The following is a 52,657-nucleotide window of genomic DNA, read 5'->3' as shown; positions in this document are numbered from 1 at the left end:
ACGCAGCTCCAGCCCGGTACGGAGCGAGGCGAGAGGGGTCAGCATGAGGCGGCTCTCCTGGCTCGGCCGTCGGCGGACGGGGGCGCGGGCGGGGGCGCGGGGTGGACGGTGCCGTCGACGGACCCGGACACGGACTCGGACACGGCCGGCGGGTACGGTCGCGCCGCGCCCCACGCGGGGTCCTCGGTCCGGACAGGACGTCGGGCGTGGACGGGGTGCTCGGCGCAGTCGGCGGGGTCAGCGCGGTCGACCGGGCCCGTCAGAGCGGGACGTTCGGCATGCTCGGCGCGCTTCAGGAAGCGGAGCGAGTCGCGTGCGCGGTCGGGGCCCGCGTGGGAGTCGCGGGGCAGCTCGACGGTGACCAGCCCCTCGTACCCCGTCGTGCGCAGCGCGTCCAGCACGGGCGGGAAGTCGATCTCGCCCTCGCCGAAGGGCAGATGCTCGTGCACGCCACGTCGCATGTCCTCGATCTGCACATGCCGCAGCCAGGGCGCGGCGGCGCGCACGCACGCGTCGGGCGGCTCCGGCTCCAGGCACTGGCAGTGGCCGATGTCGAGGGTCAGGCCCAGTTCCTCCGGCTCCCCCAGCGCGGTGCGCAGCCGGTGGAACGCGGCCAGATCGCCGACGAGGTGCCCCGGCTCCGGCTCCACCGCGAGCGGCACGCCAGCGGCGCGGGCGGCGTCGAGCAGCGACTCCATGCCCGCGGTGAGCCGCGCCCAGGCGTCCTGGCCGCTCGTACGGGCCGGGGGCACCCCGCTGAAGCAGTGCACGGCGTGGGCGCCGAGGTCGGCCGCGACCCGTACGGCCTTCAGCAGCAGCCCGAGCCGCGCGCCCCTCGCCTCCGGGTCCGGATCGAGGAGGGTGGGGTGGTGCTTGCGGCGCGGGTCGAGCACGTAGCGCCCGCCGGTCTCCACGGTGACCGTGAGCCCGTGCCGCGCCAGCGCCCGCGCGACGTCCCGTGTGCGGTCGGCGAGGCCGGGGGCCTGGGGGTCGAGGTGCATGTGGTCGAGCGTCAGGCCGACGCCGTCGTAGCCGAGGTCGGCGAGCATCGCCAACGCGTCGCCGAGCCGCAGGTCGGCGAGGCCGTTGGTGCCGTAGGCGTAGCGCAGCGCGGTCATGTCGGGCTGACCTTCCGTGAGACCCGGCGGGCGAGCGGTACGAGCGCGAGCAGGGCGAGCGCGGTACGGGGCGCGCTCGCCTTCGCGGCGAGCGCTGCCTGGAGGGGGATCGTGGCGCCGATGCCCGCGCCGACCGCGCGCTGGAGGAGGGGTGGGGAGGGGTTGAGCGCCGCGTGCGTGAGGGGTCGGGCGTACGCCCCCAGATACGCGGCGACGGCAGCACATGTCGCGGCCACCGCGACGGCGGTACGGGGGTGTGTCCGGTTCGCCAGGGCGGTACGGGTGCGTGTGCCGTTCACGAAGGCGGTGCGGAGGCGTGTCTCGTTCGCGGATGCGGCACGGGCGCGTGTCCGGGTCGCGAAGGCAGTACGGGCGCGGGCGCCGTTCACGGCTGCGGTACGGAGACGTGTCGGGGTGACGTCTGTCGCGTGGGGGTGTGGCGGGTCCGCTGCTGCCGTGCCGGTGAGTGTGCGGCCGACGACCGTGGCGGCGACGGTTGCCGCCGTTGCCAAGCCGCCCAGGGGTACGAGGGGGGCGCCGCCCTGTGCCTCGCGCCGGGACACGGCGGTCACGGCGTACGTGTGCGCGCCGAGCAGCCCGGCGGCGCCCATGACACCTCGCGCCGTGGCAGCGCCGCCGTGGGACGTCCGGGGTTCGCCGGGTGGCGGAGTCGAGCGCGGGCTCGCGGGGAGCACCGTTGCCTCGCCGACGGGCCGGGCAACGGCCGGTTCGGCACCGCCGGAGCGCGCCGTACGACGTCCCGCCGTCGCGGCGGACAAGGGTGGGCCCGCGCCCACCGCAGCCGACACGGGCGAACCCATGTCCGCACGAGGGCCACGCCCCTTCCCGAACAGCGACCCCCACGCCGCACCCACCGGCCGCACGGCCGGACTCGCACCGCCGCTCCGCGCCGTACGACGACTCACCGTCGCGGCGGACAGAAGGGGAACCGTCCCCTTCACCGCGGACGCGGGCGCACACCAGGCCGCAGGCGCCGGGACAGGCGAACCCGCCCCCTTCACTCCCGACACGGGCACACCCCGGGCCGTCGCCGTGGACACCGTGGAGAGCGCGCCCAGGGTGAGGTCCAGGGCGCGGGCCGTGGACATGGTGGCCGGGGCCGCGCGGGTGTGTTTCAGGTGGAGGTCGTACGCCCACACCGTCGCCGCCAGTGCGGCCGAGACACACGCGGGACCCCGCCCCGCCGCCGCGCCCAGCCCGAGCCCCGCCACCGTCAGCCCCGTCGCAGCGGCCAGCGCCGCGTTCGGGGTGAGGCGGCCCGAGGGGAGGGGGCGGTCGGGGCGCTCGACGGCGTCGGTCTCGCGGTCGGCCCAGTCGTTGAGGGCCATGCCCGCCTCGTACAGGCACAGCGAAGCGCCCACCGCCAGCGCCGTGCCCCGGTTCGGACGGCACCCCGTCACGGCCGCGCCCGCCAGCGCGTCACCGGGCACCGTGAACAGGGCCGAGACGCGCAGGAGCTGGAGCCACGCCGCGCCGCGCCCCGTCTTCGGCCGCCCCGTCATCGGCCTGTCCGGAGCCGCGCGGCGAGGGCGAGGAGGTCACCCCACTGCTCGGAGAGCGAACTCGGCCCCGTGTCGGGGTCCTTGAAGTAGAAGCCGAGCCCTTCGACGGGGCCGGAGATGCCCGCTTCGGCGGCGCGTGCCGTGAGGCGGGCGAGGTCGAGGACGAGGGGTGCGGCGAGGGCCGAGTCGCAGCCCTGCCAGATGGTCTGGAGGACCATGCGCGAGCCGAGGAAGCCGTCGAAGGCCACGTGGTCCCAGGCGGTCTTCCAGTCGCCGAGCGCCGGTACGTCGTCGATGTGCAGCTGCCCGTCGGGCAGTACACCGAGCGTGTCGGACAGGACGCGCGCCTTGCCCGCGTTCTTGGCCGCCGCCGCGCGCGGGTCGGCGAGGGCCGCGCCGTCGCCGCCGCCGAGCAGGTTCGTGCCGGACCACGCCCGTACGGCCAAGGCGCGCTGCACGAACATCGGCGCGAGCACGGACCGCAGCAGTGTCTGCCCGGTCTTGCCGTCGCGCCCCGCGTACGGCAGCCCGGAGTCGCGTGCGGCCTCCGCGAGGCGGGGGTGGTGGAGCCCGGTGGAGGGGGTGAAGTTGACGTAGGGGCTGCCCGCGCGCAGCGCAGCCGCCGCGTAGAGGGAGCTGGCGGGCAGGGACGTGTCGCCGGGTTCGGGCGCTGGCTCGGTGCTGGCGACGTTGACGACGACGGTGCGGGCCACTCGGTGTTCCCTGGTGAAGGCGCGGATGTCGTCGGCGAAGGCCGCGATCAGTTCCTCCTCGCCGCGCGGGTCGTCGGGCTGCGGCCCGCCCTGCCGTACGGCGGCGTCGGCCGCTTCGAGTTCCGCGCGCACGGCCGAGGGGAGGCCGTACGGCAGCACGCCCTCCTCCGCGAGGTTCTCCGCGCGCTTGGGGAGGGGGCAGGTGTCGGTGTCGTGGCCGCCGAAGACGAGGGAGTCCAGCGGCGGGAGCCCGCATCCCGCGAACGCCTCGGTCCCGGTCACCATGCCCGTGGCCGGGTGCAGTTCGGCGGCGACGGCGGCGCAGCCCGCGATCGCCGTGGTGGCGACGGAGCCCCGGGCCCCGACGAGCCACACGCCGGTACGGGTCTCCGTGGGTGTCGCGTCGTGTGCCGGGGGCGGGGTTTGCGAGCCCGTCACGGCTTCGCTCCGGTGGGTCCGGTCGGTCCGGTGGGTTCGGTCTTCGGTCACGGCCTGCCTCCCTGGGTTGCCTGGTACGTGGTGCTCGGCTGGTGCTGGAAGGACGGAGGTGAGGGGTGTGGGCGCGGGGACCGGCGACGGCAGGCCGTACGGGCACGGGGCACGGCCTGCCGCCGCCGCGGGCCGGGGCCCGCGGCGGCGGTCGCGGCGGGGAGGGGTCGGCGTTCCCCTCTCCGCCGCACGCCTGGCGTCACGGCCCCCCTCGGGCCGCGGACGTCAGGCCGTCACCCGCGCGAGGTGCACACGCGCGTACGGTCGTACGCCGTGCGTCGCGCTGTACGTCGTGCTGTTCGGGGTGCTGTACGTCGTCGCCGTGTGCGTGGTGCGGTGGGTGGTGCGGTGCCTCGTGCCGTACGTCGTGCCGTGCGCCGTTCCTCCGCCGTCGCCCGCGGCCGTCACTTCAGCTCCTTGAGCCGGACGTCGCGGAAGGCCACCTCGTCCTCGTCGCCGTGATTCTGGAGGCCGATGTGGCCGTCCGCGAGACTCCGTGCGGGATCGGTGTTGGTGAAATCGTTGATCTTGACGCCGTTGAGCCAGACGCGGACGCGCTCGCCCTTGACGCGGATCTCGTAGGTGTTCCACTCCCCCGGCGGGTTGAGGGCGCCGTCCCTCACCTCCAGGTCGGCGGACTGGAACCCGTAGACCGAGCCCGTGGTCTTCTCCGGCGCGTCGGTCGCGTCGATCTGGATCTCGTAGCCGTTGTCCACGGCCGACCACGGGTCGTCGGAGGCGGGGAAGCCGATGAAGACACCGGAGTTGTCGTCCCCTGTCATCCGCCAGTCCAGCTTCAGCGAGTACGAGGACAGCGGCTTTTCCGCGTACCACAGCATCCCCATGCCGCCGACCGTGCGCAGCGTGCCGTCCTCGCCCAGCTCGAAGCTGCCGGGTCCGGCCTGCTTCCACTTCTCCAGGCTGGCCTGCGTACCGTCGAACAGCTTGGTGTAGCCGTTCTCGGGACGGCAGTCGGCCTGGGCAGCGCCTGTGGCGTAGCGGATGCCGCCCAGCAGGTGGGTGAGGAAGGCTTCCTCGGTGTACGACTCCTTGGTGTGGCCGCCCCCGGTGTAGAAGGCGCGGCCTCCCTCGTACTCCTGGCACCAGGCGATGGGGTGGTCCCCCGCCATGGTGCCGCCCTCGTAGGTGCTCTCGTCCAGTGCGGCGAGGACGCGGGCCTGGCCGCGCGGGTTGGAGCGGTAGTTGTACCACTCGTCGGTGCGCTCCCAGCTCTCGCCGAGGTGCGAGGTGGCCGGGTGCGCGTGGTCCTCGACGCTGACGGTGGCGGGCTGGATGTGCGGGTGCGACTGGAAGTAGGCGCCCGCGAGCCCGCCGTACCAGGGCCAGTCGTACTCGGTGTCGGCCGCCGCGTGCACGCCGACGTAGCCGCCGCCCCGTTCCACGTAGCCCTCGAAGGCGCTCTGCTGCTTCGCGTTGAGGACGTCTCCCGTCGTGGAGAGGAAGACGACCGCGTCGAACTTGGCGAGGTTGCGGGCCGTGAAGGCGGCGGCGTCCTCGGTGGCTTCGACGGCGAAGCCGTGCTCGGTGCCGAGCCGCTGGAGCGCGGCGATGCCGTCGGGGATGGAGTCGTGGCGGAATCCGGCGGTCTTGGAGAAGACCAGGACCCGTTCCTCCGCCCCCTTCCCCGGCCGCTTCCCCGCCTGCTCCTGCTCCCCTGCCTGCTCCGCGCCGCCGCCGGACGGGGCCGCGTAGCCGGGCAGGGAGGCGGCGCCGAGGAGCAGGGCCGTCGCGGCGAGCACGGTACCGGCCAGGCGCAGGCGCGGGCGCCGACCCGCACGCGGGCGTCCACATGAACGCTGGTGTGAACGTGGGTGTGTCATGTGCGTCGTCCCTCCCTCAGCTCGTCGTGACGGTGAAGCTGTCCAGGTCGTACAGCTCGCCCGCGCCCCCGGTGAAGACCAGGTACAGGGACGTGGCGTCGGCTGGCGGGTTCTCGATGGCGGTGCTCACGTCCGTCCAGCCGTCAGCCGCTGGGACCTGCGCCGTGCCGAGCAGCGGTCCGTCGGGTGCTCCGGCCCTAACCTCCAGGGCTCCGCCCCCTGCGCCGCCGCCCGCGCCGACGCGCGCGCTCAGCTCGGTCAGCCCGCCGGGCGCGTACGGCTCGAAGGCGATCCACTGGCCGTTCTGGGCCCCGTTGACGGCGCGCGCGCCCTCGGCTCCCTCGGCGGCTCCCGCCGTGACACCGTCGGCGGCCTTGGTGAAGTGCTCGGCCTGCCGGTGCTTGGGCTGGAGGATGCTCTGGCCGTGGCTGGTCAGCGGGGGCTGGCCGCCACCGCCGCCGTCCGTGTACTGCGCGTCGAAGACACCGAAGATGTTGGCGTTCGGGTCGTGTTCGCCGTCGTTGGTGGTCTGGATGGTGCCGGAGCAGCCCTTGGCCGAGCTGATCGGGTGGCCGTGGCTGTCGTGGCCGAGTATGTAGGTGACCTCGACCTTGGAGCAGTCGATCTCCGCGTCCTCCGGGTCGGTGACCTTCACCTCGAAGGGCACCGCGTCACCGAAGGCGAACGGCTGTCCGTCCTTGGGCAGTTGCAGCTCCACCTTGGGCGCGGTGTTGCCGACGGTGATGTGCACGCTGGCGCTGCCCGTGCGCCCGCCCGGGTCCTTCGCGGTCACGGTCGCGGTGTAGGTGCCGTTCTCGGTGTACGTGTGCGTCGGGTTCGCCTCGGTCGAGGTGGCGCCGTCGCCGAAGTCCCAGGCGTAGGTGAGTGTGTCGCCGTCCTCGTCGCTGGTGCCCTCGGAGGAGAAGGCGACCTCCAGCGGTGCCTGTCCGCTGGTCACATCGCTCTTGGCCTGGGCCACGGGCGAGTGGCCGTCCGTGGCGTTCTCGATGCGGTAGACGGCGGAGTTCTCGTCGCCGTTGAAGTAGCCGGTGCCGTAATCGAGCACGTACAGGGCTCCGTCGGGGCCGAACTCCATGTCCATCACCTGGGTGCCCTGCCAGGGGAAGTCGTTGATGGAGGTGACGCCGCCGTTCTGGTCCTGCTCGATGCGCTTGATCCACTGGCGGCCGAACTCCCCGGCGAAGAAGTCACCGTCGTACTCCTCGGGGAACTTCACGTCCGAGTCGAGTTCCGCGTCGTAGCGGTAGACCGGGCCGCCCATCGGGGACTCGGAACCGTCGCCGAACTCGGGCACGGAGGCGCCGTCGTACGGGATCCACGCGGGCTTGGCCTCGGGCAGCTTCGTGAGCCCGGTGTTGCGAGGCGAGTTGTTCACCGGCGCCTTGCAGTCGTAGGCGGCGCCGGAGGTGCCGGTGGCGAAGTCGTACTCCTTGTAGGCGTCGTTGTCGCCCGTGCAGTACGGCCAGCCGTAATTGCCGGGGCCCGTGACCCGGGCGAACTCGACCTGTCCTGCCGGGCCTCGGCCGGGGTTCGCCGCGCCCGCGTCGGGTCCGTAGTCGCCGACGTAGACGATGCCGGTGGGCTTGTCGACGGTCATGCGGAACGGGTTGCGGAAACCCATGGCGTAGATCTCGGGGCGTGTCTTCTTCTTGCCGGGCGCGAAGAGGTTGCCCTTCGGCACGGTGTAGGTGCCATCATTCTTGACCTTGATGCGCAGGATCTTGCCGCGCAGGTCGTTGGTGTTGCCGGAGGAGCGCTGGGCGTCGAAGCCCGGGTTGCGGTCGGCGCGCTCGTCGATGGGCGTGTAGCCGTCCGACTGGAAGGGGTTGGAGTCGTCGCCCGTGGACAGCAGCAGGTTGCCCTTGGCGTCGAAGGCGATGTCACCGCCGACGTGGCAGCACAGGCCGCGGTTGGCGGGCACGTCGAGGACCTTCTTCTCGCTGGCCTTGTCGAGTGTGCCGTCCTTGTTCAACGTGAAGCGGGAGAGGCGGTTGACACCGTCGAAGGGCTTGAAGTCCTCGGCGGTGCCGGTCTCCGGGGCGTCGCCCTCGGGGGTGTTCAGGGGCGGCGCGTAGTAGAGGTAGATGGCCCGGTTCTTCGCAAAGCCGGGATCGACCCCGACGCCCTGGAGCCCTTCCTCGTCGTGGCTGTAGACATCCAGCTTGCCGGAGACCTTGGTGTCTCCCGACTGGCTGGTCAGCCGGAGGGTGCCGTCGCGCGAGGTGTGCAGCACGGAGCTGTCGGGGAGCACGGCGAGGGTCATGGGTTCGCCGGTCTCCGGCTCGCCCTTGGCGAGGGTGACCTGCTGGAAGTCGGCGGCGGCCTGCTTGCCGCCCTGCGCCGGGCCGTCCTGCGACGCGGCGTGCGTGGTGACGGTGCCGAAGGCCAGGCCGCCGCCGACGAGCAGGGCGCTGGTGAGGACCGCGAGCTGCTTGCGGAGCAGGCGGCGTCCGGGTGGCTTCGGTTGGTGTGTGCGGATAGTCCTGTGCACGCGTCTCCTCCAGAGAGGGGTAACGGTGGTTGACGGGGTGAACCGTGAAGCGTTGACCGTCGTTCGTTGCACAGGCGCGCGCCGTCGCGCCGGATGGGGGGTGGATCCGGAGTGTGCGGGGTCCGCCGGAGGCGGGGTGAGGGGGGAGCGGCTCATGTCCGGTACACATCAGGACGGTAGCCATCTTCGTACGATTCGGGAAGACTTTTAACAGCAATGAAGTCGCCTTCATCCACTGCTAGGACAAAGTGAGTCCTCGCGCACCCTTCCCGCCGGAGCGCCGAGGCCACTTGGACCGCTGGGGGCGACGTCAGCTACTGAACGCCGCATCAAAAGAGGACGACGGCGGGTCGTAGTCGAACGCCTTCAGTCGGCGAAGGGCCTCCGGCGCGCCCGTGAGCCGGTCCATGCCCGCGTCCTCCCACTCGACGGAGACGGGCCCCTCGTAGCCGATGGAGCGCAGCATCCGGAACACGTCCTCCCAGGCCACGTCGCCGTGCCCGGCGGAGACGAAGTCCCAGCCCCGGCGCGGGTCGCCCCAGGGCAGGTGGGAGCCCAGGCGGCCGTTGCGCCCGTCGAGGCGCTTGCGTGCCTCCTTGCAGTCGACGTGGTAGATCCGCTCCCGGTAGTCGTAGAGGAAGCCCACGGGGTCGAGGTCCTGCCACACGAAGTGGCTGGGGTCGAAGTTGAGGCCGAAGGCCGGCCGGTTGCCGACCGCGTCCAGCGCGCGCCGCGTCGTCCAGTAGTCGTACGCGATCTCGCTCGGGTGCACCTCGTGCGCGAAGCGCACGCCCTCCGCGTCGAACACGTCGAGGATCGGGTTCCAGCGGTCGGCGAAGTCCTCGTAGCCACGGTCCACCATCCCCTCGGGCACGGGCGGGAACATGGCCACGAGGTGCCAGATGGACGAGCCGGTGAAGCCGACCACCGTGCGCACACCGAGGGCAGCGGCGGCGCGGGCCGTGTCCTTGAGTTCCTCGGCCGCGCGCCGCCGCACACCCTCCGCTTCGCCGTCGCCCCAGATGCGGGCAGGGACGATGGCCTGGTGGCGCTCGTCGATGGGGTGGTCGCACACCGCCTGGCCGACGAGGTGGTTGGAGACGGCCCAGCACTGGAGCCCGTACTTGTCGAGCAGGGCGCGCCGCCCGTCGACGTAGCCGGGCTCCTTCAGCGCCCGGTCCACCTCGAAGTGGTCGCCCCAGCAGGCGAGTTCGAGGCCGTCGTAGCCGAAGTCGCGGGCCAGTCGGCAGACCTCCTCCAGCGGCAGGTCGGCCCACTGACCCGTGAAGAGCGTGAACTGTCGGGACATGCGGTACTCCTCGCGGCTCGGTCGTGCGTGTCGTCTCGTTCGTGTCCCGGTCCCGGGGTGCGCCTCCGTCGGGAAGAGGCGTCCCCCCGCACCGGCACCCATCGCGTAACGCCCCGTCGTGCGGCGCGGCGCCCCGCCCCGTCAGCCCGTGCGCGGTGGCCCCACGGGCGTGAGCACCGCGTTCTTCTCGGCGCTCTCCTCGACCGCCGCGAGCACCCGCTGCACCTGGAGCCCGTCGGCGAAGGACGGTTCCGGCTGGGTGCCGGAGGCGATGGCGTGGAGCAGGTCGCGGGCCTGGTGGACGAAGGTGTGCTCGTAGCCGAGGCCGTGGCCCGGCGGCCACCACGCCTCCAGGTAGGGGTGGCTGTCCTCGGTGACCAGGATGCGGCGGAAGCCGGACTCGGCAGCGTCGTCGGCGTGGTCGTGGAAGTGCAGCTCGTTCAGGCGCTCCAGGTCGAAGGCGAGCGAGCCGCCGGTGCCGTTGACCTCGACGCGCAGCGCGTTCTTGCGGCCCGCCGCCACCCGGCTGACCTCGAAGGACGCCAGCGCGCCCGACGCGAGCCTGCCCGTGAACAGGGCCGCGTCGTCGACGGTGACGGGCCCGCGCCGCCCGTCGGGGCCCTCGCCCGGCAGGGGGCGCTCGCGGACGAACGTCTCCGTCTGCGCCGACACACCCGTCAGCGGCGAACCCGCCACATGCTGGGCAATGTCCACGGCGTGTGCGCCGAGGTCGCCGAGCGCGCCGGAGCCCGCCAGCTCGCGGCGCAGCCGCCAGGCCAGCGGGAAGGCGGGGTCCACCAGCCAGTCCTGGAGGTACGTCACACGCACGTGCCGCACCTCCCCCAGCCGCCCCTCGGCGACCATGCGGCGGGCGAGGGCGAGCGCGGGGGTGCGGCGGTAGTTGAAGCCCACCATCGCCAACTGGCCGCGCTCGCGGGCCGCGCTCGCCGCCGCCTCCATCGCCTCGGCCTCGGCGACGGTGTTGGCGAGCGGCTTCTCGCACAGCACGTGCTTGCCCGCCGCCAGCGCCGCGATGGCGATCTCGGCGTGGCTGTCGCCCGGGGTGCAGATGTCCACGAGCTGCACGTCGGGGCGCTCGACGAGCGCGCGCCAGTCCGTCTCGGCCGCCGCCCAGCCCAGCTTGCCCGCCGCCGCGCGCACGCCCGCCGCGTCGCGCCCGCACACGGCGGCCATGGCCGGGGCGAGCGGCAGGTCGAAGACCCGGCCCACGGTGCGCCAGCCCTGCGAGTGGGCCGCGCCCATGAAGGCGTAGCCGACCATGCCCACCCCGATCGGCGGCGCGGAGCCGCCCGGCGGCGCTCCGGTCCCGTGCTGGGCCCCGGCCTGGTGCTGGGGGCCGGGCTCGGCGGGAGCCGGGGCTGGCTCGGTGGTGTCGTTCGACATGGGGCTCCTCCCTGTCGGGCGCTTCCGGTCGTCGGGGAGACCGGGGCGTGGACGTGCGGTGGCGGCGCTGCCGGCGGTGCTGCCGGGGTCCTGGGCGCCGGACGGACCGGCGGGCACGGTCACGTGAAGCCGATGGGCAGGTACTCCTCGACGTTGTCCTTGGTGACGACGGCCGAGTAGAGGGTGAGGGAGGCGGGGATCTCGAACTCGGCGAGCCCTCCGACACCCTTGCCCTGGCCCAGTGCCCGCGCGAGGTCGATGGCGGAAGCCGCCATGGTCGGCGGGTAGAGGACGGTGGCCTTCATGACGGTGTTGTCGGCCTTGATGGCGGTCATGGCCCGCTTGGAACCCGCGCCGCCCACCATCAGGAACTCGTCCCTGCCCGCCTGCTTGATGGCCCGCTCGGCGCCCACACCCTGGTCGTCGTCGTGGTTCCACAGCGCGTCGAACTTCGGCTCGGCGCGCAGGAGTTGGGCCATCGTCTCCTGCCCTGACTCGACGGTGAACTCGGCGGCCTGTCGCGCCACCTTCTTGATGTTGGGGTAGTTCTTGAGCGCGGCGTCGAAGCCGTCGGTGCGCTGCCGGGTCAGCTCCAGGTTGTCGATACCGGCCAGCTCGACGACGCGCGCGTTCTTCTTGTCCTTGAGCTGTTCGCCGATGTAGTGGCCCGCGTTGAGCCCCATGCCGTAGTTGTCGCCGCCGATCCAGCAGCGGTACGCCTGCTGCGAGGCGAAGACGCGGTCGAGGTTGACGACGGGGATGCCCGCGCGCATCGCCTTGAGGCCGACCTGGGTGAGGGCCTTGCCGTCGGCGGGGAGGATGACGAGGACGTCGACCTTCTTGTTGATGAGGGTCTCGATCTGCCCGATCTGCTGGGCGTTGTCGTTGGAGCCCTCGGTGCTCTCCAGCGTGACGTCCTCGTACTTCTTGGCCCGGTTCCTGGCCTGCTGGTTGATGGCGTTGAGCCAGCCGTGGTCGGCCTGCGGCCCGGCGAAGCCGATGGTCACCTTCTTGCCGGGCTTGTCGTCGGCGATGCCCGCCTGCTCGGCGCCGTTCCCGGCGTCCTCGTTGCTCTCGTTGCTCGTACAGCCCGCCGCGAAGAGCGCGGCTCCGGCGGCTGCCGTGCCGAAGAGCATGTTTCTGCGGGAGGTCATGGAGCGTGGCGGTGTGTGCGGGTCTGAGTGTGCGTGCGGGTGCTCGGTCATGGTGTCTTACGACCCTTCTGGACCAGGACGGCCGCGACGATGATCGCCCCCTTGGCGATCTGCTGGACGTCGCTCTGGAGGTTGTTGAGGACGAACAGGTTGGTGATGGTGGTGAAGACCAGGACGCCGAGCACGGAGCCGGTGATGGTGCCCCGGCCGCCGCTCAGCAGGGTGCCGCCGATGATCGCTGCGGCGATGGCGTCCAGCTCGTAGAGGTTGCCGTTGGTGTTCTGGCCCGACCCGGTGAGGACGACGAGCATGAAGGCGGCGATGCCGCAGCAGAGCCCGGAGAGCAGATAGAGCAGCAGGCGCTGCCGCTTGACGGCGATGCCCGCCAGCCGGGACGCCTCCGCGTTGCCGCCGACGGCGACGGTGCGGCGGCCGAAGGTGGTGCGGTTCAGCAGCAGCCAGCCGAGCACGGCGACGGCCGCGAAGACCAGCACGAGCGGCGGCACCCCGAGCACGTAGGAGCTGGGCACCCCCAGGTCCAGCACCGGCTCGACGGTGACCACCTGCGTCTTGCCGTCGCTGATCTGGAGCGCGAGGCCACGGGCCGAGGCCAGCATGGCGAGGGTGGCGATGAAGGGCACCATCGGCCCGTAGGCGATGAGCACCCCATTCACCAGCCCGCAGCCGACACCCACCAGCACGGCGGTGAACAGGACGCCGCCGAGCCCGTACTCCTGGGTGGCCACCGTCGTCGCCCACACGGAGGCGAGCGCGACGATCGCGCCCACCGACAGGTCGATGCCCCCGCCGATGATCACGAAGGTGACGCCGACGGTGACGACGCCGATCACCGACGCCTGGGTGAGGATGAGCTGAAGGTTGTCGATGCTCAGGAACTGCTCGGGCTTGGTGGCTGCGCCGACCACCACCAGCACCGCCAGGACGCCCAGCAGCGAGAGGTGGAGCGGGTCGAAGGCGCGGAGCGCGGCGGGCCCGCGCCGGGCCCCGCCGTTCCCCTTGCGCGCGTCGCCGCCTCCGCCGGGTGCGGCGGACCCTCCCTGCCGGTCCCCTGCCGCGCCGGGCCGGGGTTCGCCCGGCCCGGCCGGCGGTGCCTGCGGTGTCCCTCCGCTGGGGTTCACCACGACGGGCTCCCTTCCATGACGAGGTCGAGCACCCGGGACTCGTCGAGATCCCGGGCGGGGGCTGTGTGCACGACGCGGCCCTCGCGGAGCACCAGGACGCGGTCGGCGAGTCCGAGGACTTCGGGCAGTTCGCTGGAGACGAGGAGGACGGCGACGCCGGAGTCGGCGAGCGAGCGGATGACGGCGTACAGCTCGGCGCGGGCCCCGACGTCCACGCCGCGCGTGGGCTCGTCGAGCAGCAGCACCCGGCACTCGCGCAGCAGCCAGCGGGCGAGGACGACCTTCTGCTGGTTGCCGCCGGAGAAGGTGCGCACGGCCCTGTCGGGGTCGTCGGGGCTGAGCGCCAGTTCCTTGGTGCGGGCTCGTGCGGCGGCGCGTTCGCCCGTGCGGTCCACCCAGCCGCCCGTGGAGAAGCGCGGCAGGGAGGAGACGGAGACGTTGCGGGTGACGGACTCCAGCATCAGCAGCGCCTGGGACTTGCGCTCCTCGGGCGCCAGGCCGATGCCCGCGCGGACTGCGGCGACGATGCTGCCGGGGCGCAGCGCGCGCCCGTCGACGAGGACGCGTCCGGCGGTGGGGCGACGGGCGCCGTAGAGGGTCTCCAGGATCTCGGAGCGGCCCGAGCCGACGAGCCCGGCGAGGCCGACGATCTCGCCCGGGTTCAGCTCCAGGTCCAGCGGCTCGAACTCCCCCTGGCGGGCGAGCCCTTCGGCGCGCAGCACGGGCGGCGGGGTGGGCGCGACCCGGACGGGACCGTGCGCGCCGGAGGGCACGTCCGACGGTTCCGCGCCGGGCGGTACGGCGTCCGTCGGCGCGACGTCCGTCGGAACGGAGGCGCGGCGGGGGAAGGCGTACTCGACGTCGCGGCCTGTCATCAGGGTGACGAAGTCGTGCGTGGGCGTGGTGCGCGCGGGCAGGTCGCGGGCCGCGACACGGCCGTCCTTGAGCACGGAGACGCGGTCCCCGATGCGGCGGATCTCCTCCAGCCGGTGCGAGATGTAGACGACGGCGACACCCTCGGCTGTGAGCCCTCCGACGATGCGGAAGAGGTTGTCGACCTCGTCCGGGTCGAGCGCGGCCGAGGGTTCGTCCATGACGATGAGGCGCACGTCGTGCGAGAGCGCGCGGGCCATGGAGACGATCTGCTGCCCCGCCGCCGAGAGTGAGCCGACGAGCGTGCCCGGGTCGATCTCGGGGTGGCCGAGGCGTTCCAGCAGCGCGGCGGCCCTGGCCCGCGCGGCGCGGGGCCGGATGAAGCCGCGCGCGGCGACCTCGTGGCCGAGGAACACGTTCTCGGTGACCGAGAGGTGCTCCACCAGGTCGAGTTCCTGGTAGATGGTCGCGATGCCCAGCTTCATGGCGCTCACGGGGGTGGGCAGCTTCACCGTCTCGCCCTGCCAGCCGATCTCGCCCGCGTCGGGCTGGTGCGCGCCGGCGAGCACCTTGATGAGGGTGGACTTCCCGGCGCCGTTCTGGCCGAGGAGACAGTGCACCTCTCCGGCCTCGACGTCGAGATCGACGCCGTCGAGCGCCCGTACTCCGGGGAAGGACTTGGTGATACCGGACATGGTGAGCAGGGGTGGGGGTGCCAAGGCGGACCTCCGTGCGTGCGGGCAGAGCGGAGCCGTTCGGGGCGCACGCGAGCGGCCGTGCGGGGCCGCCGCGTGGTACGGGGCGGTGCGGGGCGGTGCGGGGTGCGCGTGGTGCGGGGTACAGGGTGCGGGGCGGGTGGCGCCGTTCCTGTGGTGCGGGGCCGCTGGGCGCTGTGCTACGGGCCGTGCCCGGCGGTGCGTGATCGTGCCGTCATGCGGTCGAGCCGTCGTACGGGCGAGCCGTCATGCGCTCGTGCCGTGCGTCGTGCCGTGTCTACCGTGCGTGCCGTACGTACATGCCGTGCGTGCCGTGCGTGTGTGTCGCGCTCGTGCCGTCGGGGCCCCGCGCGCCCGTGAGGGTGCGTCAGGCCGGAGAGAACAGGTGGTCGCTGATGAGCCGGGCCGCGCCGGTCACACCGGCGGCCTGCCCCAACTCGCCCAGCACGATGGGGAGGTTGCCGGTCGCGAGGGGCAGCGACTGGCGGTAGACCTGGGTGCGGATGCTGGCGAGGAGGGTGTGGCCGAGGCCCGTCACCCCGCCGCCGATCACCACCAGGCCGGGGTTGAAGAAGCTGACGAGTCCGGCGATGACCTGCCCCACGCGGGCACCGCCCTCGCGGATGAGGTCCAGCGACGCGCCGTCGCCCGCCGCCGCCGCGGCTGCCACGTCGGCCGCTGTGAGACGGCCCGCGCTCTCCAGCTGTGCGGCCAGTTCCCGCGAACGCCCCTCCTCCGCCGCCGACTTGGCGTCCCTGGCGAGCGCGGCGCCGCCGAAGTACGCCTCCAGACAGCCTCGGTTGCCGCACGCGCACTGGCGCCCGTCGGGCACGACCTGGATGTGCCCGATGTCGCCCGCGCTGCCCGTCGTACCACGGTGGACCTCGCCGCCGACGACCACACCGCAGCCGATGCCGGTGCCGATCTTGACGCAGAAGAAGTCGCGCACGGGGCGCGCCACCCCCGCCTGCATCTCGCCCATCGCCATGAGGTTCACGTCGTTGTCGACCATGACGGGGCAGCCCAGCTCCTGGCTGAGCGCCTCCCGCACGGGGAAGCCGTCCCAGCCGGGCATGATCGGGGGCGCCACGGGGACGCCCTCGGGGAAGCGGACCGGGCCTGGGACGCCGATGCCCGCGCCGTCGAAGCCCTCGGCGACGCCGGAGTCGCGCAGCTTGGCGACCATGGCGAGCGCCTGATCGAAGACCGCGACGGGCCCCTCGCGCACGTCCATGGGTTCGGTGAGGTGCCCCAGCACCTCCAGTTCGGGGTTGGTCACCGCCACGTCGACGGAGGTGGCACCGATGTCGATGCCGAGGAAGCGGAGCTGGGGCGCGAGCCGCACGTTGTGGGAGCGGCGCCCGCCGCGCGAGGCGGCGAGGCCGTCGGCGACCACGAGCCCGGTCTCCAGCAGCCGGTCGATCTCGACGGCGAGCTTGGAGCGGGAGAGATCGACCTGGTCCCCCAGTTCGGCGCGGGAGTTCGGGCCGCCGTCACGCAGCAGGCGGAGCAGACGCGCCTGGTGCGCGTTCGCGGGCCGAGCTGTCATCCGCCTCACCGCTACCCCTCCCGCCGTCTCTCGGCATCGGCCCCGGCGGGACGCCAGCCGGGATTAACGGGGAACGTAGCAGCGGTCACCGCCACGGGGAAGAAGTTACGCAGAAAACCTCACGACTTTTTCCCGGTTGAGGACAAAGCTGTGCCCGAAGGGGCGCGAAGCGGAAGGGTGACGGGGCTACCAGGGCAGCGGCCCCTCCGCGTCAACGTAGGCGCCCGTCGGCCCTTCGGGGGCCACCAGTGCCATGCGGACGATGATCTCGGCGCCCTCGGCGACGGTCTGGGTGCCGGTGTGTCCGTTCAGGTCCGTCGCCGTGTAGCCGGGCTCCACCGCGTTGATCCGCATGGCGGGGAACGCCTTCGCGTACTGCACGGTGATCATGTTGACGGCCGTCTTCGACGCCGGGTACGCGACGCCCGGGTAGGCGTGCGTCGGCGTGCCCGGCGCGGAGACCCGGGCCAGCGAGGCCAGCCCGCTGCTCACGTTGACCACGACCGGCGCGGCGGAGCAGCGCAGCAGCGGCAGGAACGCGTGGATGACGCGCACCAGGCCGAACACGTTCGTCTCGAACAGCGCGCGCATCGCGTCCGCCGTCACATCGGCCGGGCCGACGACCCCGCCGTCCGGGGCCCGTCCCTCGACCCCGGCGTTGTTGATCAGCACATCGAGTCCGCCGTCGGCCTCGACGGCCCGCGCGGCCTCCGCGACGGACGCGTCGTCCGTCACGTCGAGGAGGAGGGGCCGGGCCCGCGCGCCCAGCTTCCCGGCGGCCCGGCGTCCGCGCCCGGCGTCCCGGCTGCCGACGTAGACGGTGTGCCCCTCGGCGACGAGCCTGCGCGCCGTCTCGAAGCCGAGGCCCTTGTTCGCTCCGGTGATCAGTGTGGTGGTCATGCCCCCCACGTTCCGCCCACGCCGGACGGCCTGCCAGTCGTCCCCGCTTCCTGGGACCACCGGTACCAGGCAGGCCGACGGCGCGCGGTGCACACTGAGGGGCATGGCGAGAGCGGAGTTCGGGCGGGCCGTGCGCCGCTGGCGCGACCGGATACCGCCCGAGGCCGCGGGGCTGCCCGCGGGCGGACAGCGGCGGGCTGCCGGGCTGCGCCGCGAGGAGCTGGCGCTGCTGGCCGGGATCTCCGTCGACTACGTCACCCGGCTCGAACAGGGCCGCGCCTCCCACCCGTCGACGCAGATCGTCGAGGCGCTGGCCAGGGCACTGCGGCTGACGGGTACGGAGCGCGCGCACCTCTTCCAGTTGGCCGGACTGGCGCCGCCGGGCCCGGAGACCGTCCCCGCGCACCTCACGCCGGGCGTGCAGCGGCTGCTGGACCGGCTGACGGGCACACCCGTCGCGGTCTACGACGCCGCCTGGACGCTGCTCGTGGCCAACCCGCCCTACGTGGCCCTGATGGGCGACACGTCGGGGCAGCGCGGCAACGAGCGCAACGGCGTGTGGCGCAATTTCGTCGGCCAGGGCTCCCGGGTCCGGCACACCCCGGAGGACCGGCGCGCGTTCGAGGCCAAGCTGGTCGCGGACCTGCGCACCGCCGCAGCCCGCTATCCGGCCGACCAGCGGCTGCGCCGCCTGATCGCGGATCTGCGGGCGCACAGCGAACGGTTCGCCGAGCTGTGGGACTCCGGCGCCGTCGGCCACCACGAGGCCACGCGCAAGACCGTCGACCATCCGCGGGTGGGCGCGGTGACGCTGGACTGCGACGTGCTCACCGTGACGGGCAGCGATCTGCGCATCATGGTCTACACCGCCGAGCCCGGTACCGAGGATGCCTCACGCCTCGCGCTGCTGACGGTGCTCGGTACACAGACGCTCGCGGGGTAGCCGGGCGCCCACCGGGGGCCGCGGTTTCAGTCGCCCCAGTCACCCGCCTCGCGCAGGAGGGTGCGCGCCCGCGCCGTGGCGGTGTAGTGGACGAGGCGCCCGGTGCGCGCACGTCGTACCAGGTCGGCGGCCAGCAGGCGGGCGAGGTGGAAGGACACCGTGCCCGGCGTGAGGTGGTGGCGGGCGGCGAGCTCCGTGGTGGTCCGTGGCCGCGTGAGGCTCTCCAGGATCGCCAGACGGGTCACGCCGAGCACCGGCGCTACATGAACCCGCCGCGCGTCCCGTGGAGCGGACACCGGAACGACGAGCTGCCCGCCCTGCCGCAGCAGCGGAGAGTGCAGGGCGATGCGGCGCAGGAACTGTGACGGGATCAGCGTGAGGGGAGACGCACCGCCGACCTCCCCCACGTGCGGGGACGCGATCTCCAGCGCCCCGCCACGCCACGCCATCGACGAGTGCAGCGCCGCGAGGCTGTCCCCGAGTCCGTGGCGCGCCGTCGTACGAGCCTGCCGCTCGACGAACTCCTCGTACCCGGCGACGAACCCGGCCCAGTGCCCGGCCAGCAGCTCCGACCACAGCAGATGGAGTTCTCCGGCCAGGCGTTCCCGCAGCCCCGACTCGCTCGTCTCGATGCGGGCGCGCACCTGGTCGTCGGCGCCGTCGAGGTCCGTGCCCTTCAGCCACGGGCAGCGTCGGCGACGCGCGGTCCCCCCTGCCAGGAAGGCCGTGAACTGCGTCCCGACCTGGCTGGTCCGCGCCGTCGCGACGGCGTGCAACTGCTCTTCGACGCCGGGGAGGAAGCCGCGTGCCGGTGGCGTCAGCAGCTCCGGCAGATACACCGTGAAGCCGTGCGCGACGGCCGCGAGTGTCGGCAGCCTCCCGGAGCCCAGCAGCGCGCGGACCCGCGCCACCGACGGGTCCCCGGGAGGCGCCTCGGAGGCCGCGACCAGCGCGGCGGCGAGTTCGCCCACCGGGGACACCGCCCAGCGCAGACGGGCGAGCCGCTCGGCCGGCATGTGCACGCGTATCAAGGGACCCCCACATGTGCGTGGTGCGTGTGGTGCGTGTCGTGAGGTTTTGATTCTGATCGAATGCCGGGCTTCGGCAAGTGCCAGCGGCCTACGATCCGACCGTCTTGACCGGGGCGCCCAAGGCAGGGCGCCCCATCACCACGACAACGACAGGGAGTTCCGATGCCTTTACGGTCACGGGGTCGCGTGCTTGCCACGCTGGGAGCGTCCGTCCTCATCGCGACGATGCCCGCGATGAGCGCTCGGGCCGACGATCAGTCGGCGCAGGCTTACGTACAGGAATGCACGAACATCGGCAACGGAACGCTGTGCATCGACATCAACGGCTCGGTCGGCACGAACGGCGTCATCGGAGTCGGTTACTGGAAGCACGCGGGCTCGCCCGTGGAGGTGCGGCTCGGCTGGCAGAACACCACGGGCGGCGGTGCCAACATGTTCTCGCCCCACTACTACGTTGAGGCAGGAGGAGGCACACCCACGCGCGTCTCCCACACATACCTGGCCGCGGGGTGCGTCTTCCCGATCCTGGAAGTGAACGGAAGCCAGGTGATCCACGGCGAGAAGGCCTGCGTGCCGAGCTGAGCCACGGCACGGCACGGCACGCAGCTAGGAGCACCGCCTAGGAGCGGTCCCGCTCGTGGTACGACTGCCTGGTGTGCTCCGTGTGGGTGCGCATGACCCGCGTCGCCTCCTGCTCGTCGCGGGCCGCGATGGCGGCGATCAGCTCGCGGTGCTCGATCCAGGACTGGAGGCCGCGCTGCCGCGCTATCGGCGTGTAGTACCACCGCACCCGGCGGTCCACCTGCGCGGCCAGCTCGGACAGCACCGCGTTCCGCGCGAGGTCCATGACCTTCGCGTGGAACGCGGCGTTGGCCTCGACGACCGCCTCCACATCGTCCTCGGCCACCGCCGCCTCGCCCCGTACGCACAGCTCTTCCAGCGCGGTGATGCCCGCCTTGTCCGCGTTGGCCGCCGCCAGGCGCGCGGCCTCGGCCTCCAGCAGGGTGCGTACGGTCAGCAGCTGGTCGGCCTCCTCCTCTGTGGGCTCGTGCACGAACGCGCCCTGCGCCGGGCGCAGATCGACCCAGCCGTCGGTGTTGAGGCGCTGCAACGCCTCCCGCACGGGCTGCCGTGACACCCCGAGGTGCTGGGCGAGTTCGCTCTCCACGAGGTGCTGGCCCGGCTTCAGCGCGCGGGTGGTGATCAGCTCCAACAACGCGTCGTAGACCCGCTCGCGCAGCGGCCCAGGACGCTCCAGCTTGGGCACGGCGCCTTGCGGCAGTCCCGCTGACAGCATGGACGACTCCCTGACGACTCGACAGCGTGGCTATTGTCTACAGTCTACGGAGTGCACTGAGAAGCGCCCTTCACGCCTCCGTGACCCGCTTCACAGCCGGGCGGCGCAGCGCTCACCCCGTCGCGAAGCGGGTGAGGACGGCCTGCGGACGTACGCCGGGAAGCGCGCGGCAGAAGGCACGGTAGTACGCCAGCTCCTCCTTGCCGCGCAGTTCGGGCGCGCCCTCCGCGTCGCGCGCAGCGGCGAACTCCGCGTCGCTGATCCGCTCCTCCCAGCCCGCGCCCAGCACGTCCCGCGCGCCGCTCCCGGTGCCGAACTCCTCCTTGCGCCGCCACAGCAGCTTCTCCGGCAGCCACCCGGCGAACGCGCGCCGCAGGTGCCCCTTCTCCATGCCGTCCGGCTCCAGGGACTTGGCCTCGGCCGGCAGGGACATGGCGTGCCCGATCACCTCCGTGTCGAGGAACGGCACCCGTGCCTCCAGGCCGTGCGCCATGGTGACGCGGTCGCAGCGCTGGAGGTTGAGGCCGTGCAACGCGCCCACCGTGCGGCGCAGTTCGCGCTCCAGGGCCGCGGGCTCCGGGTGCGCCTCGTGGTAGTAGCCGTACCCGGCGAACAGCTCGTCGGCGCCCTCTCCCGTCAGCACGGCCTTGACGTGGCGCGCGGCGAGGCGCGCCAGGAACCAGTTGGGCACGGCGCTGCGGATCAGGCCGGCGTCGAAGGACTCGACGCACGCGATCACGGTCTCCAGCGCGGCGACCGCCTCCGCCGGGTCGAGCACCGCCTCGTGGTGCTCGGTGCCCAGGAAGGCGGCGGCCTCCCGCGCGGCCAGCAGATCGGCCGAGCCGGGGGTGCCCACGGCGAAGGTCTTCAGCCGCCGCCCCTCGCGCGCATACGTCTCGGCCGCGACGGCGGCGACGAGGCCGGAGTCGAGCCCGCCGGAGAGGAAGACGCCGACCTCCACGTCCGCCATCAGATGGCGCCGCACGGAGTCGGCGACGACCTCGCGCGTGGCCTTCTCCACGGCCCGCTCCGGCAGGCCCGCCCAGTCCGCACGGTCCGCCGCCGACGTCCGGCTCCCGCGCGGCGGCACCGGACCGGCGAACCGGCGCAGCCCCTCCCCCGGCGTCCAGGAGCAGCCGGGCGGGAACGCCTCGGCCGCGTGGCGCACGTCGGGGTCGAATGCGCGCAGTTCGGAGGCGAAGTGGACGGCGCCCGGCGTACGGGCCCAGTACAGCGGCTTGATCCCGACCCGGTCGCGTGCCGCGACGAACCGCCCGTCGGGCGCCGCCGCGCACAGCGCCCACATCCCGCTCAGCCGGTCCAGCTCCTCCGGGCCCCGCTCGCGGAGCAGGACGAGGGCCGCCTCGGAGTCAGAGGCGGAGGTGAAGCGGTCCTCGCCGAGGGCGGCGCGCAGTTCGGAGTGGCCGTAGATCTCGCCGTTGCAGACGAGGGACCAGCCGTCGTACGGGGGCGAGGACAGGGACAGAGACGGGGCGGTCGCGGGCAGCGGCTGGCGGCCCCCGTCGAGGTCGACGATCGACAGCCGACGGTGCCCGAGCCAGGAGCGCGTCCCGCACACGCGCGTACCGCTGTCGTCCGGGCCCCGGTGCGCTAGCCGGTCGAGCATGCGCTCGCCCAGGGCCTCGTCGGGCGTCCCGTGAGCTGCCTCATCGGTCACATGTATCGCGGCGATTCCACACATGGTGCCGACCCTAGGCAGGCGTGATGCCGATCGAGCATCGCGAGTTGCTGCATACGCACGCACCGGGCAGGGTGTGCGCCATGGCGAACGAGAGTCTGAGCAGCGTGCACCGGGCGCTGGACGTGCTGCGCGCCCTGCGTGCGGGGCCGCTGCGGGTGCAGTCCGTCGCAGAGGCGCTGGGCAAGGAGAAGTCGCAGGTCAGCAGGACGTTGAAGGTCCTGGCCGAGGCGGGTTTCGTGGAGCGCGACGCGCGGACGCTGGAGTACCGGATCGGCTGGGAGGTGCTGGCGCTCGCCGCCTCGGCGAGCGGCGACCGCCTGCCACGCGAGGCACCCGGCGTGCTGCGCGGACTCGTCCACGCCCTGGGCGAGCCCGCCTATCTGACGGTCCTCTCCGCGCGCAGCGCCGTCACGGTGCTCACCGAACGGCCCGCGCGCGGCCTTCAGGCGCACGAGTGGATCGGCCGCGCCTCGCCGCTCAACTGCACCTCCGCCGGGCGCGCGCTGCTGCTGGGCCTGCCAGAGGCAGAGGTGACGGCACTGCTCGGCGCCGACGGACGGGGCGCCGACGGGCCGGGCGGCGACGGGGACGGTACGGGCCCGCTGCCCGGTACGGAACACGCCCCGCGCTCGGTGGGCGCTGTGCTGGAACGGCTGCGTGCGGAGCGGGCGCTGGGGCATGTGGTGGCCGCCGAGGAGTACGAGCCGGGCCTTGTCGCCGTCGCCGCGCCCGTGCACGACCACCGGGGTGCCGTGGCGGCGGCCGTCAACGTCTCGGCCCCCGTCTTCCGGCTGCCCGCCGAGGCGCTGCCCCGGGTGACCGAGGCGGTCACGGAGGCGGCCCGCGGCCTGTCCGCCGCACTGAACGGGGCCCAGCCGTGACGGGGCGCGGCGACGCGTGACGGTTGCGGTCACGAGTGGGGCCGCTGCGAGTGGCGGGGCGCCGGGCGCGGGATGACGGGCGCAGGCAGCGGGATGCGGGACGCCGGGCGGCGAGGTGCGGGGTACAGGCGGCCAAGTGCAAGGCCGGGCGACCGGATGCGGGACGCCGGACAGCCAGGTACGCGGCGCAGGCGGCCAAGTGCAGGGCACGGGCGACGGAATGCGGGACGCCCCGGACGGCCAGGTGCAAGACTCGCGACAAGATGCCGGGCGCAGGGCGCGGGCGACGGATGCCCGGATGCGGGCCAGGGGGGCGTCAGGTGCGGCCCGACTCCTCCTGCGCCGCTTCGAGCGTCGGCGAGTCCGCCATCCAGTCCGCCTCGACGACGTGGAAACCCTCAGCGCGGTACGCCTCGCAGACCCGCACGTCGTCGTCCACGACCACGGCGACCGTACGCTCGGCGGCGAGCCGTCGCAGCAGCGCGGGCTTCGCGACGCGGGCCGGGCGACGGTCGGCGTTGTCGCGCATCCACAGCTCGCCCGTCGGCAGACCCTGCGCGGCGAGCCAGCGCACGGTGTCGCGGCGGCAGCGTTCGGGGCGGCCCGTCACATAGCCGAGGTCGCACTCGCGCGCCCACTCCTGGGCGAGCGCGATGCCCGCGGGGAGCGGCGCATCGTCGAGGGCGGCGCGGAAGAAGGCGTTCCAGTCGCGCTTCGGCCCCTCCACGAAGTGCAGCCGGTGCCGGGTGTCCGAGAGGGTGCCGTCCAGATCGAAGACCGCGAGCGCCCTCGCCTCCCCGCCCCGGGTACGCGAACCCTTCTCACTCGCCACTCCACACCTCCCGGCATCTCCCGACGTCTCCGGACGCGCCCGGACCTGCGCCGTCGCGTACGGGCCAGCCTATGCGCACCCCCGCCGGGCCGCCCGGCGCGGTCCCCGCCCCCGCCTCCCCGACCCCCTCATCTCCCCTTTTCTCCCCCCTCGTCACCCGTCCGCACCCCTCCCCACCTCATTGTTCAGCTCTGAACCACTAGCCATGGCGGCCCTCATCTCCTTAGCCTTGCGAACCATGACGTCGCCTCCCCCCAACCTCAGCAAGGGCGTGCTCAGCCGCTCTCGCAGTGTCGCCCCAGCAGGCTGGAGCCGCTGGCTGGTACCGCCCGCCGCGCTCTCCGTGCATCTCTCCATCGGGCAGGCGTACGCGTGGAGTGTCTTCAAGCCGGCTCTTGAGTCGGCCCTCCACCTCTCTGGCACGGCCAGTGCGCTGCCCTTCCAGCTCGGCATCGTGATGCTCGGGCTCTCCGCCGCGTTCGGCGGCACCCTCGTCGAACGCAACGGCCCGCGCTGGGCGATGACCGTCTCGCTCATCTGCTTCTCCTCCGGTTTCCTCCTCGCCGCACTCGGCGCGGCCACCCACCAGTTCTGGCTGGTGGTCTTCGGCTACGGCTTCGTCGGCGGCATCGGACTCGGCATCGGCTACATATCGCCCGTCTCCACCCTCATCAAGTGGTTCCCCGACCGCCCCGGCATGGCGACCGGCATCGCCATCATGGGCTTCGGCGGCGGGGCGCTGATCGCCTCGCCCTGGTCGTCGCAGATGCTGGAGGGCTTCGGCTCCGACAGCGGCGGCATAGCCACCGCGTTCCTCGTGCACGGGATCGTCTACGCCGTGTTCATGTCGCTGGGCGTCCTGCTCGTGCGGGTGCCGCCGGAGGGGTGGCAGCCGCCGAACCGGAAGCCGCAGGAACAGCGCGAGAGCCGCGCGATGGTGACCACGGCACAGGTCTCGGCGCGCAGTGCCGTGCGGACGCCGCAGTTCTGGTGCCTGTGGGTCGTGCTGTGCATGAACGTGACGGCCGGCATAGGCATCCTGGAGAAGGCCGCGCCGATGATCACCGACTTCTTCTCCGGCACCTCCACGCCCGTCTCCGCCTCGGCGGCGGCGGGCTTCGTCGCGCTGCTCTCGCTCGCCAACATGGGTGGCCGCCTCCTGTGGTCCTCCACGTCGGACCTCATCGGGCGCAAGAACATGTACCGGATCTACCTCGGCGTCGGCGCGCTGATGTACCTGGGCATCGAGCGGCTCGGCGACTCCTCCAAGCCGCTGTTCATCGTCTGCGCGCTGGTCATCCTCTCCTTCTACGGCGGCGGGTTCGCCACGATCCCGGCCTACCTGAAGGACCTGTTCGGCACGTACGAGGTCGGCGCGATCCACGGGCGGCTGCTCACCGCCTGGTCGACGGCGGGCGTGCTCGGGCCGCTCATCGTCAACCGCGTCGCGGACGCGCAGGAGGAGACGGGGCACAGCGGTCCGGGGCTCTACGGGCTCTCGCTCGCCATCATGATCGGGCTGCTGATCGTCGGCTTCGTCGCCAACGAGCTGGTGCGGCCCGTGCACTCCAAACACCATGTGCGCGACGAGGCACCAGCGCCGGCTCCCGCGCCCAGCGCCACCAAGGAGGCATCCCGATGACGGACGACACCAGCGGCGGCGACAGCGCGCCCAGGTCCAGGACACCACTGGCGGTCGGCGCCTGGCTCTGGGTGGGCGCCCCCCTCGCCTACGGCCTCTACGAACTCATCCGCAAGGCGACCCAGTTGTTCACCGGCTAGGAACCGAGAACCGAGAACGAGAAACAGCGGCGCGGTGGCCGGGACCCCCAGGGTCCCGGCCACCGCGCCGTCAGGAACCCGCCGCACGCCCCTTGCCCGCTCTCACCCTGAATCTGTATACAGTATTCTGTCGCCTATTTGGCGCCTGAGCTCAACCCTCGGTCGGTCCCCCTCAACCGAACGGAGAGCTACACGTGAGAGTCGCAGTCGTCGGCGCCGGTGCGATCGGCGCTTACGTCGGGGCCGCGCTGCACCGCGCGGGAGCCGACGTCCATCTCATCGCCCGTGGACCGCACTTGGCGGCCATGAGGCAGCACGGTGTCCAGGTGCTCAGCCCGCGCGGAGACTTCACCGCACGGGTGCACGCCACCGACGACCCGGCCGCGATCGGCCCCGTCGACTATGTGTTCCTGGGCCTGAAAGCCAACTCGTACGCGGCGTGCGGGCCGCTCGTACACCCCCTTCTCCACGCGCACACGGCCGTCGTCGCGGCCCAGAACGGCATCCCCTGGTGGTACTTCCACGGCCTGCGCGGCCCGTACGAGGGCCGCCGCATCGAGAGCGTCGACCCGGACGGCGCGGTCAGCGCCGTCCTGCCGCCGCACCGGGCCATCGGCTGCGTCGTCTACGCGGCCACCGAACTGCAAGGGCCCGGCGTCGTACGCCACTTGGAGGGCACCCGCTTCTCCATCGGCGAACCGGATCCCTCGGGCCCCGGCGCCGACGGCTCAAAGCGCTGCCAGGAGTTCAGCGAGGCCATGCGGGCCGGAGGGCTCAAGTGCCCCGTCGAGCCCGACGTGCGCAACGACATCTGGATCAAGCTGCTCGGCAACATCGCCTTCAACCCGCTCAGCGCGCTGTCCCGCGCGACGATGGCCCAGATCTGCCGCCACGACGACACCAGGGCACTGGTGACCACGATGATGCGCGAGACGCTCGCGGTCGCCGAGGCAGTGGGCTGCCGCCCGGACGTCTCCGTCGAGCGGCGGCTGGCGGGGGCCGAGCGGGTCGGCGAGCACAAGACCTCCACCCTCCAGGACCTGGAGCGGGGCAAGCCGCTGGAGCTGGACGTGCTGCTCGCCGCCGTGGTCGAACTCGCCGCGCTGACCGGCACCCGGGTGCCGAAGCTCTGCGCGATCCACGCCGTCACCGACCTGCTCGCCCGGACCCTCCGGAGCGCAGCGTGAGGAGCGCACCATGAGGAAACGCGACCGCACCCCCGGGGCCTCCAGGGACCCCAGGGGCCCCCGGCAGTACACCCGGCTCACCACACCCCTCGTACGCGACACCAAGGACGGCGAGTTCCGCCGCGCGAGCTGGGAGGAGGCGCTGACGCGCGCGGCCGACGGCTTCCGCGCCGTACGGGACACGTACGGGCCGGACGCCTTCGGGATGTTCTCGTGCGCGCGGGCCACGAACGAGATGAACTACGTCGCGCAGAAGTTCACCCGCGTCGTCATGGGCACCAACAACGTGGACTCCTGCAACCGCACCTGTCACGCACCCAGCGTCGCGGGGCTCACCGCAGCGCTGGGCTCGGGCGGCGGCACCTCCTCCTACCAGGAGGTGGAGACGACGGACCTCATCGTCATGTGGGGTTCCAACGCCCGCTTCGCGCACCCGATCTTCTTCCAGCACGTGCTGCGCGGCATCCGCAACGGCGCCCGCATGTACGCGGTGGACCCGCGCCGCACCTCGACCGCCGAGTGGGCCGAGAGCTGGCTCGGCCCGAACGTCGGCACCGACATCCCCCTCGCGCACGCCGTGGGACGCGAGATCATCCACTCCGGTCTTGCCAACCGCGCGTTCATCGAGCGCGCGACCACCGGCTTCGACGCGTACGCCGCCGAGGTCGAGCCCTGGACGCTCAGCGCCGCCGAGCAGGTGACCGGGGTTCCGGCGGAGGCCATCCGCGATCTGGCGCACGCCTACGCCACCGCCGAGCGGGCCCAGTTGTGCTGGACCCTGGGCATCACCGAGCACCACAACGGCACCGACAACGTCCGCGCCCTCATCAACCTCGCCCTGCTCACCGGGCACGTGGGCCGCCACGGTTCGGGCCTCCAGCCGCTGCGGGGGCAGAACAACGTGCAGGGCGGCGGCGACATGGGCGCCATCCCCAACCGCTTCCCCGGCTTCCAGGACATCCTCGACCCGGCCACACGCGAGAAGTTCGAGACGTTCTGGGACACCACCATCCAGCCCCGCTACGGGCTCAACCTCACCGACATGTTCGAGGCCATGGAGTCGCGGGAGCTGCGCGCCGTCTACTGCATCGGCGAGAACCCGGCGCAGTCCGAGGCCGACAGCGAGCAGGCGGTGGAGCGGCTGCGGCGCCTGGACCACCTGGTGGTGCAGGACATCTTCCTGACGAAGACCGCCGAGCTGGCCGACGTCGTACTGCCCGCCACCGCCGCCTGGTGCGAGACGGACGGCACGACGACGAACAGCGAGCGCCGCGTCCAGCGCGTACGCAAGGCGGTCAGCCCGCCCGGCGAGGCCCGCGAGGACATCGACATCATCTGCGAGCTGGCCGGACTGCTGGGCCACGACTGGAAGTTCACCGACGCGGAGGCCGTCTGGGACGAGCTGCGCTCCGTCTCGCCCGACCACTTCGGGATGACGTACGAGCGGCTCGCCGAGCACCAGGGCATCCAGTGGCCCTGCCCCAGCACCGAGCGGATCGAGCCCAGCTTCCTGCACGGGCGGCTGTGGGAGCGGGAACCGGCGCGGCACGGCCCGCTCGCCGCGTTCGGGATCGTCCACCACGACCCGCCGGTCGACCTGACCGACGAGGAGTTCCCACTGCGGCTGACGACGGGGCGCAGGCTGGACTCGTACAACACCGGTGTGCAGAGCGGGAGTTTCGCCTCCCCGCTGCGGCGCGGCGAGTACGTCGAGCTGAGCCCGGAGGACGCGGCGCGCTTTGACGTCGCCCCGGAGGAAAAGGTGCGGGTGGCCTCGCGGCGGGGCGAGGTGGTCGCGCCCGTGTGGATCGACCCGGGGCTGCGCCCGGGGCTGGCGTTCATGACCATGCACTTTCCGGACGAGGTCGACACCAACGCGCTGACGATCGAGGCCAACTGTCCCATCGCGGGCACGGCCGAGTTCAAGGCGTCGGCGATCCGGATCGAGAAGCTGCCCGTCCCGGCCGTGAGGAGCTGAGGCACGCGATGGATCTGCACTTCGGTGACAGCAAGCCGACGGACGAGGAACGGGAGGCCGTCGACGCGCTGCTCGGCCCGCCCGAGTCCGCTTGGGAGGGCGCGGACGATCGCAGCGACGCGGATCTGCGCTGGGCGCGCGGCGGCAGGGAGGCACGCGAGCGCCGCGATCTGCTGCTGCCGGGGCTGCACGCGCTCAACGACCGCGTCGGCTGGATCAGCGAGGGCGGACTCGACTACCTGTGCCGCCGTCTGACGGTGCCCCCGGCCGAGGCGTACGGGGTGGCCACGTTCTACGCGATGTTCTCGCTGAAGCCGCGCCCCGCGACGGTGCTGCATGTGTGCACGGACCTCGCGTGCACCGGGAGCGGTTCGGCCGCGCTCTGCGCCGACCTGGAGCGGCGTCTCGCCCCCGCGGGCACCCCGGCCGGGGGTGCGGTCTGGCAGCCCAGCCCCTGCCTGGGCCTGTGCGAGCGTGCCCCGGCGGCGCTGGCGGTGCGGGCGGGGGCGGGTGCGCCATCGGCGGGGGCCGGTGCACTGGCGGTGCGGGCGGAGGCCGGTACGCCATCAGCGAGGGCCGGTGCGCTGGCGGTGCGGGCGGAGGCCGGTACGCCATCAGCGGGGGCCGGTGCGCTGGCGGTGCGGGCGGAGGCCGGTACGCCATCAGCGGGGGCCGGTGCACTGGCGGTGCGGGCGGAGGCCGGTACGCCATCAGCGGGGGCCGGTGCACTGGCGGTGCGGGCGGAGGCCGGTACGCCATCAGCGAGGGCCGGTGCGCTGGCGGTGCGGGCGGAGGCCGGTACGCCATCAGCGGGGGCCGGTGCGCTGGCGCTGTCGCCGGAGCGCGCGGACGCCGCCACACCGGCCGGGGGCACCCCCACGCGTGACGCCGCGCAGGTCCGGGGCGTCGCGGCACAGCACGCCGGAGGTGACGCCTCGCCGGGCGCGGACCCCGCCGCCACGGCCGGGACTGACACCGCACCGGGCGCGGAGGGAGGCACCCCGGCCCTGAGCGGCACCGCACCCGCCCCGAGCAGCACCGCACCGGACGCGGACGGTGCCGTACCGGTGGCCGGGCGCGGTGACGGCGCCGCCGCCGTCGCGCCCGTCCTGGCCGGGGACGGCGCCGTACCGGTGACGGCCGGGCCCCGGTACGCCACCGCCGTCCTCGCGCCCGCCACGGCCGAGGCCGTCGCCGACGCCGCGCGGGACCCGGGCGCGGCCCCCGTCGAGCCCCCGCCGGGCTCGGCCGTCCCGCAAGCGGGCGACCCCGGGCTGACCCTCCTGCGCCGGATCGGCGTCGCCGATCCGGCCTCGCTCGACGACTACCGCGCACACGGCGGCTACCAGGCGCTGCGCCGCGCCTTCGCGCTCGGCCCGGCCGGGGTCATCAGGGAGGTGACCGACTCCGGGCTGCTCGGCAGGGGCGGGGCCGCCTTCCCGACGGGCCGCAAGTGGCAGGCCACGGCGTCCCAGCCGGACCGCCCGCACTACGTGGTGTGCAATGCCGACGAGAGCGAGCCGGGCACGTTCAAGGACCGGGTGCTGATGGAGGGCGACCCGTACGCGCTGGTCGAGGCGATGACCGTCGCCGGGTACGCGACGGGAGCCCACCTCGGCTACATCTATCTGCGCGGCGAGTACCCGCGCGCCCTGCGCCGCCTGGAGCACGCACTTGCGCAGGCCCGCGCCCGAGGGCTGCTGGGCCCCGACGTGCTGGGCCAGGGCTACGCCTTCGACATCGAGATCCGGCGCGGCGCGGGCGCGTACATCTGCGGCGAGGAGACCGCGCTGTTCAACTCCATCGAGGGCCACCGCGGCGAGCCCCGCAGCAAGCCGCCGTTCCCCGTCGAGAAGGGCCTGTTCGGGAAGCCGACGGCGGCCAACAACGTCGAGACCCTCGTCAACGTCCTCACCGTGCTGGAGCTGGGTGCCGAGGCGTACGCCGCGATCGGCACGGGCACGTCCACGGGCCCGAAGCTGTTCTGCGTGTCGGGGAGCGTGGCCAGGGCCGGGGTCTACGAGCTGCCGTTCGGCGCCACGCTGCGCGAGCTGCTGGAGCTGGCGGGCGTGCGCGAGGGGCTGCGGGCCGTGCTGCTCGGCGGCGCGGCTGGCGGCTTCGTCGGCCCGGACGAGCTGGATGTGCCGCTCACCTTCGAGGGCACCCGCGAGGCGGGCACCACGCTCGGCTCGGGCGTCGTACTGGCCATGGACGACACGGTGCCGCTGCCGCGCATCCTGCTGCGCATCGCGGAGTTCTTCCGCGACGAGTCCTGCGGCCAGTGTGTGCCCTGCCGCGTCGGCACCGTACGCCAGGAGGAGGCGCTGCACCGGCTGCTGGAGCGCAGGGGCGCCGAGGCGGCCGACGACATCGCGCTGCTGCGCGAGGTGGGCACCGCCATGCGGGACGCCTCGATCTGCGGCCTGGGCCAGACCGCGTGGAACGCCGTGGAGTCCGCCATCGACCGTTTGGGAGCCTACGCATGACCGCCGTACCGCTTCAGCCCCCGCGCCGCCTCGTCGAGTTCTCGCTGGACGGGGAGAGCGTGCGCGTGCCCGAGGGCGCGACGATCCTGGACGCGTGCCGTGCCGAGGGCAAGGACGTGCCGACACTGTGCCAGGGCGACACACTGACGCCGAAGAACGCCTGCCGGGTGTGCGTGGTGGAGGTCGAGGGTGCCAGGACACTGGCGCCCGCGTGCTCGCGCCGCGCCGAGGAGGGCATGGACGTCCGCACGGACACCGAGCGGGCCCGGCACAGCCGCAAGGTGGTGCTGGAACTGCTCGCGTCCTCGACCGACCTGTCCACGACGCCGAGGGCCGCCGAGTGGATCGAGGAGTACGGCGCCGAGCCGGATCGCTTCGGCCCGGAGGCCGCCACCCTCGCCGAGGAACCGAAGATCGACAACGATCTGTATGTGCGCGACTACGACAAGTGCATCCTCTGCTACAAGTGCGTCGACGCCTGCGGTGACCAGTGGCAGAACACCTTCGCCATCGCCGTCGCCGGGCGCGGCTTCGACGCACGCATCTCCACCGAGCACGACGCGCCCCTCACCGACTCCGCCTGTGTCTACTGCGGCAACTGCATCGAGGTGTGCCCGACGGGAGCACTGAGCTTCAAGAGCGAGTTCGACATGCGTGCGGCGGGTACATGGGACGAGGAACGGCAGACGGAGACGACGACCGTATGTGCTTACTGCGGTGTGGGCTGCAACCTCACGCTCCACGTGCAGGACAATGACATAGTCAAGGTCACCTCACCGCACGACAACCCGGTGACCCACGGCAACCTCTGCATCAAGGGCCGTTTCGGCTATCAGCACGTACAGACTCGGGAGTGAACGCGCATGGGACGGGTCACCGAGCGACGGCGGGTCACCCGCGTACGCGACGGGGTGGTCAGCAGCCGCCCCGACACCCTCGTCGCCGAGGAGCCCCTGGAGATCCGGCTGAACGGGAAACCGCTCGCGATCACCATGCGCACTCCGGGCGACGACTTCGCGCTGGCGGCCGGCTTCCTGGTCAGTGAAGGTGTGCTCGGCTCGGCGGACGAGCTGCGCAACATCGTCTACTGCGCGGGCGCGACGGAGGACGGGCACAACACGTACAACGTCGTCGACGTCCAGCTCGCGCCCGGTGTCCCGCTCCCGGACATCGCGCTGGAGCGCAACGTCTACACCACCTCGTCCTGCGGCCTGTGCGGCAAGGCCAGCCTGGACGCGGTGCGGACCACCGCGCGCTGGGCCATCGAGGACCTGCCCGAAGCCCCGGTCCGGCTGGAGCCCGACGTCCTGTCCCGCCTCCCCGACCGGCTCAGGGCGGCGCAGCGGGTCTTCGACCGGACCGGGGGCCTGCACGCGGCGGCGCTGTTCTCGCCCGAGGGGGAACTGCTCGACATAAGGGAGGACGTGGGCCGCCACAACGCCGTCGACAAGCTGGTGGGCCGGGCGCTCCAGCAGGGCCGCCTCCCGCTGCGGGACGTGGTGCTGATGGTCTCGGGCCGCGCCTCATTCGAGCTGGCCCAGAAGGCGGTGATGGCCGGCATCCCGGCGCTCACCGCGGTCTCAGCGCCCTCCTCGCTCGCGGTGGACCTGGCGGCCGAGACGGGGCTGACGCTGGTCGGCTTCCTGCGGGGCACCTCCATGAACGTGTACGCGGGCGAGCACCGGCTAGCCCTGCGCACAGCGGCCGGCCGGGCTTGACGGTCCGCCCGCTGCACGGGATACGGGTCCGGCCGGCGGGGTGCGCCCCCTGCGCCGGCCGGGCCCTTCCGTGAGCACGTCACTCCTGAAGGGTCCGAGGGGTCACATCTGACCCGTGCGTGCCTTCTTGTCGGGTTCAGGCCCCCCAAGTACCTTCTGCGACACCGGACATGGGACGTCCGACGTCCGGTTGTCGCGTGAAGGGGCGGAAAGATGACGTCAGTTGTCGGCTCACGCACCACATCCCGCACCAGAGCCCGGGGCGCCGCGCGCCGCACCGCACTGACGGCCGTGCTCTTCCTCGCCGTCGTGACGGGGCTGCTCGCGGCGCCCGCGCACGCCGACCCCGGCACCGAGCCGGACTTCTCCCAGCAGGTGGTGTTCAAGGCGTCGCAGGAGCAGGGCTACGCGTGTTTCCGGATACCGGCCGTCGTCCGCACCACCGACGGCACACTGCTCGCCTTTGCCGAGGGCCGGGTGCGGGACTGCTCCGACGCCGGGGACATCGACCTCGTGCTCAAGCGCTCCACCGACGGAGGACGCACCTGGGGCCCCCTCCAGGTCGTCAGCGAGGGCGACGGCGACACCCACGGCAACCCCGCACCCGTCGTCGACGAGCGCACCGGGCGCGTCCTGCTCGCGGAGACCTGGAACACGGGCCGCACCGACGGCCGGAACTGCGACACGCCCTGCGACCGCACACCGCACCTCCAGTACAGCGACGACGACGGCGAGACCTGGTCGCGGCCCCGTGACCTGAGCGACCAGATCCTCCCCCGCGACTGGAACTCCTGGTACGCCACGGGCCCCGTCCACGGCATCCAGCTCCAGCGCGGCAGGCACGCGGGACGGCTCGTCCTCGGCGTCAACGCGGAGACGTGGAGCGGCGGCGGCGAGACCCACAACCACGCGGCACTCGTCCACAGCGACGACGGCGGTGACACCTGGCGGCGCGGGGCCACCGACACCTGGCCGTACGAGGCCGACGGCACCTTCCGGCAGAAGCCGCAGGAGATGACGCTCGTCGAGCGCCGGGACGGCTCCGTCTACGTCAACGGCAGGGAGACCGAGGGCACCGACCTCGGGCACCGGACGGCGGCCGTCAGCCGGGACGGCGGGCGCACCTTCACGGGCCCCTTCCGCGCGCTGCCCGGCCTCTACACCCCGCAGGTCCAGGGCTCGGTGCTGCGCTTCGGCGACAGCGGACGGCTGCTGTTCGCCGCACCGGCCGACCCCGACCGCCGCCGGACGATGATGATCCGCTCCTCCTACGACGAGGGCGCCACCTGGGAGGGCGTGGACCGGGGCAGGACGGTGACCACGGACTGGTCCGGCTACTCCGACATGGTGCAGGCCACGCCCGAGCGGGTGGGGCTGCTGTACGAGGGCGGCGCCGTCGACGCGCGCGACGAGATCCGCTTCGCCCGCTTCACCGAGGGCTGGCTCGGGGAGCGGCGCGGCCCCGACCCCGTCACGCCCGACCACGCGCCGGGCGCCCGCGACGCACTGGTGCTGGGCGGCGCGGCCCGCACGGAGGACAGGCACGGGCACGGGCGCGCCCTGTCCTTCGACGGTCGCGACGACGCCGTCCGGCTGCCCTTCCGACGCCAACTCCCGCTCGGGACACGGGAGTTCACGGCGAGCCTGTGGTTCCGCTACGAGGCGACGGGCGGTGAGCAGCCGATGCTGTGGATGGGCGGCGTCGGGCCCAACCAGCCGCAGGTGCGCCTCGTCGGCGATCCGGCGCGCTCGCGTCTCACCGCCGCGATCACCACCCGCAGCGGCACGTCGCCCACCACCACTGCCGAGGTCGCCACGGACCGCGCGTACAACGACGGCCGCTGGCACCGCGCCGAACTGCGCCGCGCGGACGGCGAACTGCGGCTGACCGTGGACGACAGCACGGTGACGGCACCCGACGTGCCGGGCACGGTGAGCCGCACCTCCCCCTTCGGCGTCCACCTGGGCCAGAAGCCCGACAGCCGCTCCCACTTCACCGGAGCGCTGGACGACGTCCGGGTCCGCGCGGACGAGGGCGCGGGGCGTGGGACGACGGTGCTGTGGCTGCCGCTGGACCGGGTGCGGGGGCGCTGAACCGTGCCGGTTCAGCGGGTCGGTTCCGGGCTCCGGGGGTCGGGCTCCGAGGTCCGGGCCCGGCACCGTGGCCGGGCTCGGGGCGCCCCGGGACGCGGGCGGGGACAGAGTGGCCGGAATCCGACAGATATTCCCCTCACGACCGGGGAATCACCCTGATTTCCGGTTTCATGTCAAGACCGGTCGCACAAGCGGGGGGTCGCTGTGCGGGGGCGAGCGATGATCGGAGACACGGTGTCCGAGTGGTTGACGACCGCACAAGCCATTGTTCCGTACGCCGGCGCGGCGGCGGCGACCTTCGCGGCCTCGGTCGCGCAGGCCGCGCAGGACCGCGCCGCTGACAGCCTGCTGGACCACGGCGGGGAACTGCTGCGGCGCATGCGACGCCGCGAGCCCGGGGACCCCCCGGCCACGCCGGAGGAGGAAGCGGCGCTGGCGGCCGTCGACCGGCTCCCCGAGGACGAACGGCTGCTGCTCGACGAGACGCTCGGCCAGTGGCTCGCGGGCCGCGACCTGAGCGACGCGGCGCTCCACCGTCACCTCGCCCTCGTACACCGGGAGCACCGCTCCTCCGGGAGCAGCCACGCGACGGCGTACGGCCCCTGGTCGACCGTCATCGGGCGGGTGGACGGAGACCTGCACATCGGGTACGGGCAGCAGCCCGGCCCCGCGGGGCGGCGGGACCGGCAGGAGGAGAGGGAGTGAGCGCTCCCCACGACGCGCCCGGAGGAACCCGCCGCGACGGGGAACACCGCGCCCAGACGTTCGGCGCGCACTCCACCGCGATAGGCCGGGCCGGGAAGGTGGTTCTCAGCCTTTTCGCCGGGGACGTGAACGAGCTGTACGGGCGGGCCAAGCACTGGAGCGGCTGGAACTGGCCGCCGTTCCTCCTCGTCGTGACGCTGACCACGATCGCGCTGGTCACCGCGCCGGACGGCCCAGCGCGGCAGCTCGGCTGGGTGTACGCCGTGCTCGGTGTGGCCGTCGTCGTCTCGTTCGCGCGCGTCGTGGGCGTGCCGGAGGGGGTGCCGGAGGACCGCTCCGGGGTCCGGCGCGGGCTGATGACGGGCGGCTCCCTGCTGCTGGCCGTCCTCGGGCTCATCGGCATGGACCACTACGCCGACCACGGCGAGGTGGCCGTCACCGGCACGGCTCAACTCATACCCAACGTACCGGCAGGGAACGGCGCGGAGGTCGAGTTGTTCGTCGACAACACGCCGCGGCGGTCCATGCTGCGGCTGGCGCTGACGGTCGAGGACTCCGCTCCCGGAGCCCAGACGTGCACCCCGGAGACGGAGTTCACCGCCTCGCTCGTGGGAGGCGGCGCCCCCGCCAGTACCGAGGGCATCCGGCCAGGCGAGGCCGTCGAGTTCCCCCTGGGCGGACAGCAAGGGAACGTGCGGGTCCGCTTCACCGTGACGACGGACGAGGGGTGCCTCATGCGCGTCTCCGTGGCCGAGGCCACCCTCCACGACTGACACACCGACGCCGCAGGGAGACACCGTGCACCGCAGAACAGCGCCGGGGGACGGCGCCTCGTCAGGACAGCGCTCAAGGCGGCCGTTACGGCAATCGTTACGGCGGCGGGGACGGGGACGGGGGTGGGGGCGGAGGCGGGCGCTGCGGCGTATCCGCGCCGACGCGCCCGCCGTCGCGCTCCCTCTCGTCCTCGTCCTGGGCCTCGCCCCGGTGGCCTCCTGCTCCTCCGGCGAGAGCGGTCAGTTCCTCGGCACCAGCAGGGTCACGGTGGCCATGCACAACGACCTCCCCGGCATCTCCTACTCCGAGAACTACGACCGCTCCGGCTTCGACCATCTGCTCCACGAGCGGATCGAGAAGGCCATGGGCGTCTCGTTCAGCGAACCGGTGGATGTGTCGTCGGCGGACCGCATCTCGCAGCTGGAGCACGGGGACGCCGACATGGTCATCGCCTCCTTCTCGATCACCCCGGACCGGATGCGCAGGATCGACTTCGCGGGCCCGTACCTCAAGACCCGCCAGGGCTTCCTGGTCGACGAGGACCGGCCGAGGAGCGGCGGCATCGAGGAGCTGAGGGACCTGCGCGGCAAGACCGTCTGCACCTGGGACGGCACCACGTCGGAGACGGCCCTCGCCGAGGTCAGGACCGCCACGGGTGTGACCCCGCAGGTGCTGGACGACGCGTCGGACTGCATCGAGGAGCTGAAGAAGGGCACCGTCGACGCCGTCACCACCGACCAGCTCATCCTCTACGGCTTCGCCCGCCACCACGCGAAGGACGGCCTGCGTGTGGTGGCGGACCTCACCATAGGCGCGCCCCAGCACTACGGCATCGGGCTGCGCAAAGGGTTCCGGGAGGACTGCCGGAAGCTGGCCGACTGGCTCAAGGAGTACGTCGGCACGAGCGAGTGGATACGCGACGTCGAGACCTCGCTGCCCCAACTGCCCGCGCAGGACCCCGGCTGGATCAGCACCCACAAGCCGAGCACCGCCGCCATCGACTCCCGGTCCTGCCGCGACAGGCCCAGCCCGTGACGCCCGCACCCCGGCGCACCTTCGGCTCCGCACGGAGGGTGTTTCGATCCCGCGCACGAATATGCGGGGAGTGTCACGGCCCTGGGGATCTCCACTTCCACGCGCTCTGCATTCGCGGTGGCAGAGCGGCATAGCGTCGGAGGCATGATCGGTCTGGTAGCGCATGACGCGCGGAAAGCGGAGCTGATGCGGTGGGTGCGGGCCCATCGGCTCGCGTTGCAGTACGAGACGGTCGTCGCCACGGCTGCGACCGCGCGTGGGCTGCGGGAGGAGGTGGGACTACCCGCTGCGGCGGTGCGAGCGGTGGCCTCAGGGCCTGTGGGCGGGGATCAGCAGATCGGCGCACTGATCGCGCAAGGGGAACTCGCGGGGCTGGTGTTCTTCTGGGATCCGCTGTGGGCGGCGCCGCATGCCAGTGATGTGTTCGCGCTGCTCCGGCTGGCGACGCTGCACAATGTGCCGACAGCGGTGAACCTGGCCAGCGCGGAGGCGATAGTGGCTGCCGGGCTCGACCGGTTGCGGCGAGTGCGCGGTGCGGGACCGCCTCTTCATCGCGTGCCAGGTGGCGGCTGAGGCCGGTCCGCCGTTTCGCCGAGGCGTCTCCGCGACACTGTTCCGTGCCGCCTGCCGCCTGCCGCCTGCCGCCTGCCGACAGGCCCGTACCGCCAGCCCTTCAGGACGCGCCCGCCTCGTACCCCCACGCCCCGGCGATCTCCCGCAGCCGGGGCGGCAGGCCCGCGCAGTCCGCCCCGCGGGCACCGCGCGCGGCCTGGACGCGGCCCGACTTGATGTTCTCGCTCCAGTCGCCCATCTGCGGGCGGAACGTGCCGTGGTCCTGCTCGCCGTACGCGAGCATGCCCGGCTCCCACTCCAGGTCGAGGTAGGCGCAGATCTCGCGGGTGGCCTTCTCCGGTTCGGCGGTGAGGTCCTCGTACGTCAGCGTGTGCCCGTTCAGCGCGGCGCGGGCCTCCTCCAGGCGCTCCGCGTACTCCAGCACCTCCTCGTGGATGAGCGCGACGTCCGGCTTGTCCCTGCGGTTGACGAGGGAGGTGACGATGGCGCCGGGGTGGCGCAGCAGGAAGAGGTAGCGCGCCCGGGGCCAGGCGCGGTGGAGGCGCGGCCACATCAGGGTGTTGGGCGGGGTCTTGTCGACGATGACGTCCTTGCCGCTGCGCTCCAGCTCCAGGTCGAGGACGCGGTCCCAGAGCAGGTGCTCCAGCTCCTCCTTGTCCAGCCTCAGCTCGCGCATGGCCTCGGCCGTGAACTCGCGGTCCATGCGCACGTGCAGGGTGCGCAGGTGCATCTCGTGCGGGGCGCGGACGCGCGAGTGGCTGTTGAGCAGCACGCGCAGGAGGGTGGAGCCGGAACGTACGGGCGAGAGGATGAAGACGGGCGACTCCACGAGGCGGCCCGCCACGGGCGCGACGAAGGAGCCGTCGGCGCGGAAGCCCTCGTCGGGCCCCGTTCCCGGGCCGCCGCGCGCCGCCGCGCTGTCAACGCCGGGCGGTCGCAGCGCCTCCGCCAGCAGCCTGCCCCTCCGCCTGAGCCCCTTGCGCACGGTCCCCATGCCACCCACTCTCCACTCGCGGCTCGTCCCTCGGCGCCGTCGGGGCACCATCCCAAGGGACGTCGGCAAACTCGGGGTGAAGTGCGGGCGACGACCAGCGCTTGGCCAGAAACGCGCACACCATGAGCTGCATCTGGTGGAAGAGCATCAGCGGCAGCACGGCGAGGCTGGCCTGCGCCCCGAACAGCACGCTGGCCATGGGCAGCCCGGCCGCCAGCGACTTCTTGGACCCCGCGAAGGTGATCACGACGCGGTCGGCGCGGACGAAGCCGAGCTTGCGTGCCCCGTACCAGGTGAGCGTCAGCATCAGGGCGAGCAGCACCGCCTCGACGCCGAGCAGCGCCAGCAGCCGCAGCGGGGTGACCTGGCCCCAGATGCCCTCGTTCATGCCCTGGCTGAAGGCGGTGTAGACGACGAGCAGGACCGAGCCTCGGTCGACGAGGCCGAGGACGCGCTTGTTGCGGGTGAGGAAGCCGCCGATCCAGCGGCGCAGCAGCTGCCCCGCGACGAAGGGCGCGAGGAGCTGGCAGGCGATGCCGACGAGTCCGTCGGCGCTCAGGCTCGCGTGGCCGCCGATGAGCCAGGCCACCAGGAGCGGGGTGGCGATCATGCCGATGAGGCTGGAGTACGTGCCCGCGCAGATGGCCGCAGGCACGTTGCCGCGGGCTATGGAGGTGAAGGCGATCGAGGACTGGATGGTGGAGGGGACCAGGCAGAGGAAGAGCAGCCCGGACTGCAACTCGGGGGTGAGCAGCCAGGGCACGAGCCCCTGGGAGGCGAGGCCGAGCAGCGGGAAGACCGCGAAGGTGCACAGGACGACGGCCAGGTGCAGCTTCCAGTGGCGCAGCCCGTCCACGGCCTCGCGGGTGGAGAGCCGCGCTCCGTAGAGGAAGAAGAGCAGCCCCACGGCGATCTTGGTGGCCCAGCCGAAGCCGGAGGCGACGGCGCCGCCCGCGGGCAGCAGCACGGCGAGCAGCACCGTGCCCAGGAGCAGGACGATGTACGGATCGACCAGACGTGCTAGGCGGCGCATGAGCTCCCTCGGTACCGTGCGGCGACCCCGGCGGTGTTTCACCGGACGGGTACCACAGTACGGAAGGACCTTTCCGGCCTTTTCCCCGGAACCCCGGCCCCGCGCCACCGGAGCCCCGCCCCCCGCATCCGGGCCGGGCCCGATTCGCTCCGCGCGGCGCCCGTTCCCTGTCCGGCCGCGCGCCGATTCGGGGAGGTTCGGTGCAGATACGTCGATCGATCTGCAACGGCCTGGGCCCGCACGTACCGAAGTGACCCCAATTGACCGACTGACCAGCACGGACGCCCCTCCCCAGCGCGCTCCGTATCCGATACGGTCGCTCGCGCTGTGTCATACAGCGGTGCCCTGCACGTCGAGGAGCAGACCCATTGCACGAGTTCACCGTCCCGGCTGTGGCGACGGCGCCCCAGGTAGGAGGGCTGGCTGACGCCGTCTTCGACCATGCCGCCGAGGATCCGGACCGGGCGGCGCTCGCCCGCAAGGACGCGGGCGGCACCTGGCGCGATGTGACCTCGGGCGAGTTCCGCGACCAGGTGCTGGCGCTGGCGAAGGGGCTGCTCGCCGAGGGCATCCGCTTCGGGGACCGGGTCGCGATCATGTCCCGTACCCGCTACGAGTGGACGCTCTTCGACTTCGCGCTGTGGGCCATCGGCGCCCAGGTCGTCCCGGTCTATCCCACGTCCTCCGCCGAGCAGGTCTTCTGGATGCTGCACGACGCGGACGTCTCGGCCGCGATCGTCGAGCACGAGGACCACGCGATGACGATCGGCTCCGTCATCGGCAGGCTGCCGGGGCTCAAGCGGCTGTGGCAGCTCAACGAGAACGCGGAGGCCGAGCTGTCGCGGGCCGGTACGCACATCGACGACGACGTCGTGCACCGGCACCGGCTCGCGCTGACCCCTGACTCGACGGCCACCGTCATCTACACCTCCGGCACCACGGGCCGCCCCAAGGGCTGCGTGATCAGCCACGCCAACTTCATGGCGGAGGCCGACAACGTCGTGGGCAAGTATGAGCGGGTCTTCCGCTCCCGTACCGGCGAGCAGGCCTCGCTGCTGCTCTTCCTGCCGCTGGCCCACGTCTTCGGGCGGATGGTGGAGGTCGCGGCGATCCGCGGCCGGGTCAAGCTCGGCCACCAGCCGTCGATGACGGCCTCGGCACTGCTGCCCGACCTGGCCGCCTTCCGGCCGACGTTCATCCAGGCCGTGCCGCACCTCTTCGAGAAGATCTTCCAGGCGTCGCGCCGCAAGGCGGAACTGGAGGGCAGGCTCGGCCCGTTCGAGAAGGCCGTGGACATCGCGGTGCGCTACGCGGAGGCCGTCGAGCAGAAGTCCTTCGGCACGGGCCCGGGGCCCGGGGCCGCGCTGCGGCTCCAGCACCAGGTCTTCGACAAGCTGGTCTACTCGAAGGTGCGTGACGCGATGGGCGGCCGGTGCCGCCACGCGATGTCGGGCGGCTCGGCGATGGAGCGGCGCCTCGGCCTCTTCTTCGACGGCGCGGGCATGCGCATCTTCGAGGGGTACGGGCTGACGGAGTCGACGGCGGCGGCCATCGCGAACCCGCCCGAGCAGACCCGCTTCGGCACCGTCGGCGTCCCGATCCCCGGCACGACCGTGCACATCGCGGACGACGGCGAGATCTGGCTGTACGGCGGGCAGGTCTTCCAGGGCTACCTCAACAACCCCAAGGCCACGCACGAGTCCCTGCACGACGGCTGGCTCGCCACCGGCGACCTCGGCTCGCTGGACGAGGACGGCTATCTGACGATCACGGGCCGCAAGAAGGAGATCCTGGTCACCTCGGGCGGCAAGAGCGTCTCGCCGGGGGTGCTGGAGGAGCGGGTACGGGCCCATCCGCTGGTGGCGCAGTGCATCGTCGTCGGCAACGACCGCCCGTACATCTCCGCGCTGGTGACCCTCGACCCCGAGGCCGTCGCGCACTGGCTGGCGATGCGCGAGAAGCCCGAGCTGAAGGCCGCCGACCTGGTGCGCGACCCGGATCTGGAGACCGAGATCCGGCGCGCCGTGGTGGCCGCCAACACGCAGGTCTCGCAGGCCGAGTCGATCCGCACCTTCCGGATACTGGCCGCCCAGTTCACCGAGGAGCAGGGCATGGTCACGCCCTCGCTGAAGCTGAAGCGCCAGAAGATCGAGAACGCGTACGCCGTCGAGATCGAGGCGCTCTACCACAACTGAGCCGCTCGCGCCGCTCACGTCACCCCTCGCACCGCACCGCTCTGACCTGGGCAAACGCGCCGGGAATGCGCGCAGCGCGGCGATCGTTGACCCTGGTGTCAACCGGAACCAATGATTCAACGTGAGGACCGATCGCTCGTGAGCAACGTTCCCACCATCACTCTTCACAACGGCGTCGCCATGCCCCAGCTCGGTTTCGGCGTCTGGCAGGTCCCGGACGACGAGGCGGCGGACGCCGTGGGCACCGCGCTCCAGGCGGGTTACCGCAGCATCGACACCGCTGCGATCTACGAGAACGAGAAGGGCACCGGGCAGGCCATCGCGGCGTCCGGTCTGCCCCGCGAGGACCTGTTCGTCACCACGAAGCTGTGGAACAGGGAACAGGGCTACGACTCCACCCTGCGTGCCTTCGACGCCTCCCTGGAGCGGCTCGGCCTCGACTACGTGGACCTGTACCTCATCCACTGGCCGGTCCCCGAACAGGACAAGTACGTGGACACCTGGAAGGCGTTCCAGAAGATCGCCGCAGACGGCCGCGCCAAGGCCGTCGGTGTCTCCAACTTCCAGCCCGCGCACCTCCAGCGGCTGATCGACGAGACGGGCGCCGTCCCGGCCGTCAACCAGATCGAGCTGCACCCCCACCTCCAGCAGCCCCTGCCGCGCGCCTTCCACGCGGACCACGGCATCGCGACCGAGGCGTGGTCCCCGCTGGGCCAGGGCAAGGACCTGCTGAAGGAGCCCACGCTGGCCGCCATCGCGGACAAGCACGGGAAGACCCCGGCGCAGGTCGTGCTGCGCTGGCACCTCCAGATCGGTAACGTCGTGATCCCGAAGTCCGTGACGCCCTCCCGGATCAAGGAGAACATCGACGTCTTCGGCTTTGAACTGGACGCCGGTGACCTGGAGCGGATCGCGTCACTGAACACGGACACCCGGCTGGGTGCCGACCCGGACGAGATGAACGGACTGGACTGAGCCCCGCCGCGCGACCGCGCACGACGAAGGCCGTCGCCTCCCCCGCCGGAGGTGGCGGCCTTCGTCGTTCCCTCGCCGCGTGGCCGTTCCCTTGCCGCGTGGCCGTTCCCTTGCCGCGCGGCGCGCCCCGTCGTAATTTCCGGACATGGAGCTGGAATTGCGCCATCTGAAGATCATTCGCGCGATAGCCGACGCGGGCAGCCTCACCCGCGCCGCCACGGCGCTCGGCCTCGCCCAGTCGGCGCTCAGCGGCCAGCTCAAGCGCATCGAGCGCTCACTCGGCGGGCCCCTCTTCGACCGCGACCGCGGGGGCGCGCGGCCCACCCCGCTCGGCGAACTGGTCCTGGACCGGGCGCGGGTGCTGCTGCCCGCCATCCACGAACTCCAGGACGACGCCGTCCGGTTCGCCAACGCCTGGGAGGGCATCCCCCGCTTCCGGCTCGGCGGCACCCACGGCCCCCTGCTGGGCGGGCTGGTGGACCGCATCGCCGCCGTGCATCCGTCGGCGCCGCTGAGCACGTACACCGCCTGGTCCGTCGCCGAGATCAGCGACCTGGTGACCGAGGGGCGGCTCGACTACGCCCTGGTGGGCTGCTGCGGCGACAGCCCGCCGCCCGCGACGGAGCGGCTGACGTGGCGCACGGTCGGCCGTGACCCGGTCTTCGTGATGCTGCCCGAGGGGCACCGCCTCGCGGGCGAACGGGAGCTGAGCCTGCGGGAGCTGGGCGGGGAGAGCTGGGCCTGCGTGCCGGGCGACGGCTGCTTCGGCGACTGCTTCTCCGCCGCCTGCGCGCGCGCTGGCTTCACCCCGCAGACGGTGTACGAGACGGACACCGCCTCCTTGGTCCACCTGGTGGAGGTGGGGCGGGCGATCGGACTGTGCAGGGCCACGTTCGCGCCCGCGCCGGGCATCGTGACGGTGCCGTTGCGCGGGACGCCGCTGCGGTGGCGGCACCTGCTGGGCTGGCACCCGGGGTCCCCGGCCGCGGGAACGGCGCCCGCCGTGCTGCTGCACGCCCGCCAGGCGCACGACGAGGCGGCGCACCGCAATCCGCGCTACGCGGAGTGGCTCGCGCGAGAGGCCCAACCGGGCCGAGCCGAGGCCCACGGCTGACGCACCACGCGGCGCCCTCACCACGCGGGCGCCCCGTCGGACCGCTGACGACGGCGCCGAACGCACCACCGATGCGCACCATGGACGCGCCGCCCAGCGCACCACCGACGCACGGCCACCACACCGCTGACGCGGGGCCGAACGCACCACCGCCGCACCGTGCACGCGCCGCCCAGCGCACCACCGACACACGGCCACCACACCGCTGACGCGGCGCCGAACGCACCACCGCCGCACCGTGCACGCGCCGCCCAGCGCACCACCGACACACGGCCACCACACCGCTGACGCGGCGCCGAACGCACCACCGCCGCACCGTGCACGCGCCGCCCAGCGCACCACCGATGCACCGCCGCCGCACCACTGACGGCGGGCCGAACGCCCCGTCGACGCACCATGGACGCGCCGCCCAGCGCACCACCGACACACGGCCACGACACCGCTGACGCGGGGCCGAACACACCACCGCCGCACCGTGCACGCGCCGCCCAGCGCACCACCGACAGCGGAGCCGAACGCCCCGTCGACGCACCATGGACGCGCCGCCCAGCGCACCACCGACGCACGGCCACCGCACCGCTGACGCGGGGCCGAACGCACCACCGCCGCACCACCAATGCGCACCACCGCCGCACCGCTGGCGGCGGGCCAGGCGCACCGTCGACGCACCACCAATGCGCACCGCTGACGACGGGACCGAGCGCACCACCGCCGCGCCGCCGCACCACCGATTCGCACCGTCACCGCCCGCCGACGCACCACCGCCGCACCGCCGACAGCGGGGCCAGGGCGTGGTCACCGGGCGAGCCGGGCTTCCCACCCCCGCGGCGTCAGGCCGTGCCCGGACCGCGAGGGCGTCAGCGGGCAAGCGGCCCAGAAGTGGCCCCCGGCCGACGACGGGGCGCGGCGAGCATCCCCGCACCCCCTCAGCGCGCCGATGCGCGCTGAGGCATCGCACGGCGAGAGGGGTGAAATGGCAGGTACACGCCGCCCGGGCGTGCGGCTACGTTGATCCGCACCCCCCGACACGAGGAGAGACCCCCATGCTCCGCAACGTCGGCGTGGTCACCGGAGCGGCTCTGGCCGCCGGTGCCCTCGCGCTCACCGCCATGCCCGCCACAGCGGGCGAACCCGCGCCCCCGCCCTCGTCGTACGCCGCTGCCGCGGCGAAGGCGGCCGAAGCCCGTCCGGCGCCCCCGGTCCCCGGAGCGATGCTCGACGCCATGCGCCGTGACCTCGGCCTCACCCCCGCCGAGGTCAGAACCAGAGTGGCCAGCGAACACCGTGCCCCGACGGTGGAGAAGGCCCTCAGCATGGAGCTGGGCACCCGCTACGGGGGCGCCTGGACGACGGGCCCCACGTCGAAGCTGGTGGTGGGCACCACCAGCGCGGCCGAGGCGGACACCATCGCCGCGGCCGGTGCCACCCCGAAGGTCGTCGACCACGGCCTCGCCGAACTGGACGCCGCCAAGGCGGCGCTCGACCGCGCCGCCGAGCGACGCACCCCGGACGGCGTCCCCGCCTGGTCCGTCGACGTCCGGCACAACACGGTGACCGTCTTCGCCGCACGGCCCGCCGAGGCACGGCGGTTCGTGGACCGCAGCGGAGCGGACGCCTCGGCCGTGCGCGTGGTGAAGTCGGCGGAGAAGCCGCGCCCGTACTACGACCTGCGCGGCGGCGACGCCTACTACATGGGCGGGGGCCGCTGTTCCGTCGGCTTCCCCGTCACCAAGGGCACCCAGCAGGGCTTCGTCACCGCCGGGCACTGCGGCAGGGCGGGCACCAGCACGACGGGCTACAACCAGGTGGCCCAGGGCACGTTCCAGGGCTCGTCCTTCCCCGGCAACGACTACGCGTGGGTCGCGGCCAACAGCAACTGGACCGCCACCCCGTACGTGAAGGGGCAGGGCGGCGCCAACGTCACCGTCGCCGGATCCCAGCAGGCGCCGGTCGGCTCGTCGATCTGCCGCTCCGGGTCCACGACGGGCTGGCACTGCGGCACCATCCAGCAGCACAACACCAGCGTCACCTATCCGCAGGGCACCGTGAGCGGGGTGACCAGGACCTCGGTGTGCGCCGAGCCCGGCGACTCCGGCGGCTCCTTCATCTCCGGCAGCCAGGCACAGGGCATGACGTCGGGCGGCTCGGGCAACTGCTCCAGCGGCGGGACCACGTACTACCAGCCCGTCACCGAGGCGCTGTCCGTCTACGGCCTGACGCTCAGGACCAGCGGCGGTGAGGAACCCCCGCCCACCGGCTGCGCCAAGCCCTCCGCCTCCTACGCCGGTTCGCTGACCAGCGGCGAACAGCGGATCGAGCCCAACGGCACGTCGTACGAGTCGACGGCCTCCGGCCCGCACACCGGCTGCCTCAAGGGCCCGTCGAGCGCCGACTTCGACCTGTACCTCCAGAAGCTGAACGGTTCGACGTGGACGACCGTGGCCAGCGGCACGAGCCCAGGCCCCGACGAGACCGTCACCTACGACGGCACGGCGGGCACCTACCGCTTCCTCGTCCACGCCTACAGCGGCTCCGGCTCCTACGCACTGGACTCGGTCAGGCCCTGACCCCTCCCCCTCCTCCCGCGCACATCTCCGCACACGCCTTCCCCCGCGTGTCCCGGCCCCTGGCTCCGGCCGCGACACCGGCGAGTGGCAAAGCCGCCCCGTGAAGTGGGAGGGGAGGGCGGCTAGCTCGCGCCGTGGCCCGCCGCGATCTCCTCGATCCGGCGGGCCAGCGCGATGTCCAGCTCCGTGATCCGGCCGCCCGCGCTGTGCGTGTTCACGGCGACCGTCAGCCTGTTGTAGCCCAGGCCCAGCTCGGAGTGGTGCCCCAGCTCCTCCTGGATGGCGGCGATGTGGACGACCATCGCGGCGGCGGGCAGGTGCTTGTCGAACGCGTAGGCGCGGGTGATCCGGCCGTCTTCGACGCTCCAGCCGGGCAGTCCGGCCAGCGCCTCGTCCGTCTGCTCCGGGGTCAGCGGCTCGGGGGACATGGAATGGTCCTCGCTTCCAGTGGACGCTTCGGGCACTGCCTCCCAGCGTAGGGGGAGTCTTCAACGTCCCGCCTGGGCTGCCGGGGGCACCTCCCAGCGGTAGCTGGGGGAGTCTGGCACGCACGCTCGCGACGTTGTCGGTCGTCAGCGCAGCCCTCCCCCAGGCCCTCCGGGCGGGAGGTACCCTCCCCCAGGCCCTGCGGGCGGGAGGTACCCTCCCCCAGGCCCTGCGGGCGGGAGGTACCCTCCCCCAGGCCCTCCGGGCTGGGAGGTACCCCCTGCGCTCTCCTCCCTCCGCCTTGCGATTGCACGCACCAGACTCCCCCAGCTACCGCTGGGAGGTGCCCCCGGCAGCCCCCGGCCTGGCGGCCGGACGACGCTACGTCGAAGACACCCCCTAGGACCGCCGTACGACAACCGCCGCCGCGGCGCTCCCACCTGGGCCCCCGCCTCGGATGGTGTACCTGGCTACACCCCCCGTCGGCGGTGAGCCCCCGTCCGGGAGGCGTGCTGCGCGGCTGTCGGGCGCGGTCCGCGCCCGCGAGGCTCGACCGCATGACGACAGCACTTGAGACACCGGAGACACGGGCTCCCTCCGAGAGCGGCAGAGCCGGCCAGGGCAAGGCGGCCGGGGGCGGGAGCGGGACCGGGGGCGGGAGCGACTTCGCGGGGCTCTCGCGGCGCGTGGCGGAGGCCGGGCTGATGGAGCGCAGGCCCGGCTACTACGCGCTGCGCCTGACCCTCGTCGGACTCGCCTTCGTGGCGGGCTGGGTGGCGTTCTTCGCCGTCGGCGCGAGCTGGTGGCAACTGGCCGTCGCCGGGTATCTCGGGCTGGTCTTCGGCCAGTTGGCGCTGATCGCGCACGACCTCGCGCACCGCCAGGTGTTCCGCGGACGCAGGGCGAGCGAGACGGGCGGCAGGCTCGTGGGCAACGTCGGCATCGGCATGTCCTACGGCTGGTGGATGAACAAGCACACCCGCCACCACGCCAACCCCAACCACGAGGAGCTGGACCCCGACGTCGCGCCCGACATCCTCGTCTGGTCCCAGGACCAGGCCCGCGAGGCGAAGGGGCTGCCCCGGTTCATCGGGCGCCACCAGGCGGCACTGTTCTTCCCGCTGCTGACGCTGGAGGGCTTCAACCTGCACGTCTCCAGCATCCGCGCCCTGCGCCAGCCGCACATGAAGCGCCCCGTGCTGGAGGGCACGCTGCTCTTCGGACACCTCGCCGTGTATCTGGCCGCACTGTTCCTGGTCCTCCCGCCGGGCATGGCAGTGGCCTTCCTGCTGCTGCACCAGGCCGTCTTCGGCGTCTACCTCGGCTCGATCTTCGCCCCCAACCACAAGGGCATGCCGATGTTCTCGGGCGACGAGCGCCCCGACTTCCTGCGCCGGCAGGTGCTGACCTCGCGCAACGTGCGGGGCGGCGCGCTCACCGACATCGCGCTCGGCGGGCTCAACTACCAGATCGAGCACCACCTGTTCCCGAACATGCCCAGCCCCCATCTGCGCCGCGCCCGGCCGATCGTCCGCGGCTACTGCGTCGAGCTGGGCATCCCGTACCACGAGACGAGCCTCATGGCCTCGTGGCGGGAGGCACTGCGGCACCTGCGCGAAGCGGGCGCCCCGATCCGCGACTCCGCGACCCGCGACGCCTCCCCGGGCGATTCTTGACCGACCATTCTTGACCGGTCATTCTCGTTTGGCCTAGTGTTTCCGGCATGGCGAGAACGAAGGAATTCGACCCGGACGCCGCGCTCCGCTCAGCCCTGGAGCTGTTCTGGGAGCGCGGCTACGAGGCGACGTCGCTCGCCGATCTCGTCGCACACCTGGGCATCGCCCGCGCCAGCCTGTACGCCACCTTCGGCGGCAAGCAGGAGCTGTACGCGAAGGCACTGGAGCGCTACGGCGAGGAGCACGGCACCTGCCTCGTCGAGGAGCTGTCGCAGCCGGGACCCGCACTGCCGGCGGTGCGGGCCATGGTGCGGCGCTTCGCGGCGGAGTCGACGGACGAGGAGCGCCGCCGCAAGGGCTGTTTCGTGGTCAACACGGCCGTGGAGCTGGCCTCGCGTGACCCGGCGGCGGCACGCAACGTCGAGGTGAGCTGGGAGACGCTGGAGACCGCGCTGACCTCGGCGCTGATCCGGGCCAGGGCACAGGGGGAACTCCCCGAGGGCCGCGAGCCCCGCGCGCTGGCGCGCATGCTGCTGGTCCTGATGCAGGGCATGCGCGTGGTCGGCATGGGCTCACACTCCCCAGCGCGGCTGCGCGACGCGACGGAGCAGGCGCTGTCCCTCCTGGACTGACCTCCGCCCGTCTCCACCCGCACACAGCACCCTCAACCGAGGGTGCTCTCTTCGCCCAAAATTCAAGACCGATCGTTCTCGAAAACCACCCGTACCGAGCCACACCGAGCCACACCGAGGAGACCCGTCATGACCGCTCACGCACGCTTCGCAGGCCGCACCGCACTCGTCACCGGAGGCGGCACCGGCATCGGCCGCGAGATCGCGCTCGCCTTCGCCAGGGAGGGCGCTCGCGTCGTCGTCTCCGGGCGCACCGCCGCACCCCTCAAGGAGACCGTGGCCCTGATCGAGACGGAGGGCGGCGAGGCGGCAGCCGTCACCGCCGATGTCACCAGCTCCGAGGACACGGCGGCCCTCGTCCGCGAGACCGTGGACCGCTTCGGCGGACTCGACGTCGCCGTCAACAACGCGGGCGTCTTCGTGCCCCCGGCGCCCGCGGCCGACATCCCCGAGGAGGACTGGCGGCGCGCCCTCGACGTCAACCTGACCGGCACCTGGCTGGCACTGAAGCACCAGGTCGCCCGCATGCGCGTCCAGGAGGGCGGGGGCGCCATCGTGAACGTGTCCTCGAATCTCGGCGTCCACAGCAGGCAGCCGGGTCTCGCGGCCTACGTCGCCAGCAAGGCGGCGCTCGGGGCGCTGACCCGCAACGCCGCGCTCGACCACATCGGCGAGGGCGTCCGCATCAACACCGTCAGCCCCGGGAAGGTCGACGCGCCCATGTCCACGCTGCCCGGCGAGACCCCGGAGGAGAAGGCCGCGCGGATGCGCACCTCGATCCCGAGGGGGCGCGCCGCGCACACCGCCGAGATCGCGGCGGCTGTGCTCTACCTCGCCTCGGACGAGGCGGGCTCCACAGTCGGCGCGGACCTCGTCGTCGACGGCGCCAGCACGGCCTGACCCCCGTCGGCGGACCCCGGCTCCTGGCCGGGCTCCGCCTCCCGGCCGTCCCGCGCCCGCTCGCGCCGCGCTGCCAGCCACACATAGACCAGCACCCCGGCGAAGAGGAACAGCACACCCTGGTAGACGGCCGCGTAACCGGCGCCCGCGACCAGCCACAGCGAGAACCCGAACGCGGCCAGCGCCAGCACCGCGTCCCGCACCAGCCGCCCGGAACGGACCCGGGCGCCGCTGCCCGAGAAGAGGAAGTAGAGCTGGGCCGCCGTCGAGAGGAGGTAGGGGACGGTGGCGGTGAAGGTGGTGATGAGCACCAGGCTGTTGAAGGCGCCGCTCGCGCCCCCGCTGAAGTTGGCGACGGTCAGCAGCGAGGCCAGCACGGCGCCGACGAGCACACCGACCGTGGGCACACCCCGGCGCCTGCGCTCGAAGACCTTCGGGAAGAGGCCGTCCTTGGCCGCTGCGTAGGGGGCCTGGGCGCTCAGCAGCGTCCAGCCGTTGAGCGCGCCGACCATGGAGACCAGCGCGGCGCAGGCAATGGCCGTACCGCCCCAGGAGCCGCCGAACATGGCGTTGACCGCGTCCGAGAACGGCGCCGTGGAGCCGACCAGCTTGTCGTGCGCGACGAGCCCGAACACGGAGACCGTGCCCAGCAGATAGACGGCGGCGGCGCCGACGGTGCCCAGCACGCTGGCGCGCCCGACGTTACGGCGCGGGTCACGGACCTCGCCCGCGCTCATCGCCGCCGACTCCACGCCCAGATAGCTGAACAGCAGGATCGCCGCCGCCGCAGTGACGCTGCCCAGGGCGCCGTCGCCGCTCGCCTCGAAGGGCCCGAGGTTGTCCGCGTCGAAGAAGAACAGGCCGCCGACCGCGACGAGCAGCAGCGGGACGAACTTGAGCACGGTGGCGACGACCTGGACGGCGCCGACGTAGCGGGTGCCCGCGAGGTTGGCGAGCGCGGGGAGCCAGATGATCACGAGTGCGGCGAAGACGGTCTGCCACGTCGAGCCCTGTACGGGGAGCAGCACGTCCAGGTAGCCGACGGCGGCCACCGCGAGCGCGGCGTTGCTCACCCACGTGGTGATCCAGTACGACCACGCGCCGAGGAACCCGGCGAAGTCGCCGAACGCATCGCGCGCGTACACGTAGGGTCCGCCCGTGCGGGGGTTGCGCTCGGCCAGCCGCCCGAAGACGAGCGCGAGCGCGACGGCGCCCACCGTCAGCACGCCGAAGGCGACCAGGCTGACCGTGCCGTACGGGGCGACGGAGGCGGGCAGCATGAAGATGCCGCCGCCGATGATGTTGCCCATGACCAGCGCCGTCGCGGTCGGGAGGCCGAATCGCCGCGCGTGCGGAGAGCCCTCCCCGGGCGGGGCAGGGGGTGTGGTCGCCATGGGGCCGAGCCTTTCGGTGCGGAGGCGTGTGGCCTGGCCCTCGTGGGGTGGCGGCACGCCGAGGGCGGGCGCGCTCGGGGGTGCGCCCGCCGATTGTCCGGTTGGGGGGCTTCCATGTTCGGATGCCGAACAGCCTCCGCAAAATCGTCCGGCATTTTCTTTGCACCGGGGCACCCCTCTGCAAATGTTGCGGCGGAACCGGACCAAGGCCGCGTTTCCTTCACAGGGGTGTTGCGGGTCCCCTTCGCGGGGTGCGGAAGGAAACGGGGGGTTTCCGCTTCACGGGGGTGTTGCGCGGGACGGTTGGCCTGTGCGATGCGCACTGTAGGGTCCCGCGCTGATTTTTGTGCCGCTGCACGGGGCGCTGCGCTGGGCGGGGCGCCGTGTTCGGGTGCGGCTGTGTGGCTACGGCGCGGCCTATGGACCGGTACGACGCGGCTGACGCCGCGTGATTCTGGGTTCCCGTTGGGGTTATGGGTGCGTGGGTGCG

General features: G+C 72.8%; 42 protein-coding genes and 1 pseudogene. 22 read left to right on the top strand and 21 right to left on the bottom strand.

Going from position 1 to position 52,657, the window contains the following annotated elements:
- Positions 1-275: 275 nt before the first annotated feature.
- From ACYVOO_RS36755 to ACYVOO_RS36695, 13 genes and pseudogenes are all read right to left on the bottom strand, one after another.
- Positions 276-1,118: pseudogene (locus tag ACYVOO_RS36755) on the bottom strand (sugar phosphate isomerase/epimerase family protein); the annotation flags it as partial.
- Entirely contained in the window at positions 1,115-2,641 is a 1,527-nt protein-coding gene (locus ACYVOO_RS36750; RefSeq protein ID WP_461020063.1) for a UbiA family prenyltransferase, read from the bottom strand. The gene ACYVOO_RS36750 and the pseudogene ACYVOO_RS36755, both read right to left, overlap by 4 nt.
- Complete coding sequence (locus ACYVOO_RS36745; RefSeq protein ID WP_461020079.1) at positions 2,638-3,792, bottom strand: inositol-3-phosphate synthase; 1,155 nt, start codon at positions 3,790-3,792, stop codon at positions 2,638-2,640. The genes ACYVOO_RS36750 and ACYVOO_RS36745 overlap by 4 nt, the downstream gene beginning before the upstream one ends.
- A gap of 276 nt (positions 3,793-4,068) precedes the next feature.
- Positions 4,069-4,251 carry a hypothetical protein gene (locus ACYVOO_RS36740; protein ID WP_461020062.1) on the bottom strand — a complete coding sequence of 61 codons (183 nt, stop codon included), beginning with the start codon at positions 4,249-4,251 and terminating at the stop codon, positions 4,069-4,071.
- Positions 4,248-5,684 carry a ThuA domain-containing protein gene (locus tag ACYVOO_RS36735; RefSeq protein ID WP_461020061.1) on the bottom strand — a complete coding sequence of 479 codons (1,437 nt, stop codon included), beginning with the start codon at positions 5,682-5,684 and terminating at the stop codon, positions 4,248-4,250. Before ACYVOO_RS36735 ends, ACYVOO_RS36740 begins: the two co-directional genes overlap by 4 nt.
- A gap of 16 nt (positions 5,685-5,700) precedes the next feature.
- Complete coding sequence (locus tag ACYVOO_RS36730) at positions 5,701-8,196, bottom strand: PQQ-dependent sugar dehydrogenase (RefSeq protein WP_461020060.1); 2,496 nt, start codon at positions 8,194-8,196, stop codon at positions 5,701-5,703.
- A gap of 310 nt (positions 8,197-8,506) precedes the next feature.
- On the bottom strand, positions 8,507-9,505 hold the full coding sequence (locus tag ACYVOO_RS36725) for a sugar phosphate isomerase/epimerase family protein (protein ID WP_453343704.1): 999 nt from the start codon (positions 9,503-9,505) through the stop codon (positions 8,507-8,509).
- Positions 9,506-9,646: 141 nt separating this feature from the next.
- Positions 9,647-10,786, bottom strand: coding sequence for a Gfo/Idh/MocA family protein (locus ACYVOO_RS36720; RefSeq protein ID WP_461020078.1), 1,140 nt, complete (start codon positions 10,784-10,786; stop codon positions 9,647-9,649).
- Positions 10,787-11,028: 242 nt separating this feature from the next.
- Positions 11,029-12,063, bottom strand: coding sequence for a substrate-binding domain-containing protein (locus ACYVOO_RS36715; RefSeq protein ID WP_461020059.1), 1,035 nt, complete (start codon positions 12,061-12,063; stop codon positions 11,029-11,031).
- A gap of 47 nt (positions 12,064-12,110) precedes the next feature.
- The gene (locus tag ACYVOO_RS36710) at positions 12,111-13,205 is read right to left on the bottom strand and encodes an ABC transporter permease (protein WP_461020058.1); all 1,095 of its coding nucleotides are present in this window, start codon (positions 13,203-13,205) and stop codon (positions 12,111-12,113) included.
- Positions 13,199-14,797, bottom strand: coding sequence for a sugar ABC transporter ATP-binding protein (locus ACYVOO_RS36705; protein ID WP_461020057.1), 1,599 nt, complete (start codon positions 14,795-14,797; stop codon positions 13,199-13,201). Before ACYVOO_RS36705 ends, ACYVOO_RS36710 begins: the two co-directional genes overlap by 7 nt.
- Positions 14,798-15,161: 364 nt before the next feature.
- Positions 15,162-16,343 carry an ROK family transcriptional regulator gene (locus ACYVOO_RS36700; RefSeq protein ID WP_461020056.1) on the bottom strand — a complete coding sequence of 394 codons (1,182 nt, stop codon included), beginning with the start codon at positions 16,341-16,343 and terminating at the stop codon, positions 15,162-15,164.
- A 186-nt stretch (positions 16,344-16,529) separates the two neighbouring features.
- On the bottom strand, positions 16,530-17,243 hold the full coding sequence (locus ACYVOO_RS36695) for an SDR family NAD(P)-dependent oxidoreductase (RefSeq protein ID WP_461020055.1): 714 nt from the start codon (positions 17,241-17,243) through the stop codon (positions 16,530-16,532).
- A gap of 103 nt (positions 17,244-17,346) precedes the next feature.
- On the opposite strand from ACYVOO_RS36695, the gene ACYVOO_RS36690 reads away from it, so the two are divergent.
- Positions 17,347-18,186 (top strand): helix-turn-helix transcriptional regulator, encoded by an 840-nt coding sequence (locus ACYVOO_RS36690; RefSeq protein ID WP_461020054.1) that lies wholly within the window; start codon positions 17,347-17,349, stop codon positions 18,184-18,186.
- A gap of 26 nt (positions 18,187-18,212) precedes the next feature.
- On the opposite strand, the gene ACYVOO_RS36685 is transcribed toward ACYVOO_RS36690, so the two are convergent.
- Positions 18,213-19,202, bottom strand: coding sequence for an ArsR/SmtB family transcription factor (locus ACYVOO_RS36685; protein ID WP_461020077.1), 990 nt, complete (start codon positions 19,200-19,202; stop codon positions 18,213-18,215).
- A 201-nt stretch (positions 19,203-19,403) separates the two neighbouring features.
- Here ACYVOO_RS36685 and ACYVOO_RS36680 point away from each other — a divergent pair, with 201 nt between their 5' ends.
- Positions 19,404-19,799 (top strand): hypothetical protein, encoded by a 396-nt coding sequence (locus tag ACYVOO_RS36680; protein WP_461020053.1) that lies wholly within the window; start codon positions 19,404-19,406, stop codon positions 19,797-19,799.
- Positions 19,800-19,836: 37 nt separating this feature from the next.
- On the opposite strand, the gene ACYVOO_RS36675 is transcribed toward ACYVOO_RS36680, so the two are convergent.
- Both ACYVOO_RS36675 and asnB read right to left on the bottom strand, forming a co-directional pair.
- Positions 19,837-20,514 carry a GntR family transcriptional regulator gene (locus ACYVOO_RS36675; RefSeq protein WP_461020052.1) on the bottom strand — a complete coding sequence of 226 codons (678 nt, stop codon included), beginning with the start codon at positions 20,512-20,514 and terminating at the stop codon, positions 19,837-19,839.
- Between the two features lie 112 nt (positions 20,515-20,626).
- Positions 20,627-22,216: an asparagine synthase (glutamine-hydrolyzing) gene (asnB, locus tag ACYVOO_RS36670; protein WP_461020051.1), complete on the bottom strand. Its 1,590-nt coding sequence runs from the start codon at positions 22,214-22,216 to the stop codon at positions 20,627-20,629.
- A gap of 80 nt (positions 22,217-22,296) precedes the next feature.
- Between asnB and ACYVOO_RS36665 the strand changes: the two genes are divergently transcribed.
- Positions 22,297-23,097: an IclR family transcriptional regulator gene (locus ACYVOO_RS36665; RefSeq protein WP_461020050.1), complete on the top strand. Its 801-nt coding sequence runs from the start codon at positions 22,297-22,299 to the stop codon at positions 23,095-23,097.
- Between the two features lie 316 nt (positions 23,098-23,413).
- Here the strand turns inward: ACYVOO_RS36665 and ACYVOO_RS36660 are convergent, their stop codons facing one another.
- Positions 23,414-23,929, bottom strand: coding sequence for a phosphatase domain-containing protein (locus tag ACYVOO_RS36660; protein WP_461020049.1), 516 nt, complete (start codon positions 23,927-23,929; stop codon positions 23,414-23,416).
- Positions 23,930-24,167: 238 nt separating this feature from the next.
- On the opposite strand from ACYVOO_RS36660, the gene ACYVOO_RS36655 reads away from it, so the two are divergent.
- The 12 genes from ACYVOO_RS36655 (at position 24,168) to ACYVOO_RS36600 (ending at position 38,261) form a co-directional block, all read left to right on the top strand.
- Entirely contained in the window at positions 24,168-25,571 is a 1,404-nt protein-coding gene (locus tag ACYVOO_RS36655; RefSeq protein ID WP_461020048.1) for an L-lactate MFS transporter, read from the top strand.
- The gene (locus ACYVOO_RS36650; RefSeq protein WP_461020047.1) at positions 25,568-25,711 is read left to right on the top strand and encodes an MFS transporter small subunit; all 144 of its coding nucleotides are present in this window, start codon (positions 25,568-25,570) and stop codon (positions 25,709-25,711) included. Before ACYVOO_RS36655 ends, ACYVOO_RS36650 begins: the two co-directional genes overlap by 4 nt.
- Before the next feature lie 194 nt (positions 25,712-25,905).
- Positions 25,906-26,898 (top strand): 2-dehydropantoate 2-reductase, encoded by a 993-nt coding sequence (locus ACYVOO_RS36645; RefSeq protein WP_461020046.1) that lies wholly within the window; start codon positions 25,906-25,908, stop codon positions 26,896-26,898.
- Between the two features lie 10 nt (positions 26,899-26,908).
- Positions 26,909-28,876: a molybdopterin oxidoreductase family protein gene (locus ACYVOO_RS36640; RefSeq protein ID WP_461020045.1), complete on the top strand. Its 1,968-nt coding sequence runs from the start codon at positions 26,909-26,911 to the stop codon at positions 28,874-28,876.
- Positions 28,877-28,884: 8 nt separating this feature from the next.
- Positions 28,885-31,362: an NAD(P)H-dependent oxidoreductase subunit E gene (locus tag ACYVOO_RS36635; protein ID WP_461020044.1), complete on the top strand. Its 2,478-nt coding sequence runs from the start codon at positions 28,885-28,887 to the stop codon at positions 31,360-31,362.
- Positions 31,359-32,219 (top strand): 2Fe-2S iron-sulfur cluster-binding protein, encoded by an 861-nt coding sequence (locus tag ACYVOO_RS36630; protein WP_461020043.1) that lies wholly within the window; start codon positions 31,359-31,361, stop codon positions 32,217-32,219. The genes ACYVOO_RS36635 and ACYVOO_RS36630 overlap by 4 nt, the downstream gene beginning before the upstream one ends.
- Positions 32,220-32,225: 6 nt before the next feature.
- Complete coding sequence (gene fdhD / locus ACYVOO_RS36625) at positions 32,226-33,080, top strand: formate dehydrogenase accessory sulfurtransferase FdhD (RefSeq protein WP_453343687.1); 855 nt, start codon at positions 32,226-32,228, stop codon at positions 33,078-33,080.
- A 213-nt stretch (positions 33,081-33,293) separates the two neighbouring features.
- Positions 33,294-35,174 (top strand): exo-alpha-sialidase, encoded by a 1,881-nt coding sequence (locus tag ACYVOO_RS36620; RefSeq protein WP_461020042.1) that lies wholly within the window; start codon positions 33,294-33,296, stop codon positions 35,172-35,174.
- Between the two features lie 246 nt (positions 35,175-35,420).
- The gene (locus tag ACYVOO_RS36615) at positions 35,421-35,879 is read left to right on the top strand and encodes a hypothetical protein (protein WP_461020041.1); all 459 of its coding nucleotides are present in this window, start codon (positions 35,421-35,423) and stop codon (positions 35,877-35,879) included.
- Positions 35,876-36,652, top strand: a complete 777-nt coding sequence (locus ACYVOO_RS36610) for a hypothetical protein (protein WP_461020040.1) — start codon at positions 35,876-35,878, stop codon at positions 36,650-36,652. The genes ACYVOO_RS36615 and ACYVOO_RS36610 overlap by 4 nt, the downstream gene beginning before the upstream one ends.
- 25 nt (positions 36,653-36,677) lie before the next feature.
- Positions 36,678-37,688 carry a transporter substrate-binding domain-containing protein gene (locus tag ACYVOO_RS36605; protein WP_461020039.1) on the top strand — a complete coding sequence of 337 codons (1,011 nt, stop codon included), beginning with the start codon at positions 36,678-36,680 and terminating at the stop codon, positions 37,686-37,688.
- Positions 37,689-37,832: 144 nt separating this feature from the next.
- The gene (locus ACYVOO_RS36600; protein WP_461020038.1) at positions 37,833-38,261 is read left to right on the top strand and encodes a methylglyoxal synthase; all 429 of its coding nucleotides are present in this window, start codon (positions 37,833-37,835) and stop codon (positions 38,259-38,261) included.
- 100 nt (positions 38,262-38,361) lie between these two features.
- Here ACYVOO_RS36600 and ACYVOO_RS36595 read toward each other — a convergent pair whose 3' ends face one another.
- Together ACYVOO_RS36595 and ACYVOO_RS36590 are read right to left on the bottom strand one after the other, a co-directional pair.
- Positions 38,362-39,255, bottom strand: a complete 894-nt coding sequence (locus tag ACYVOO_RS36595; RefSeq protein WP_461020037.1) for a sulfotransferase family protein — start codon at positions 39,253-39,255, stop codon at positions 38,362-38,364.
- Complete coding sequence (locus tag ACYVOO_RS36590) at positions 39,182-40,288, bottom strand: bile acid:sodium symporter family protein (protein ID WP_461020036.1); 1,107 nt, start codon at positions 40,286-40,288, stop codon at positions 39,182-39,184. Before ACYVOO_RS36590 ends, ACYVOO_RS36595 begins: the two co-directional genes overlap by 74 nt.
- 368 nt (positions 40,289-40,656) lie before the next feature.
- On the opposite strand from ACYVOO_RS36590, the gene ACYVOO_RS36585 reads away from it, so the two are divergent.
- The 4 genes from ACYVOO_RS36585 (at position 40,657) to ACYVOO_RS36570 (ending at position 47,139) form a co-directional block, all read left to right on the top strand.
- The gene (locus ACYVOO_RS36585; RefSeq protein WP_461020035.1) at positions 40,657-42,483 is read left to right on the top strand and encodes an AMP-dependent synthetase/ligase; all 1,827 of its coding nucleotides are present in this window, start codon (positions 40,657-40,659) and stop codon (positions 42,481-42,483) included.
- 138 nt (positions 42,484-42,621) lie between these two features.
- A complete protein-coding gene (locus tag ACYVOO_RS36580) occupies positions 42,622-43,458 on the top strand; it encodes an aldo/keto reductase (RefSeq protein ID WP_461020034.1) in 837 nt (278 codons plus the stop codon).
- Between the two features lie 145 nt (positions 43,459-43,603).
- Positions 43,604-44,572 (top strand): LysR family transcriptional regulator, encoded by a 969-nt coding sequence (locus tag ACYVOO_RS36575; protein WP_461020033.1) that lies wholly within the window; start codon positions 43,604-43,606, stop codon positions 44,570-44,572.
- A 1,043-nt stretch (positions 44,573-45,615) separates the two neighbouring features.
- Positions 45,616-47,139, top strand: coding sequence for a S1 family peptidase (locus ACYVOO_RS36570; protein WP_461020032.1), 1,524 nt, complete (start codon positions 45,616-45,618; stop codon positions 47,137-47,139).
- Positions 47,140-47,261: 122 nt separating this feature from the next.
- Here ACYVOO_RS36570 and ACYVOO_RS36565 read toward each other — a convergent pair whose 3' ends face one another.
- Positions 47,262-47,567, bottom strand: a complete 306-nt coding sequence (locus ACYVOO_RS36565) for a 4a-hydroxytetrahydrobiopterin dehydratase (protein ID WP_461020031.1) — start codon at positions 47,565-47,567, stop codon at positions 47,262-47,264.
- A gap of 555 nt (positions 47,568-48,122) precedes the next feature.
- Between ACYVOO_RS36565 and ACYVOO_RS36560 the strand changes: the two genes are divergently transcribed.
- The 3 genes from ACYVOO_RS36560 to ACYVOO_RS36550 all read left to right on the top strand — a co-directional run bounded on the left by ACYVOO_RS36560 (position 48,123) and on the right by ACYVOO_RS36550 (position 50,773).
- Positions 48,123-49,241 carry a fatty acid desaturase family protein gene (locus ACYVOO_RS36560; protein ID WP_461020030.1) on the top strand — a complete coding sequence of 373 codons (1,119 nt, stop codon included), beginning with the start codon at positions 48,123-48,125 and terminating at the stop codon, positions 49,239-49,241.
- Between the two features lie 47 nt (positions 49,242-49,288).
- Positions 49,289-49,873, top strand: a complete 585-nt coding sequence (locus ACYVOO_RS36555; RefSeq protein WP_461020029.1) for a TetR/AcrR family transcriptional regulator — start codon at positions 49,289-49,291, stop codon at positions 49,871-49,873.
- Positions 49,874-50,002: 129 nt separating this feature from the next.
- Positions 50,003-50,773 carry an SDR family NAD(P)-dependent oxidoreductase gene (locus ACYVOO_RS36550; RefSeq protein ID WP_461020028.1) on the top strand — a complete coding sequence of 257 codons (771 nt, stop codon included), beginning with the start codon at positions 50,003-50,005 and terminating at the stop codon, positions 50,771-50,773.
- Here the strand turns inward: ACYVOO_RS36550 and ACYVOO_RS36545 are convergent.
- Positions 50,701-52,167 carry an amino acid permease gene (locus ACYVOO_RS36545; protein WP_461020027.1) on the bottom strand — a complete coding sequence of 489 codons (1,467 nt, stop codon included), beginning with the start codon at positions 52,165-52,167 and terminating at the stop codon, positions 50,701-50,703. The two genes, ACYVOO_RS36550 and ACYVOO_RS36545, sit on opposite strands and share 73 nt — an antisense overlap.
- Between the last annotated feature and the right edge of the window lie 490 nt (positions 52,168-52,657).

The sequence above is a fragment of the Streptomyces daliensis genome, assembly GCF_054782395.1.
The sequence above is the reverse complement of the archived record's forward strand: the minus strand, read 5'-3'. Positions and strand labels throughout refer to the sequence as shown.

What these genes read in the sequence shown, in the direction of transcription:
- ACYVOO_RS36750 (WP_461020063.1), bottom strand. Translation starts at nt 2,641, where the DNA reads ATGACGGGGCGGCCGAAGACGGGGCGCGGCGCGGCGTGGCTCCAGCTC.
- ACYVOO_RS36735 (WP_461020061.1), bottom strand. Translation starts at nt 5,684, where the DNA reads ATGACACACCCACGTTCACACCAGCGTTCATGTGGACGCCCGCGTGCG.
- ACYVOO_RS36725 (WP_453343704.1), bottom strand. Translation starts at nt 9,505, where the DNA reads ATGTCCCGACAGTTCACGCTCTTCACGGGTCAGTGGGCCGACCTGCCG.
- ACYVOO_RS36720 (WP_461020078.1), bottom strand. Translation starts at nt 10,786, where the DNA reads ATGGTCGGCTACGCCTTCATGGGCGCGGCCCACTCGCAGGGCTGGCGC.
- ACYVOO_RS36715 (WP_461020059.1), bottom strand. Translation starts at nt 12,063, where the DNA reads ATGACCTCCCGCAGAAACATGCTCTTCGGCACGGCAGCCGCCGGAGCC.
- ACYVOO_RS36700 (WP_461020056.1), bottom strand. Translation starts at nt 16,343, where the DNA reads ATGACAGCTCGGCCCGCGAACGCGCACCAGGCGCGTCTGCTCCGCCTG.
- ACYVOO_RS36695 (WP_461020055.1), bottom strand. Translation starts at nt 17,243, where the DNA reads ATGACCACCACACTGATCACCGGAGCGAACAAGGGCCTCGGCTTCGAG.
- ACYVOO_RS36690 (WP_461020054.1), top strand. Translation starts at nt 17,347, where the DNA reads ATGGCGAGAGCGGAGTTCGGGCGGGCCGTGCGCCGCTGGCGCGACCGG.
- ACYVOO_RS36685 (WP_461020077.1), bottom strand. Translation starts at nt 19,202, where the DNA reads ATGCCGGCCGAGCGGCTCGCCCGTCTGCGCTGGGCGGTGTCCCCGGTG.
- ACYVOO_RS36675 (WP_461020052.1), bottom strand. Translation starts at nt 20,514, where the DNA reads ATGCTGTCAGCGGGACTGCCGCAAGGCGCCGTGCCCAAGCTGGAGCGT.
- asnB (WP_461020051.1), bottom strand. Translation starts at nt 22,216, where the DNA reads ATGTGTGGAATCGCCGCGATACATGTGACCGATGAGGCAGCTCACGGG.
- ACYVOO_RS36665 (WP_461020050.1), top strand. Translation starts at nt 22,297, where the DNA reads ATGGCGAACGAGAGTCTGAGCAGCGTGCACCGGGCGCTGGACGTGCTG.
- ACYVOO_RS36655 (WP_461020048.1), top strand. Translation starts at nt 24,168, where the DNA reads ATGACGTCGCCTCCCCCCAACCTCAGCAAGGGCGTGCTCAGCCGCTCT.
- ACYVOO_RS36650 (WP_461020047.1), top strand. Translation starts at nt 25,568, where the DNA reads ATGACGGACGACACCAGCGGCGGCGACAGCGCGCCCAGGTCCAGGACA.
- ACYVOO_RS36640 (WP_461020045.1), top strand. Translation starts at nt 26,909, where the DNA reads ATGAGGAAACGCGACCGCACCCCCGGGGCCTCCAGGGACCCCAGGGGC.
- ACYVOO_RS36635 (WP_461020044.1), top strand. Translation starts at nt 28,885, where the DNA reads ATGGATCTGCACTTCGGTGACAGCAAGCCGACGGACGAGGAACGGGAG.
- ACYVOO_RS36630 (WP_461020043.1), top strand. Translation starts at nt 31,359, where the DNA reads ATGACCGCCGTACCGCTTCAGCCCCCGCGCCGCCTCGTCGAGTTCTCG.
- fdhD (WP_453343687.1), top strand. Translation starts at nt 32,226, where the DNA reads ATGGGACGGGTCACCGAGCGACGGCGGGTCACCCGCGTACGCGACGGG.
- ACYVOO_RS36620 (WP_461020042.1), top strand. Translation starts at nt 33,294, where the DNA reads ATGACGTCAGTTGTCGGCTCACGCACCACATCCCGCACCAGAGCCCGG.
- ACYVOO_RS36600 (WP_461020038.1), top strand. Translation starts at nt 37,833, where the DNA reads ATGATCGGTCTGGTAGCGCATGACGCGCGGAAAGCGGAGCTGATGCGG.
- ACYVOO_RS36595 (WP_461020037.1), bottom strand. Translation starts at nt 39,255, where the DNA reads ATGGGGACCGTGCGCAAGGGGCTCAGGCGGAGGGGCAGGCTGCTGGCG.
- ACYVOO_RS36590 (WP_461020036.1), bottom strand. Translation starts at nt 40,288, where the DNA reads ATGCGCCGCCTAGCACGTCTGGTCGATCCGTACATCGTCCTGCTCCTG.
- ACYVOO_RS36575 (WP_461020033.1), top strand. Translation starts at nt 43,604, where the DNA reads ATGGAGCTGGAATTGCGCCATCTGAAGATCATTCGCGCGATAGCCGAC.
- ACYVOO_RS36570 (WP_461020032.1), top strand. Translation starts at nt 45,616, where the DNA reads ATGCTCCGCAACGTCGGCGTGGTCACCGGAGCGGCTCTGGCCGCCGGT.
- ACYVOO_RS36565 (WP_461020031.1), bottom strand. Translation starts at nt 47,567, where the DNA reads ATGTCCCCCGAGCCGCTGACCCCGGAGCAGACGGACGAGGCGCTGGCC.
- ACYVOO_RS36560 (WP_461020030.1), top strand. Translation starts at nt 48,123, where the DNA reads ATGACGACAGCACTTGAGACACCGGAGACACGGGCTCCCTCCGAGAGC.
- ACYVOO_RS36555 (WP_461020029.1), top strand. Translation starts at nt 49,289, where the DNA reads ATGGCGAGAACGAAGGAATTCGACCCGGACGCCGCGCTCCGCTCAGCC.
- ACYVOO_RS36550 (WP_461020028.1), top strand. Translation starts at nt 50,003, where the DNA reads ATGACCGCTCACGCACGCTTCGCAGGCCGCACCGCACTCGTCACCGGA.
- ACYVOO_RS36545 (WP_461020027.1), bottom strand. Translation starts at nt 52,167, where the DNA reads ATGGCGACCACACCCCCTGCCCCGCCCGGGGAGGGCTCTCCGCACGCG.